This is a genomic window from Tepidisphaeraceae bacterium (assembly GCA_035998445.1).
Lineage (GTDB): Bacteria > Planctomycetota > Phycisphaerae > Tepidisphaerales > Tepidisphaeraceae > DASYHQ01.
Genome location: DASYHQ010000023.1, coordinates 57,672 through 115,158 on the forward strand (window position 1 = coordinate 57,672; position 57,487 = coordinate 115,158).

Below are 57,487 nucleotides of genomic sequence, written 5' to 3' on the forward strand. Positions count from 1 at the left end.
GGCGACGGCGGTGGCGCGGCAATCAGTGCCGACCAGGCGCGAGCGCAGCAGGCAGCTGGCTTCCGACAACAGCACGGCCACCGAGTACAGCTCGTGCCCCTCGGAACAGCCAGCGCTCCAGACGCGCAGCTGGCCACCGGTCTCGTCGATCAACTGGGGCAGAAGTTCGTCGCGCAGGCGCGCGAAGACGCAGGCGTCGCGGAAGAACGACGTGACGCCGATCATCAGCGCGTCCAGCGCCACCGGCACCACCGCCGGCGCCGTCTCGACGTGGCGGCGCGCGGCGCCGGTGGTGTTGGCGCGCAACGCGCGCAGGCAGGCGGGCAACCGGCGGAACAGCGTGCCGGGCTTGTAATGCTCGGGCCGCAGGCCCGCGGTGCGCAGGATCTGGTGCACGAACGCCTCGTCGTGCTCGAGCAACGCCGGGTGCACCTCGGGATGCATCACCCGCGGCGGGCGGGGCGTCAGGTCCAACGGGGGCCGAGACGCTTCCAGATCGCTCGGAAACACCACGTAGCTGAAATTGGCTGAACGATTCGACACCCTACGACATCCTCATCCCCAGGTGGGTCGCCATACCTCTTCATTTCATTCAGACGTCCTTCAAGCAAGGGTTATACCTGATTTGTCCCCGCGGCACACAGGCGGCACGCCTAAACCAACAGTAGTATCCGCTTGACTGGGCGGTAGTTACCACGATGAACAGAATCGCGGTGGATCGACTTGCGACGGGAAAAGAACGGTGACGAAGCTAGCAACAAATCAGATTGTCTGGGCTTTTCACATGCATGGGCTCAGGCACCCATGCCACGGTGAACGCCAAACCACCTTCTTCATCTTGGCGTTCCGGCGGCCTTGGCGGGTCAATTGATGTATGGGAAGGTCCGAAGCGGGGTGGTTAAACGTTGATGATCTGAACCGTATCCGTCTCGGTATCCAAGAGGGCGACGGTCTTTTCGGTGCCGTCGAGCGAGCCGGGGCTGATGACGCGGGTGCGGCCGTGGCGTTCGTCTTGCGTGGCCTTGCTATGGCCGACGATCAGGTAGTCGTACAGCTTCTCACGGACGAGGAGCTTGGTCATCTTGGTGTCGTTGCCGTGAATGACGGCCATCGACTTCCCGTCGCTCTCGAGCTCGCCCATCATGCCGAAGCATTGAATGCCAAGCTGATCGGCGTGTCGCAGCAGACCCATGCGATCCGAATCGCGGTCACCCCAGACGAACGCAGCGTTCAGGCCGGCAAGTGGGTCGAGCACCTTGCGGTTGCCTATGTCCCCGCAGTGGACGAACAGCTCCGCCCCGGCGTCGGCGAGCACGCGCACCGCGGTCGCCATGACGTCGAACCGATCGTTCGTGTCACTCATAATACCCACAAGCATGGGCCGCGGATTGTAGTGGCGGTGTGGAAAAGTAAAGAGGGCGCCTAGCGGATTTTTGAGCGTGTCAATATGGGAAAGAATAGATGCACGTGAATGAGTGCGTCACATCGCGATCGAATTCACCTAGTTTCGCTTCAGCGCAGTTGGCGCGGCGCGACCGGAACCACAATGGACTGCAGCGTGCCACTGGACGTGTCGAGCAACGCCACCGTCTTCACGGCGGCCCGATAGAGCGCGCCGGGATTGATGACGCGCACCGGCCCCATCATCGCGTCCTGTCGTTGGTGGGTGTGGCCTTGGAACAGGTAGGCATAGCGATCGTCGGCCAGGGCGCGGCGCTTCAGGTTCAGGTCGTCGCCATGCAGGACGAACGCCAGCTTGTCGTCCAACGGCACCTCACTGGCGACGCCCAGGCAATGGACACCAACCCGGCCGGCGTAGGTGGCGAGCTCGTCGCGGTCCCAGTCGTTGTTGCCGAAGATGAAGTACGCCGGCACGTCGCCCACCAGCAGGTCGACGATCGCCGTGCCCCCGACGTCGCCGCAGTGAATAAGCACCTGCGCGCCGCCCGCGAGCAAGCGTTCGACACCCGCCTTGGCGGCGTCGAAATGGCCATGCGTGTCGCTGAGAAGTCCGACGATCACGTTGCACAGGCTACCGGGAGCGGCTTGGAAATGTAACGTGCTGGTAGTAAGCGTCCGGCCGCTACCATTTCCCTCAGATGCTCTCCCGTTCCGCGTCGCGTATAACACGCACGGTAATCACCGTCGAAAGAGCCAATCCGTGCCCGACCCGCAACCACCGCAGCCGCCCGATCCCGAAGGACGACCTCTACAGGAACCAACCGACATCGACCGGCCCGCCTCGGCGTCGCCCACCGAGCCGGAGATGGAGGCCGAGGCGATCGGCGTCGCCCACGATCCGTACGCGGCGCTGCGCTACCGCGACGCTCGGCTGTACATGGGCGGGGCGCTGCTCGAGATCGTCGGGTCGCAGATTCAGACCGTGGCGCTCATGTGGGAACTGTTCCAGCGCACCGGCAGCCCGCTGACCCTGGGGTGGGTGGGTGGCGTGCAGGCCATTCCCATGCTGCTTCTGACCCTGCCGGCCGGCTACCTTGCCGACATCGTCAGCCGGCGGTTGCTGGTGGTGGTGTCGCAGGTCGGGCAGGTCGCGGCGTCGCTGTGGCTTGCCTACCTGTCGTGGCACACGGGGTCGGTCGCGCTGATGCTGACCGCGATCGGCCTCGGCGCGATTTTCCAGGCGCTCGGCTCACCGGCGCGGTCGGCGATGCTGCCGAGCCTGGTGCCGCCGTCGGTGTTTCCCAATGCTAAGGCGTGGTCGAGCAGCAGCTTTCAGGTCGCCAGCGTGGGTGGGCCGGCGTTGGGGGCGTTTGTGCTGAGCATGCTGGGCGCGCCATGGGCCTACGTGACGGCCGCGGTGTTCTCGCTCATCTACGCGATCAACACGATGCAGGTGAACCCGCGCCCGTTCGATCGCGGCGTGCGCGAGCCGATGATGAAGAGCCTTAGCGAGGGCCTGCGCTTCGTGTGGAACACGAAAATCATCCTCGCGACGATCACGCTCGATTTGTTCGCCGTCCTGCTGGGTGGGGCGGTCTACCTGCTGCCGATCTTCGCCAGCGAGCGCCTGCACGTGGGCGAGTACGGCTTCGCGTTCCTGCGCGCGGCGCCAGCGGTGGGGGCGTTCGTGACCGCGATGATCATCGCCCACACGCCCCCCTTCAAACGCGCCGGCCGGGCGATGCTGCTGGCGGTGGCGGGTTTCGGCGCCGCCACGATCGTGTTCGGCCTGAGCACGAACTACTGGCTATCGCTGGCGATGATCGCGCTCACCGGCGCGTTCGACAACGTCAGCGTCGTCGTGCGGCACACGCTGGTGCAGGTGATGACCCCCGACCGCATGCGCGGCCGCGTGAGCGCCGTGAACAACGTCTTCATCGGCGCCAGCAACGAGATCGGTGGCTTCGAAAGCGGCGTGACCGCGGCGTGGCTGGGGGCTGTGCGCAGCGTGGTCTTCGGGGGCATCGGCACGATCCTCGTCGTGGCCGCCGTTGCGATGAAATGGCCCCAGGTGCGCAACTTCGGCTCGCTGAAGGACGCCAAGCCGGCTCAATGACTCGGTTAGAGCAAAAGATAACGTAGATGAAGCAGATGAGAACGTTCTCAATCTGCGCCATCTGCGCAATCTTTGTTCACTTCGCTTCGAACGTCATCGCGCCACTGTTCATGCAATAGCGTTGGCCGGTGGGTTGCGGGCCGTCGTCGAAGACGTGCCCGAGGTGTCCGCCGCATGTGGCGCATTCGACTTCAACGCGGTGGCCGTCGGCGTCGGTTACCACGGTGACGGCTTGCTGGTCGGCCGGTTGCCAGAAGCTCGGCCAGCCGGTGCCGGAATCGTACTTTTCGTCCGACCGGAACAGCAGCGTGCCGTCGGCGGCACAGCGGTAGACGCCCGGCTTCTTGTTGTCGTGCAACGCGTTGCGGAAGGGGGGTTCGGTGCCTTCCTGCCGCAGGATGTAATACTGGTTATCGGTTAACCGCTGGCGCCATTGGGCATCGGTGACGGCACGGGGGTCAGCGACAGCCGATCGCGTTGTGGCGCCGGCAGGTTCGTCCGTGGGCTTGGGCGGTTGTTCGCAGCCAATGATCGAGACGAAGGCAGCGATCGTCAGGCAAGTAAGCAGCTTGGCGAAGATAAATCGGGACATGTGAAAGTATACGCGGGCATTGTTGGGGTAGATGTGGCGCAAAACGTGATGCAGGAGGAAGAGAGGAGACGGGGGGAGAGACAGGCAGGAATGCCTGTCCTACAGAAGAGGGAGAAATACGCCGAGCGACATACCGGCCTTGCCGCTTTAGCGGCAGGGTCTTCTACACCCGCGCCGACGCGCACCGTCGATGAGGCCTAAAACTCGCGCCGTTGACGAGCCGTCGGGATGTTCAGGATCTTCCGGTATTTCGCGACCGTGCGGCGGGCCAGCTCGATGCCCTGTTCCTTCAGCTTCTCGACGATCTCGTCGTCGTTCAGCGGGTTCTGCTTGTCCTCGTGGTCGATGATGATCTTGAGCTTTTCCTTCACCGCGTCCCAGCTCATCTCTTCGCCGGCGTCGTTGTGGGTGCCACCACTGAAGAAGCGGCGCAGCGGATAAACGCCGCGCGGGGTTTGGATCCACTTTTCACTGACGGCACGCGAAACGGTCGCGACGTGGATGCCGAGCTGGTCGGCAACCAGGATCATCGGCAGCGGCTTGAGCGCCTCGGGGCCCTTCTCAAAGAACTCCTGCTGCGCGTCGACCACCACTCGGATGACGCGCATGATCGTGCTCTTGCGCTGCTCGATGCTTTCGATCAGCCAGCGGGCGTTGCGCACGTTGTTGGACAAGAACTCGCGCGTCTTCTTGTCGACCGAGCGTTCCTTCATCATCTTGCGGTACATGCCGCTGATGTAGAGGCTGGGGGCCGGGTCGTGCGTCATCTCGATCTCGTACTTGCCGGTCTCCTCATCGAAGTAGACGACCGCATCAGGCGTGATGGGGGGCGCGTCGTCTCCACCAATCTGCTTGCCGGGGTGCGGGTGCAGTCGGGCGAGGTGTTTGACCGCCCGCTGGATCTCCGGGATCGGCCGGCCGAGGCGCTTGCTGATCTGCGGGTAGCGGTTCATCTCCAGGTCTTTGAGATGGTCGCGGACCAGCGCCCGTTCCAGGTCAAAATCGTGGTCGTCGGCGAAGTCCTCGTCGTTCTCGAGCGCGTCCAGCTGAATCAGCAGGCACTCGCTGAGGCTGCGGGCGCCGACGCCCGTCGGCTCGAGCGTATGAATGAGCGTGATGGCGGCCTGGATGTCCTCGAGCGTCAGCGGGGTCTTGGAGTCCTTCTGCATCGCCTCGGGATCGGTGCGAAGGTAGCCTTCCGAGTTGATGTAGCTGATGACGACCTCACCGGCCTTGCGCACGTCGGGCGTGCACTCGACGAACGCCCACTGGCCCATCAGGTGCTCCTGAAGGGTGATCGAGCGGGCGGCGGTGTTGTTCATCGCGTCGAGCTTGCGGTCGCGGTCGCCATCCATGCTCGACGACGCCACGCGGTTGCCGACGCCGGCGTTGGGGCTGAACTCCTCGTTTTCCAGATACTCGCTGATGCGGGAAAGGCGGTCGAAGTCGTCGGCACCGTCCTCTTTGACGACCAAAGCGCGGTCGCCGTCTTCCAGGTCGCGGGTAGAGGTGGTGCCTTCACCGCTTGGGGGCGTATCGGAAGATTCGCCCGGGTTGTCACCATCGATATCGCCTTCCCGAAGTTCCAGAACCGGGTTGTTTTGCAGTTCCTGCTCGATGCGTTCCTCCAGGGCCAGCAGGGGCAACTGAAGGATCTCCATGCTCTGGATCATGCGCGGCGTCAGCAGCTGCCGCTGGTCCATACGCATGGAAATAGATTGACTTAACTGCATCCCGGATCACCCTTTATAGGAAGCTGATGCTAGGCATGAGTTTTGCTCATGTCGAAAGAAGTATAGCAGCAACCCCAATAGTCGCCAACCTAAAATCGACGGGGTTCATCGAACATTCACGCCGGATAAACCCTTACGAAATGGCTTGAAACTGCTGCGAAGTCCCGATAAACTCCGCACACACCACCGGGCAGCACAGTTTATTGATATCCAGATGCGGTTCACGATCCAATAGCGGGGGAATTCTCTTGTCATCCACTCTGCATAGCAAAGTGAATCCAGCCAATGGCGCAGTCGAGGCCGCTATCTACGCTGCGGCGCGATTGCTGGTAGGTCGATCGATCACCATGGTGACGTTGCGCGAGGTCGCCGCCACCGTGGCCAAACGGCGGTCGACGGTGATGATTCTCGGTGAGACGGGCAGCGGCAAGGAGAACGTCGCCCGTTACATCCACGCCCGCTCGGAACGCGCCGGTGGCCCGTTCGTGCCGGTCGACTGCACCACGCTGGCCGACGGGTTGTTCGAAAGCGAAATGTTCGGCCACGTGCGCGGCGCCTTCACCGGCGCGGTCCGCGACGGGCTGGGCATCATCCGCTCGGCCAACGGGGGCACGCTATTCCTGGACGAACTGGGCGAACTGTCGCTTCCCATGCAGGCCAAGCTGCTGCGCGTGCTGCAGGAACGCCGGGTGACGGCCGTCGGTGACACCAAGAGCAAGCCGGTCGACATTCGCGTGCTGTGCGCCACGAACCGCGATCTGCAGGCCATGGTGCATGCCAGCACGTTCCGCGAGGATCTGTACTACCGCTTGAACGTCATCGTAATGCAGGTGCCGCCGCTGCGGGCGCGGCTGGACGACGTCGCCGACCTCGCCCAGCACTTCCTGCACGTGCAGGGCGACGTTTACGAAGAACCGGTCAAGACCCTCTCGCCCGACGCCGCGATGGCGTTGGCCGCTTACGCTTGGCCCGGCAACGTGCGCGAGCTGGCGAACGTGATGGAACACGCCCACGTGCTGGCACGCACCGACCAGATCGCGCTCGCCGACCTTCCCCCGCGCCTGCAGGCCCTGCCTGTCAATCGTTTCAACTTGGGCGACGCCCGCCCGGGCATGCCACGCCCGACCGACACCGACGCCCCCGGCGGCCTGCACCTGGCCACGGTGGAACGCCGCACGATCGCCGAGGCCCTGCGCCGCTGCCGCAACAACAAGGCCGCCGCCAGCCGCATGCTCGGCATCAACATCCAGCGCCTCAACCGCCGGATCATTCACCTGAACGTGCTCACGCCCGAGTCGTGAACCTCTTGCACTAAGCTCCTTCCCTTCGATCGCGCACGATCTACCAACGACAGGAAGCCTGCTTTACCCGCTCACTGATGTGAGCAGGCGCGCGTGCTGCGCGCATGCGAACCTCTCCCTCAAAGGATCCGTCATCCTGAGGTACCCCGAAGGATCTCTTCCGTCCTCAATCCCGTGACTGAAGGCGATCTTCCGTGCGCTTCAGACCCTGTATAGTCAAAACAACCATCAGTTCATTTCGAACCGTTATCGCGATAGAGGCTTTCGCACGCGCGGGTTAACGCACATCCGACGCGAGAAAACAGGTTGAAACAACCACTCTCTTCACGCGATCGCTGCGCGACGGCGCACTTTCGTTTTCATTCTTAACCCTTGTATCGATCACGCTTTGGAGATTCTGGAAATTTCCTTTTTCTATCTGGCACCGCCATCGCTTTAGGGAAGTTCGTTGCAGTCATCAACGGTTGATGACTGCGGGAGCCAGGCACGCATGACGATCGAACACGACATCCTTTCCGTCCTGGCGGTCGACTGTCCACCGATGGACGCCGACGACGCCCTGAGCGTGACCGACGTCCCCACCGCCCGCGCCGCGTTGGCGGCGCTGCGGGTGATGCAGTTCGACCTGATCGTCACCACGACCACCGTCGCCGGCGAACCGGTGTGGCCGTTGATGAGCAAGGTGAGGGCGGTAAGGCCGAAGTTGCGGTGGGTGATGATGAGCGCCCACCTATCGCTTAGTGAAGAGGTCAAAGCCCGCTCGATGGGCGTCGCCCATGTGCTCTCGAGTCGAGCTGGAACGCGCGACTCCCTCGTGTTTGGCTCCATCCATCGGAAAACAACAACAGCACGGCAGTTCGTTTAGCCGCCGTGAAAGATCAACGATTTCAGTAGACCTATTTAACCCGGCAAGGGGAGGAGAATTTCATGTTCACGTTCCGCCATCTCACCACGTCGATCGTGACCGGCGCCATCGCCTTGGCCGCCACCGCGACTCTCTCGAGCGCGGCGACCTACCAAGTATCAACGTTGAACGGGTCGCAAGGTTTCGGATATGACACCGACCAAGCCGCACCCGAATTCGCAGACGGTGGGGGAGCCAACGGAATCGCGTTCTACTCGAACGTCAACGGCCAAGGCGGCAACCCCAACGTCTCCAATGACGGGAACAAGCGATACACCTCCGTGCGCTTCACCCCGGCTGCCATCGGGATGACCGGCCTGACGCTCGGCGACATCTCCAGCATCGTCTACGACACGAAAAAGGTCAGCGGCCTGCGCGATTGGCAGGTCAAGGTCTACACCGACACCGCCACGTCGCCCAGCTGGTTCGCCCATCGCGTGAACTTCGATTCGAACGACGCGGACCATGATTGGACGACCTACACGCTGGACGGCAGCACGCAGACGCAGAGCCTGCACCAGCGCAACGTATTACCGACCGCCAACGTCGAAACATACGACCAATCCTTCAGCAGCATCCAGGCCAGCATCGGCAGCGAGGCCGTCCTCTTCTTCGACATCAGCGCCAGTTACCTGAGCGCGAATAACGAGGCCCCCATTGGGCCGAAGACGTCCTACGCGTATCTCGACAACATCGTGATCGCCGCCAGCGGGTTCGAGACCGCGACGGTCACCGCCGTCCCCGAACCCGCCAGCCTCGCGGTCGCCGGGATCGCAGGCCTGGGCTTGCTGGCCCGCCGGCGTCGGGCTTAATTTGAACTTTCACGCGTTCGGCCGGGTGAATAGCTCGACCGGACGATTCAAGCGGCCACTGTTGGCCGACCAAACTGCTGGGCGAGCAGAATTCGATGACAACCGGTGCGATCCACTCCGCCCGCGGCGCACAACTCATAATTCAAGGTAACCTATGTTCAGCCGTAACTTCATCTCCGCGTCTACTTTGTTCGTCACCGTCTCCGGCAGCCTCTTGACCGCCTCTACCGCCCAGGCGGCGCCGGCGGGTTGGGACGCGTTCGTCATCAGGGACGCGGCCACGACCGTCATCGAGAACGACACGTTGGGGACGGTCGAATACATCATAAACATAAGTGGCAAGAAGGCCGGATTGGGCACGAACCTGATCAACGGCACCAAGGTCGGCAACATCGGCACCCTGTCAATCGACCGCCTTGACGCCAACGCCGCCGGCGGGTCGGCGTATGCGCCGTACATGAACATCTGGGTGAAGGATTCCCTCGGTAACTACGCGGTCATCGCCAACGAGCCGAGCAACCCCGAGTGGACCGGTACCTCCGAATGGGACACCACGGGTGCCAATCTCGCGACGAAGTCGATCAAGTTGTTCGAGATCAGCGCAGGCTTCACCCTTCCCGGCACCAACATCGTCCGTGATAGCCAAAGTGGTGCTCTTTGGTTTAACTCGCTCAACAGCACTGCCGTGACGTTCGACGCGTTTGCCGATTACATCATCGAAGCGCCCGACACCACGTACATTGCGGCCAATCATCCGACCGGTGGCGCGCCCCGCGAATTGGGGACGAACTTGGCCTACGGCTTCAACTGGATCTTTGGTGACACCCAGGGCAACTACAACAGCGGGTCCACCACCGGCTACATCGTCACCAACCCTGTCGCCACCGCCGTCCCCGAGCCCGCCGCGATCGGCATGCTGGGTGTCGCCGGGCTGGCGCTGCTGAAGCGGAAGCGTCGCGCGATGTAATGTGGGCTGACGCGGCACCCGCCTTACGGCCTGCCCCTTGCCGCTGAAGCGGCAAGGCCGGTGGTCCGGTGGGCGAGTTCCGTCGGATCCAATTGAACAGTGGCGTGCCGGGTCGACGTGATCGACCCGGCACGCTCTTTTTCATCCACACGCGCCACTGGGTTGCGTTTGTGCTACAATATCCCTGTGCCGCTGCTGGAGATTGCCAATCTCGATTTCGCGTATGGCCGGACGCCGGTGTTGCGGGACATCAACCTTACCGCCGACGAGGGGTCGACGCTGGGGGTCATTGGCAACAACGGGGGGGGTAAGACGACCTTGCTCCGGCTCATCCTTGGGTTAAGGCAGCCGCAGCGGGGAACGATTCGCATCGGGGGCTACTCGCCGCGCGAGGCGGCCAGGCGGGGGGATGTGTTTGGGTACGTGCCGCAGAATCCGGCGGCGCCGGAGAACTTTCCGATCAGCGTGCGCGACGTGGCTCGATTGGGGTTGGTGGGGAAGACCGGCCTGTTTCGATCGCCGGCGGCCACTGATCTAGCGTTTGTCGATTCGTTGCTCGAACGGCTGGGACTCGCGTCGCTGCACGATGCGCCGGTGGGGTCGCTGTCGGGTGGGCAGTTGCAGCGGGTCTACATCGCCCGCGCGCTAGCGTGCCGGCCGAAGCTACTGGTGTTAGATGAGCCGACGACGGGCGTCGATCGCCGTGGGCAGCAGGAATTTTTGCAACTGCTTGCCGAACTCAAGCGTGAGATGAACCTGACGGTGATCTTCGTCAGCCATGACCTGCGGGCCGTTACCAGCATGTGCGACCGCATCGCGTGTTTGAACGTCACGCTGCACTATCACGATGCGCCGCAGCACTTGCCCAGCGACCTGGTCTATCGCATGTTCTCGTGCGACCTGGAGGCGATCGGCATCGGCACGATGTGCAACCATCCGGAGCACATGACCGGCAAACCGGTGGCGTTGAACCGTTGAGGCCGTTAATCTGCGATCCGGGACCGGAATTGATCATCCGTGAAGAGGAGGGACCGTGCTGCACATCCTGCTGATATCAACCTACGTGCTGACAGCCGCGGCAATCTGCGGGACGGCGGCGCTGGCAGTGCTGTTCCTGCTGTTGCGGTGGGTGTTCCGTTCGATGTTCAACGTTCCGCTGACATTCCAGAAGCCCCCGATGCAGTTGGAAACCCCGGCCGAAGAAGATCGCCCACTGCCATAGCGCAGGTCCTCGCATTTGCCAACCCGTATGTTCGGCCCCACAACCAATCCCGCCCATCCCAATGTCCTATTGGCCGCCGGCGCGATGGCGGTGGCATGCTCGCTGTTGAGCGTCTTCGTCATCCTGCGCCGTTGGGCGCTGGTGGGGGAGGGCATCAGCCATAGCGGGTTCGGTGGGGCGGGCACCGCATGGCTGGCGGCGCTGGTTTGGCCGGTGATGGAACAGCCGTTCATGCCATACGCGTTTGCGATCCTCTTCTGCCTGCTGGCGGCCGTCTCAATCGGTTGGCTGAGCCGGCGGGAAAACGTGAACACCGACGCCGCCATCGGCATCTTCCTCGTCGCCTCGCTCGCCTGGGGATTTTTAGGCCAACAGGTTTACGTTCAGACGCGCCACACCCAGCCGCCGGGGTGGGACACGTTTCTGTTCGGCCAGCTGGAACACCTGACGCTGCGCGACGCGATGGCGTCGGTCTTCCTGTGCGCCGCGGTGCTGCTGGTGCTGGTGGCGATGGGCAAGGAGCTGCTGGCCTACTGCTACGACCCCACGCTGGCCGAGACGGGCGGCGTCCGCGGATCGGTCGTGCATTACGTGCTGATGATCCTGATCGCGATCACGATGATCATCGGCATGCGCATCACCGGCAGCGTGCTGGTGCCGGCGCTGCTGGTCCTGCCCGGCGCCGCAGCGGTGCGACTGACCCGTGGCCTGCGACCGGCGTTCGCGACGTCGCTGGTGTTCGGCGTCGTCGGCACGGGGTTGGGCCTGGCCGCCGCGGCCTACTGGCGCAGCTTACCCGCGGGGCCGTCGATCGTGCTGGCGCTGTTTGCGATGTTTCTGGTGACGCTGGCGATTCCGCGGCGGGCGTAGAGACCGAGGAGATTCACGGGCACTCCGACCGTGGCATGGGCGTCTCGCCCATGCGTGTAGATTGGAACGAGTAATACGATTTGTTGCCGGCGGCGCTGAACGAGCCGCTAAACCAAATCCGATCGCTGGCCTCAAGACGTGCATGGGCGAGACGCCCATGCCACGGTAAAGGCGACCGCGAGCTTAGTCGTGATGCCCACGCCGGATAACTTTGTTCGCGGCATCAATCGCTAATCGAACTTCGGCCTGCGATCCCCCGGCGCGCCCCCGTCGTCGTACCACCGGCCCGATTTCAACGTGATCTTCTTCAGCCCCGCCGAGGCACATGCCAGCAGGATCTGCTGCTGCAAACCCGCGAGCAGCAGCTGCTTCAGGTCGTACAAATGGCTCGACGTGTCGACCAGCACCACTAGCGTGCCGCGGGACAAACTCTCCAGCGAACAATGCTCGTTCAACGACGGCGGCACCAGCTTCCCCCAACAGTCCGCCACCTTCGCCAGCTTCGTCTGCCGCTTCTGAACCGATTCCTTGAAAAACGCCACCATCTCCGGCCCCAGCGGATCGATCGGCTTGCGCTCCCGATGCTTCACGCGCGCCAGCCGCCGCAGCGTGGCGTCGAGGTGTTGTTGGGGGTTGAGGGGCATGGCGGGTGTCAGGCGCGCGGAACGAACTATCATTATGCGACTTCGACAAATGCCGCGGATGTCGACGGCATTGGGACCGGCTGGCCTTCTTCGCGAAGGCCATCCAAGTGAAACTCGATCGCCTCGCGCATCTCGCGCTCGCACTCGTCTCGCGTGGCGCCCGTTGCCGCACAGCCGGGCAGATCGGGCGAATAGGCGGAGAAGCCGGACTGCGTGGGTTCGATGACGATCAGGTACTTCATTTGATCCCTGCCTGCTTCAGAATGCTGTTCAGCGTGCCCGGCGCGAGGTCGTCGTTCGGCTTGCGGGGCACAGTAACAACACCACGTCGCTCGGCATGATTGAACTGACGATAGCTTCCACGCGTGCGGACGTGTCGCCAGCCGTCACGCTCGATCAGCCGGGTCACGTCGCGGACCTTCATCGACGGCTTTCTATCATCAGCACACGCCGTGTATTGAATACATTCGCTGTCACGAGGTGCCGCGCCGCAATGGGTCACCAGTTATGGCACCGATCATATCACGATTTTGACGGATACTGCTTAGCGAATCGCCAAGCCTCGAAAACTGGCATCAGCACGAAGATCAGCGGCGCGAAGCCAAACAAGAGCGTGAGACTGGTGTTCGACTGTAGCGGGAGAAAAAACGCGACCAGGCCAATGAGCATCAGCGGGATCGACCACACGACCAGCCGCTTTCCACCAAACCGGTTGATGGCCACCCACGCGTCATCGGATTGGAACGATTGGGGAAATCGAACCCCGTAGAACGCGTTCCGACCAACATGCCCCCGCACCAGCGGGATGGCCAGCGCGATGCACAACAACCCTACCACCGTCCAACTGATGCCAATCGTGATCGCAATGGGGTCCATAACGCCACCTTACTGCAAGTTCACCGGCATAATCACATACAGGAAATTCGGCCCACCCTTGAGCAACCCCGGCCGATTCGCGGCAGTCAGGTCCAGCGTGATGTCGTCGCTGTCGACGACGCGCAGCGCCTCGGTCAGGAACGTGGGGTTGAAGCCGATCTCCACGTCGGTGCCTTCGAACTTGCAGGGGAAGTTGACGGTGGCCTCACCGCTTTCTGGGCTGCGGCTGGTCAGCACCAGGCCCTTCTTGTTGAACGCCATGCGGACGCCCTTACTCTCCTCCGTCGTCAGCAACGCGGCTCGGCGGATGGCGGACAGGAAGTCGGCGGTGCCGGCGCTCATCTGCTTGTCCGTGTCCTTCGGAATCACGTCCTCGTACGGCGGGAACTGGCCTTCCACCAGATTGCTCGTCAGCGTGGCGCTGGTGGTGTGGAAGATCACCTGGTTCTCGCGCATCTGGAAGCCCACGGCCTCCTCCGGGTCGTCGATCAGCTTGTCGATCAGGTTCAACGCCTTGGCGGGAATGATCGCGCTGGCGCCTTCCTTCGGCAACTTGTCTTCAACCAGATCGCCCTTGGCCATGGCCAGACGGCGGCCATCGGTGCTCACCAGACTGATTTTCTTGCCCTTAGCCACCACCAGCACGCCGTTGAACGCGTAGCGCGTGCTTTCCTTAGCCGCAGCGAACAGGGTTTGGCCGATCAGCTGCTTCAGCGCGCCACCGAGGATGGTGAAGTCGGCCTCGCCTTCAAAGTCGGGCACGGGCGGGAACTCGGAGGCCTTCTGGGTGAAGATCTTGAAGTGCGAGTCCTGCCCGCGAATGCTGGCGTTGGCGCCACCGTCGCCGAGCTCGATTGCGAGGGTGTCGTCGATGCTCTCGCGGACGATGTCGCGCAGCTTGTCGGCCGGCAGGAGGATTTCGCCGGGCTCGTCGACCTGCACCTGGGCGTCGGTGTACCGGATGGCCACCTCGAGATCGGTCGCGGCGACGGTGAGCGTGTTGTTCTCAGCCGTCAGCTTCAGGCACTGCAGCACCGGCTTGGGCGTCCGCGATGCCACGACGTTGCCGGCGACACTGATCGCCTCCAGGAAGGCGCCTCGATTGCAAATCACTTTCATCGCACAGACCTTTCGCGTTCTCTTTTCCGGCTCGCTTGGACGCCCCGAAAGGGGGTCCTGAACTGAGATGGGTACTCTACCCGTACTCTTTATCTGTATAAAGTAACTTCATAGAAGCAGTAGTGATGATGCCTGGCGCAATGTGGATAAGTTCCGGGCGAAACAGCTAAGTTGATGCAGGCGTTGAAGTTGAAAGATGTATTATCGGACATAGGTCGTGGACAACCTGTTCGGTTAACTGTCGCGCCATTTGAGCTCGCTTGGCACCTTGGCAATCGCGCGGGCGACGATGGGCTGGCGCATGTTGCCGATAGTCTCGTGGCGCATCATGCTGGCGTCGGAACTTCTCAACTTATCCACCCCTTACCCAGACGCCCTGTGCAAGCAGGTTGCCGACAGCGTGCCGGGATGAAAACGATGATCCATTCGACACCGGACTTGCCGCTTCAGTGGCAAGTATTTTTAGCGCCGAATCGTCCGTCCTTTGAACGATGACGAGGTACGTCCGTCGTCCCCCACCTTGTATCACATGATGCCCCTTCCCCTGCGTTATCTCTGGGCCTTCCCCACAACCGCGATCGGTTTGATGCTGACGATCATCGCGCTGGCCACCGGTGGCCGCGCGAAGCGGCACACGGGCGTGCTGGAAGTGCATGGCGGTTGCCTGACGTTTCTACTGCACCGTTGCACGATGCTGCCCTACGGCGCAGCCGCCATGACGCTGGGCCATGTCGTCCTGGCGCGGGACGAGGCCTGTCTGACCGCCACGCGGGTCCACGAGCGCGTCCACGTTCGCCAGGCCGAGCGGTGGGGGCCGTTGTTCATGCCGGCATACGCGATCGCATCCCTCGTTGCCAAATTGAGAGGTGGCGACGCCTACCGCGACAACGTGTTCGAGATGGAAGCCTTCGGCGATACCTGATCCGGCGTTGATCGTTATTGCGCAGTCCACCGCACGCCCGGTTACAACCCCGTCCATGATCGTCGATTGCCACGTCCACATGTCGGTCATGTCGCAAGCCAACGGGCTGATGTCCGATCGACTGTCCAAAAGCCTGCCGTTCCGGTTCATGGGATGGCGGCTGGGGCTCGACCCGGCGTCGCCCACGTTCGACGGCGACCTCGAAACGGTGCTCCTGCGGCAGATCGACGGCGCGCCCGAGCTGGACGCCGCGGTGATCCTCGCGTTCGACGCCGTGCACGATCACGACGGCAACATCGATTTGCCCAACACGCATTTGTACGCCAAAAACGACTTCGTGATGAACCTCACGAGCCGCCAGCCGAAGATGCTGTTCGGCGCTAGCATTCATCCGTACCGGCGCGACGCGGTCACCGAACTGGAGCGATGCGCCGCAGCGGGTTGCGTGCTGCTGAAGTGGTTGCCGATCGTGCAGAACTTCAACCCCGCCGACCCGAAGTGCGAGCCGTTCTACGAAGCGCTGGCGGCGTTGAAGGTGCCGCTGCTGTGCCACACGGGTGGCGAGCAGTCGCTGCCGAACCTGGATAAGAACGTTGCCGACCCGGCATTGCTGCTGCCGGCGCTGAAGCGGGGCGTCACGGTCATCATGGCCCACTGCGGCACGCGATCGACGCTGCGCGAGACGGATTATCTGCCCACCTTCACCCGCCTGGCCAAGGAATACGAACACTGCTACGGCGACACCGCTGCCCTAAGCCTGCCGACCCGCTCGTACGCCTACCGCGCCATCCTGAACGACCCGCAACTGCGCGAAAAGATCATCCACGGCAGCGACTGGCCCATCCTGCCCGTGCCGCCCCTGATGCAGATCGGCGTCGGTAAGTCCTTCCGCCTCTGGCGCGACCGCAACTGGATCCGCCGCGACATGGCGATCAAACGCGCGTTAGGCTTCGACGACGCCTACTGGCATCGCGCGGCGAAGGTGCTGCGATTGGCGGATTCGAAAAAGGATTAACCGCGAAGACGCGAAGGACGCGGAGAAAGAAGGAGAGACAAGCAATTACGTTTCTTCTCCCTCTGTCTCCGCGTCCTCCGCGTCTCCGCGGTTCGCATTTCTGATCATCGCCGATGTGTAAGCGCCGGCATGCCCATATCAGCGCGGATTTGGTTCGCGGCCGACCAAAGTTGCGGTTCCTCTTCCAACAGCTTCACCACACTGGTCGTGGAGACGCCAAGGTTGACCGCGACCGCGGTGGGGTTGCCGCCGGTGGCTTTCAGCAGGTCCAGCACCAGGCCGGCGACGGCGGCGTACAGCGGGTGGCGGTAGGAGATCTCGATGCGCGTCTGCCGTCGCACCTGAAGGAAATAGTCCGGCGGCTCGAAGGTCAGCAAATCGATCGCTTCGCGCAGCTCGATCGCCAGCTTCAACCGCAGCCGCCGAACTGCCCGCATCTTGTTCTCCAGCTGCGAGCGTGATTCGGTGGCCGTGCTGGCGATGCCGGTGGGCAAGTGCGTGAGGCGGATCGCGTTGCTCGTCTTATTCCGCTTCTGCCCGCCCGGCCCACTGCCGCGCGCGATGTCGAACCGACAGTCTTTCAACAGGACGTCGTCGGAGAGCAGACGGGTTGAGGCGGTCGATTCCACGGCAGATTGTAGCCCGCGATCGGTCGAGGAGAGTTGAACCGCCATGGACGCCAAGAGGAATTGTTGTCGTTCGTCATCCTGAGGTACTCCGAAGGATCTCCCCCTGTATTCGCTTCGTGAAGGAAGAGATCCTTCGGAGTACCTCAGGATGACGGCTTACTGCGTAGCGCTGGCTCTACTTTCTTCCTTGGGGTGCTTGGCGTCCTCGGCGGTTCAACCTCCTACTTCCGCAGTTTCGCCAGCGCCCGCATCACTGAAGCATCCGTCAGCTCCGCGGTAACCTCCGCGATTGGCACCCAGCGATACGCCGTCGCGTCCGACCCTGCGACGGCCGACAGATCGGTGGCGCGGAACAGGTAACGCACATCGAAATGCTCGTGCAGCGGCTCGGTCTTGCGTGCGGGAATAGGGTGGATATCCACATCGAAAACGCCTGATTTCTCGGCCGTTAATGAAGTTATCCCCACTTCCTCCACAACCTCTCGTGCGGCGGTGGCGGCCAGGTCGGCATCGGCCGGTTCCGCGTGCCCGCCCGGTTGCAGCCAGCGGTGCAGCTTCGAATGGTGGATCAGCAGCAGTGAATTGCCATCCGGCGACAGGATGAACGCGCTAGCGGTGAAGTGGCCGGGCTCAAAGTGCGACCGCGAGAATGGATCGCCAGGCACTTGCGCCAGTTCGATCATGCGCGATCGGTGCGACGCCTCGGCGTTGTCGTACGGGTGAAACGCGTTCAACGACTCGATCAGCAATGCGCGGCGGTCCATGCCGGGCGATCATGTCGACCGCGCGGGCGTTGTCCACCCCCCGAGACCGCAGATTGCCCCTTACGCGATTGTCCGCCGCCGCCCCACAATGCCGCGGGGCCAACTTTCAGGAAACAAATCGACATGACGACCGACACTGCCCCCGCCGAGCCGAAAGATGCTCACGAGAAGGAAGAAGCGAAGGAGCGCAGCTCGCCGAGCGGCAAGATCGTCTACCTGGCCATCGAGCGCGAGGCGAAGGAGGAACTGTCGCGGCCGTCGGTCGGGCTGTTCTGGTCGGGGCTGGCCGCGGGGCTGTCGATGGCGTTTTCCGTCATCGGTGAAGCGGTGCTGCGCGAGCACCTGCCCGAGGCCGCGTGGACGTCGCTGGTGGCCGAACTGGGGTACAGCATCGGGTTCCTGATCGTCATCCTGGGCCGGCAGCAGCTGTTTACCGAGAACACGCTGACGCCCGTGCTGCCGTTGCTGCGCAATCGTGACCGCGCGACGTTCATGAATGTGGCGCGGCTGTGGGCGACGGTGCTGATTGCCAACCTGCTCGGCGCGATGATCATCGCGCTGGTGCTGGTGAAGACGAACGCCCTGGCGCAACCGGTGGTCGAACGGCTGCTGCAGATTGGCCATTCGTCGATCTCGCACGGGTTCGGCACGGTATTGCTGCGCGGCATTTTCGCCGGCTGGCTGATCGCGCTGCTGGTCTGGATGATGCCGGCCGCCGAGGCGGCGCGGTTCTTCTTGATTATCGTGATTGCATGGATGGTGGGCATCGGCGAGTTCAGTCACGTGATCGCGGGCGCGGTCGACATCTTCGCGCTCGCCTGGGCCGGGGAAAAGTCGTGGGCGATCGCGTTTGGCGGCTTCGTGCTGCCGGCGCTCATCGGCAACATCATCGGGGGCGTGGCGCTGGTGGCGGGGCTGAACTATGCCCAGGTGTCGCCGGGCAGCGATCTGCGGTCGACGCGCTGACGGCCGGTTCGTGGTGGGGCGGGCGCGAACGGTCCACGTCGCGCGATATTGCGCGGCCACCTGCTATGCTACTGCGTTTCTTCGCTTGTCCGAGCGATGGCGCGCCGCTCGGCGGTCGCGCTGCCCGCGTGTCTGCCTTTGTCCCTGGAGCCGGCTCATGCATCGTGGAGTGATGTTTCAATACTTCGAGTGGAACTGTCCCGCCGACGGTTCCCTGTGGCGGCAGTTGGCCGAGCGGGCGCAGGAGATCAAGAACCTCGGCACCACCGCCGTCTGGATGCCGCCGGCGTACAAGTCGATGGATGGTGACCACGACACCGGCTACGCGCCCTACGACCTGTACGATTTGGGCGAGTTCGACCAGAAGGGGAGCGTGCGCACGAAGTACGGCACGAAGGACGAGTTCATCACCGCCGTGAAGGCCGTGAAGGACGCCGGCATGGTCGCTTATGCCGACATCGTGCTGAACCACCGCATGGGCGGCGACGAGCTGGAAGACGTGGTGGTCGAGGAGGTCGCCTGTCACGATCGCAACCAGACGGTCGGCGGCACGCGCACGATCCGCACCTGGTCCAAGTTCACCTTCCCCGGCCGCGGCGACACGTACTCGCCGTTCAAGTGGGATCGCCAGCACTTCACCGCCTTCGGCGCCAACGCCGACGAGCCGCACGAGTCGGGGAAGATCTACCGCGTGACGGGCAAGAACTTCTCCGGCGAGGTCTGCTTCGAGAACGGCAACTTCGACTACCTGATGGGCAGCGACGTCGACTGCTATCATCCCGACGTGAAGGCCGAGCTGGACCGCTGGGCCGCGTGGCTTGTCGAAACGACCGGCGTCGATGGTTTCCGGCTGGACGCGGTGAAGCACATCCCCGCGCCGTTCTTCAAGGAATGGCTCTCGAACGTGCGCGCCCACTTCAGTGGCCGCGAGTTCTTCGCCGTCGGCGAATACTGGACCGGCAGCTTAACGGAGGTAGAAGGGTACCTGGCCGCGGTGGACGGCGCGATGCGCCTGTTCGACGTGCCGCTGCACTACAAGTTCCACGAGGCATCGCAGGCGGGCGCCAGTTTCGACATCTCGAAAATATTCGACGGCACGCTGGTGCAGGCCAACCCGCTGATGGCCGTCACGTTCGTCGACAACCACGACAGCCAACCGGGCCAGGCGCTGGAAAGCTGGATTGACGATTGGTTCAAGCCGATCGCCTACGCGCTGATCCTGCTGCGCAAGGACGGCTATCCCTGCGTCTTCTACGGCGACTACTTCGGCAGCAGCGGTGACCCCAACGGTAACCACCCGCTCACCAGCCACCGCAAGCTGATCGACGACATGCTGCAGGCCCGCGCCAAGCAGGCCTACGGCGAGCAGCACGACTACTTCGACCATCCTACCTGCATCGCCTGGGCTTGGACCGGCGACGCCGACCATCCCGGTGGCCTCGTCGTCGTCCTGAGCGTCGGCGACGCCGGCTCGAAGCACATCACCACGCCGTACCCCAAAACCACCTACCGCGACCTCACCGGCCGCGATCACGAACCCGTCACCACCGACGAGAACGGCGCCGCCGACTTCCGCAGCCCCCCCGGCGGCGTGAGCATCTGGTGCGCGTGCTGATCGCGGTGGGGAGGTGCCGTGCCGACGCGCAGTACTCTTCTGTAGGACAGGCATTCCTGCCTGTCTCTCAGGGCGTCCGCTTCTCCCCCCCCGTATTCTCTCTTCTGTGGCACAGGCAATCTTGAGCAACAACATACTTGACGCAAACGTCCGGTCCCCTCTCCCGCGTACTCGCCCCTGAGGGCTAGGGTGGGGGCCTTCCTGGCGACTCCGAACGGGTAGACACCCACCCTATCCCTCCCCCGGCGTACCGGGAGAGGGGACCAGACCGCAGGGGTGCGTCAAGTATGTGAATGCCCAATCTTGAGCAACAACATACTTGACACACACCGTGCCCGCGCGTTCCTCCGGTCCCCTCTCCCGGTACTCCGGGGGAGGGTTAGGGTGGGGGCGCGCGAGCGCCAACACGTTCCAGATCGTACGAGTGGCCCCCTCCCTAGCCCTCCCCCGCGAGTACGCGGGAGAGGGGACCAGACGGCATCCACGGCGATATTACGTCGCTCGTAACGATCTACTTCCCGCCCGCCTGCTCCTCTGCAAGCGCCCGCTGCTTCACCAGCACCTGTTCCGGCTGATCGACCGGCGCGACGCAGCTCGAGAACGCGGCCAGCAGTTCCTGGGCCTGTTCGAGCGAGTTATCGCTTGGCATCGTCTCGGCGATCTGCGCCGCCCGTGCCTGCAACTGCTGGAACTGCGACGGGCTGGCGACCGGGGGCCGGCGGTACTGTTGGGCGGCGGCGGGGAGGCGCGCGGTCTCCTTCTTCGTCCACTCGACGCGGCTCTTGAGCGTCGGGTGGTCGCTGGCCAGCTCGGGCGTGGTGTCATAGCCCAGGTCGATCATGCGTTGGAAGAAGTCGGCGAAGTGCTGCGGGTCCCAGCCGGCGCGTACGTAGAACTTGAAGCCGTACTCGTCGGCCTCGCGCTCGTCGGTGCGCGTAAAACCCTTGCCGATGAACTGGCCCGCCAGCAAACCCAGCCCCGCGCCGGCGGCGCCGTAGGTGGCGGCGCCCTTGGCCTCGTCCTGCGAGTATCCGATGGCCGCCCCCGCGGCGCCCGCGGCGGCGGCGCCACCGAGGATCGCGTACTGCCGGTTCATTCCCTGCTGCACGTGTCGCGCATAGACATGTGCGTACTCGTGCGCCACCACGGCCGCCAGCTCGTCCTCCGTCTTGCACTGGCGGAAGAGCGCGGTGTAGATGTACATGTGGTTACCGCCGGTCGTGAACGCGTTGAGCGTCTTGCTGTTGACGAAGTGGAAGCGCATGTCCTTCGAGAACATCCAGGCGTTGTCGCCACCCTTGCGGTGCGCGTCGGGCGCGTCGCCGTCGCCCATCTGCCGCGCCGCCTCGATCACGCGATCACCGACCGCCTGCAGGTAGTTGGCCAGCGCCGGATCCTCGACCACCGCTGGCTGCAATTGATTGTGAACGTTGGCGGCCTGGCTGATCACCTGGCGATCGGTGGCGCATCCCGTGGCCACAGACAATCCACAAATGATTAACATCGCGCGCAACGCGCGGTGAAAGTACGTGGTCATCGTCGTCCTCTCCTGTTCGAAACCGGACGACGCCGCGCGACGATCATTACATGTCGTTGCGCCGGCGTCACACTGGCGAATCTACATGACACAGGCAATCGTAGGAAGGCGCAGAACGAAGCGGCGTGCCACTCCCCTACTTCATCTAAGACACGTGCTCTAGCGGCACGTTGGCGGTCTGGAGAAGCTGCGCAAGCCGCGGAGTAAGACAGCAACTTCGCCGGGGTGCGCAGTGTGACGCTCGCGGAGTGCAGCAGTCCAGAATCAACGGTTTTCGTGGCGAAAATCGTGCTTTTATAGCGGGCTGGTGCGCTGAAAATGCTGCGCCTCCCACACGTTTCTGCGCTCATTGAAGTGGCCAATGTGGCAGCGCGAATTTTTTTCCGCGCGCGGTCGTTTGTCACCTAGCGTTTCGAACGTTCGGTAATACAGCACGTTTAGGCGCGCACGCTTCCTTACGACAGTCTGGCTGCCACGCGTGTCGCAGCGACATGCGTGATGAACGTCACCCTCATCGTCCGATGCAGGGTTCACGAGGCACGGTTGGCGACGCGGGAACGGTCCCGCACCCAGCGCGACCTCTGGCGATCGAAGGAGATCGTCGCACGAGGAAAGTGGAGAAACGGAAAATGACTTATTGCCAGACCAATCACAGCCTGACCGAGACCGCCGATCGGTTTGAACAGGAACAGATGTTTGAGGAGGACGTGCGAGCCGTCCTGACGATGCTTCGCCCCAACCGCCGCGAGCGGTTGATGGGGTGGCAGGAGCATCGCACGGGTGGCGCGCACTTCCGGGCGACCGTCTCCTGGTCACCGGAGTTCGCCGACGAGTCCGTCGACGAGCGCTTCACGGTGCCGCGGATGGTGGACGTGCTGGAGGCGGTGCTGATCGGCTCGGTGCGATCGGAGCTCGAGCTGCCGTTGCACGAGGAGTTCGATTTATATCGCGGCGTGGTGCGCGAGCTGTACAAGCGCGTGAACGACACGCAGTCGTGTTACGAGTGAGGTTATGAAGCACTGGCCACTGAAGTGGCCAGCGCGGCGCAACTGCTCGAACGTCCTCTCGTGAGTCCCGTCGTCCAACCGATAGTAGGAAGAGATGAAACGCGTGACACCCGTGATCGCCAAGACGTCGTCCAGCCGAACGAACCGCCTGCGCGCCAAGCGGCGCACGAAGGCGGACCGCGCCGCGGTCGCATCGCTGGTGGAGCTGCTCAAGCGTGGCGCCGACGTCCGCCAGCGCAAGGCCCGCCGCACGCGTGCCGCCATTAAGGTGCGCTCGTACGAGAACGACCTGAAGCTGGAGGTCGCGATCGAGCGGTTGATCGACGATTTGTACCTCATGCCCCTGGCGCCAGATGACCTGTCGGTTGCGTCGTTGATTTGATGTAAGGACAGGTGCCGATCCTCCCCCCGTTTAGCCGCGGGCTTGCCCGGGCGTGTTCTACGATTGAATCGCGGGCAAGCCCGTGGCTAAACGGGGGAGGACGCGCACCGGTCGACGGATAACCGATCCGATCGACCCAAAGGCGTAGGGTTTTACGACTTTTTAGCCCGAATTCCCCGAAAGCGAACAAAGTCATAGACTTAGGCGTACGATACTGTATAGTGTCCGTCGACAACTGACCCGCCTCGATCCACACGACTCCCTGCCATACGCAGCCCGTTTGATCAGCCCAGTTGTAGCGCATTGGTTGGCTTTTCTCGGCAGGTTGCCGTGGCCCTCTTGGTGCGCAGTCCTCACCAAGTAGGAATTGCCATGCAGTTTGCCGATCTTCGGCTCGCCGAGCCGATTCTCCGTTCCCTCGTTTCCGAAAATTACCTGACCGCCACGCCTGTTCAGGCTGGTGCCATTCCCCCGGCGCTCGAAGGCCGTGACGTGCTGGGCTGTGCCCAGACCGGCACGGGCAAGACGGCCGCGTTCGCGCTGCCGACGTTGCACCGCCTGTCGACCACCCCGCGGGCCAACCCGGCTTCGAAGGGGGCCCGTTGCCTCGTGCTCTCGCCCACGCGTGAGCTCGCGACGCAGATCGCCGACGGCTTCCGTGCTTACGGAAAGAACCTTCAGCTGCGCCACACCGTGATCTTCGGTGGCGTCGGCCAGTACCCGCAGGTGGACGCGCTGCGTCGCGGCGTCGACATCATCGTCGCCACGCCGGGGCGTCTCATGGACCTGATGAACCAGGGCTATGTCGATTTGCGCTCGATCGAAGTCTTCGTCCTGGATGAGGCCGATCGCATGCTGGACATGGGCTTTATCGCCGACATCCGCCGCATCGTGGCCAAGCTGCCGCAGAACAAGCAGACGTTGCTGTTCAGCGCGACCATGCCGACCGAGATCCGCCGCCTGGCCGATTCCTTAATGAAGGACCCGGCCACGGTTCAGATCGCCCCGGTCGCCCACACGGTCGATTTGATCGAGCAGTCGGTCTATCACGTGGATAAGAAGAACAAGCCGCAGCTGCTGGCCCACCTGGTCAACGAGCTGCCGATGAGCCGGGCAATCGTGTTCACCCGCACGAAGCACGGGGCCGACCGCGTGGTGACCCACCTGAACAAGGCGGGCATCAAGGCCGAAGCGATCCACGGCAACAAGAGCCAGAACGCGCGTCAGCGGGCGCTGGCGGGCTTCAAGGTCGGCAAGACGCCGGTCCTGGTCGCCACCGACATCGCCAGCCGTGGCATCGATGTGGACGACGTATCGCACGTGGTGAATTACGATTTGACGCACGAGCCCGAGACGTACGTGCACCGCATCGGCCGAACCGGCCGTAACGGTGCCAAGGGCGCCGCCGTCAGCTTCTGCGACGCCGAAGAGCGTTCGAACCTTCGCGGGATTGAACGGCTGATCCGCAAGCAGATTCCCGTGAAGAACGATCACCCGACCTACACCGCCGTGGTGCAGGTGCAGCATGAACGCAGCGAGCGCGACGAGCGCCCAGAGCGTTCGGACCGCGACCGTGGTGGTGACCGTGGTCACCGCTCGTTCGGCGGTAGCGATCGCCGGCAGGCGTCGTCGCGCGAGGGTGAGGGGAACGGCTTCGGTGGCAACCGGTCGCAACCGGCCGCCCCGCGTAACCATGCTCCGATCCCCCAGCGGCCGCCGCACAGCCATGCTCCGCGGAACGTGGCTACGCCCAAGTTTACCAGCGGTCGCCCCGCGGCCGGTGGTGGCGCCGGTGCCCAACGCACGGGTCAGCAGAAGCGCTTCGGCGCCGCTGCGGGTCCTAAGCGTTCGGGTGGCTTTGCGAAACGTGCCGCACGTTAAGCTACAACGCCGTATCTGACATCATTTTAGTAGACGCCCCGTGCCACTCGCACGGGGCGTTCTTGTTTGTCGCTCGCGGTTTCCTGACCAGAGGTTCCTCGGTTACAGCAGATCGTGGTCCGCGAAACCGCAAGCGAGCAACGGAATGAACTTGTCTCTCATTATAACCGATGTAATAATGACCAGAGGAGTCTAACCATGGCTATTACCGTCAAACTCACCACCGTCGGCAACTCGACCGGAATCGTCCTGCCGAAGGAACTGCTGGAAAAGCTCCGCGTGCAGAAGGGCGACACGCTGCACGTTCTGGAGACCCCCAACGGCATCGAACTGACCAGTTTCGACCCTGAGTTCGCCCGTCAGATGGACGTGGCGGAAAAGGTGATGCGGCGGCGGCGGAACCTTCTCAAGAAACTGGCGGAGTAGGCCATGGACGACCCAATCTGGATCAGTCAGGAATTGGCTTTGGCCATTCACAAGAGACAGCTCGCCGAGCATGGTGGGCTGGACGGTGTGCGCGACCTGGGCCTGCTGCAGTCCGCCATCGCGCGGCCGCGCCACCTGTTCGCTTACAACGACCCGACGCCCGAGCTACCTGCGCTGGCTGCGTCGTATGCGTTTGGCATTGCGCGCAACCACCCGTTCATCGACGGCAACAAGCGCACGGCCGCGGTCGTGTGCGAAACGTTCTTGGAGTTGAACGGGTTGCAGATCGAGGCAACGGACTTGGAGATGTATCCCGTCTTCCTCGACCTGGCCGCCGGTACCGTAAGTGAGGAACAACTGACCGCTTGGCTCGTCGCTCATGTGCGCCGCACGGACGTGGAGTAACCCTACATAGCGGTGGGCTTGCCCACCGTCTTCCGTCGCGCATTATGAATCTGTGGTTCGGACGGTTTCCCCCCGGCAAGCCGGGGGCAAAGTGAAGAAGCTTCAGTCCAACGACCGTCCGAACCTTTCACGCGTCGTGAAACTTCAATCGTCTCGTTTCTTCCGCCCGAAGAACACCCTAAAGTAAGTCGCATGGCCAAGCTGTCGTTCAACATCGATCCGGTCATTGAGGGCAAGGCCCGCTTAACCGACGCGCAAGCGCTGGAGCTGCACCACAACGCGTCGCTGCACGATTTGGGCCAATGGGCCCATGCGACCGCGCTTCGGATGCATCCGGAGGATTACCGCACGTACGTGATTGACCGGAACATCAACTACACGAACGTCTGCACTGCCAAGTGCACGTTCTGCGCGTTCCGCCGCGACCACGACGACAGCGATGCCTACACACTCTCGTTCGACACCATCGGCGAGAAGATCAAAGAACTAGTCGCGATCAACGGCACGCAGATCCTCATGCAAGGCGGCATGAACGACCGCCTGCCGATCGAGTGGTACGAGGAGTTGCTGCGCTACATCAAGACGAACTTCCCGACCGTTCACATTCACGCGTTCAGCCCGCCGGAGTTTGTGGAGTTCGAACGGTTCTTCGGCCTGGACGTGCGCGACATCATCCGCCGCTTCAAGGCCGCGGGACTCGCGACGATTCCGGGTGGCGGCGGTGAGATCTTCAATCCGCGCGTCCGGCGGCGCATCGGCATTGGCAAGTGCTCTGGTGACGACTGGCTGCGCGTGATGCGCGTGGCACACGAGGAAGGCCTGAACACCAGCGCCACGATGCTCATCGGCCACATCGAGTTCGCCCGCGAGCGCGTCGAGCACATGGCCGCGCTGCGCGACATGCAGGACTACGCGCTATATAGCCGTCGGCTTGCCGGTGGTCTTCGTGGCGTTCCAAAGCAAGACCACCGGCAAGCCGGCGGCTATGTGCAGGTGATCGATGCCATCCGACAGCGCTGGCCCGGCGTGTTCGCATCATCACAACTGACCCCGGAGAACGGACGACTGGCCAACGCCGGCTCCTACACCGCCTTCATCCACTGGCCGTTCCAGCGCGAGAACACCCCGCTCGGCCGCGCGAAGGAATGGACCGAGGCAGCCTACGGTCCGTTCGACGAAAGCACGAACGACGACGTCCTGCGCGGCCGCGTCGTGCGCATGGCCGGGGCGGACGAATACCTGCGCACGCTGGCGATCGCCCGGCTGTACCTCGACAACTTCCCGTCGCTGCAAAGCAGTTGGGTAACGATGGGCCCGAAGATCGGGCAGCTGGCGCTCTTCTTCGGCGCCAACGACATGGGCAGCGTAATGATGGAGGAAAACGTCGTCAGCGCCGCCGGCACGACCTACCGCCTGGAGGCGCGCGAGATCTGCCGTCTCATCCGCGACGCCGGCTGGGTGCCCGCCCAGCGCGACCAGTACTACCACGTGCTGGCCCGCCACGATGGGCCGGATTCCCCCGACCTCCAACCACGGCCAGACGTGCCGACGCGCAACGTGCGCAAGATCGACAACCAGTTCATCGGCGCCGCGCCGGGGCTGGACGACGGCGCCGATCGCAGCGTGAAGCTTCAGCTGCCGATTCTGGGTGAAGCGGCGCGATAACGCGTCGGGTCCGGTCCCTCTCCCATGTACTCATGGGAGAGGCTAGGTGAGGGTGATTTCGAACTGCTGATGACTCTCGTAAGAACAAAATCACCCTCACCTAGCCTCTCCCGGAGTACCGGGAGAGGGACCGGAAGAGCCTCGTCCGGCTGAACAACACGTTCCAAGGAAGACCAAGGGGGTCGCAGTCGCAGAGCGGACGTGCGGCGGCTCCTCGTCCGCGTCTATTCCATCATCGCCCACCCGAATATTTTCCCCGCGCACGTCGCCAAACACGGGGCATAATGAGTGAATCGACGGCGCGCGACCACGCCGCCCGCAACCTGCCCGACTCCTCGATCCAACGAAGGAGGCGACCGACAACCCACCACAATCGCACGGCGACGCCGTGGCACCGGAACGTGATTCTCCGTCAACGCGGTCTGCACCCTTGCCCCCACACCCCTGGAGGTTGACATGAGTCGCTCGCTGTACGCCCACCCGGTCTTTCGTCTCATCATCGATCACAATCCGTTCTTCCTGCTGAGCGCCGTCAGCATGCTGGTCGCGTGCCGTCTGTTGCTGGACGCGATGGCGCTGCTGCCGGGCGAGTTCGGCAAGCTGCTGATGCTGATCGCGACGCTGAACGTGTACGAGCTGCTGCTGATCGGCCTGGCGATGCTGCTGCTGTCGCGGCCGGCGTGCTTTCGGGACGTGCGCATCCTGCTGATCCTTGAGGCGCTGTTCCTCGTCGACGTGACGTTCCTCAACAGCGAGCTGTACTCGGCCAATTTAACGGCCGGCATCGCGACCAACGTCGCGCTGTTTGGGCTGGCGGCGCTGAAGGTCGGCGCGGTGCGGCGAATCGCCAACCTTGGTGATGGTCGCACGATCGCGTTCATCCTCGGCACGATCGCGCTGTTGCTGTTCATTCCGGGCGTGCTGGCGCATTGGGAGAAGGCCCAGGATGGCGCGATCACCGCGCGCACGCTGTATGGGTTCTGGTGGCTCGCCGGCGCGATCCCGGTCGCCGGGGCGTTCCTGCTGCCGCACGGTATTGCGCGGGGCGGTGACCCGTGGGACGTCGCGGTGCGGCTGGCGTTCGTCGGGCTTCCGTTCGTTTCGGTGATGGCGCACCTTTGCGGCGCCAGCTGGGTCTACGACACCGGCTTTACGGTCGCGAACATTGCCCCGGTGCTGCTGGGCGTGGCGGTCGCCGCGCCGCGCGTGCTGGGCCTCTCTTATGCTGAACCGGCGCGACTGCTGCTGCCGGTGCTGGCGATCATCTTGTCAGCGGCCACGATCAAATCAGGGGCGGGTGGCTGGATCGACCTGAACCGATTCTCGCCACTGCACTTTGCGACGGTGTCGGCCGGGCTGGTCTACCTGTGGCATGCCTGGGAATTTCGCCGGCCGGTCTTGGCGGCGATGGTGTGCGGCGCAGCGACCCTCTACCTGCTGAAGCGTCTGCCGCGCGACGTCTGGCGGGCGCTGGAGCAGTTTGTGCTCGACGTGATCAACGTTGCCGCCGGGCTATTGCCGCGCACCGCGATGCAGTGGGGCCTCGTGACGCTCTTCGGCGCATTCGCGCTGCTGGGGGTCGGTTTGGCCGTCAGCTTGAAAAAGCCACCAATGCAGCCGCAACCGGTGCCGGAAAAATAGGCGTTTTGCAGGGTCATTGGCACCTTGAGAATCGTGGGCGTCAGCCGATAAGAAGGCAGGACGCAGGCTGAAACCGATCTCAACCGAACTTCTTGCCCGTAAAAGAGATGGGCGCAGGTGCCGATGTGCTGGAAAGGTGGGGAAGGGTGGCTTGTCATCCCCCGCGCAACGGTTTAGAATTTGGGCATACTGCTCGCTGACACTGGTCGGCGGGCGCGGGTCGCCCGTGCGGATGGGTCCTGACCCGTAAGGTGTTGTGACTAACGCTGCCGGTGGACCGCTCGCAAGCGCCCAAGAGGCTTGGCGAGCGGATCGGCAGTGACGAGATCGTGGTTTACCGCGGAGTTCTCCCGTGCAGGTCCTTGTCTTCATCCTCACCCTGGCCGCCGTTGTTGCGGTGTTTCGAGTGATCGTGACGGCTTGGCCCGACGTTGCCCGCCGACTTGCGCAACTGCCCACCCTTGGGCTCCAGCGACTGCAAGTTTTCGCGAACACGCCCGTTGCACAGTCAAGGCCGCTGACCGTTCTGGCCAGCATTCGACCTTGTCGAGCTCCGCCCACACTCCGGCTACGGCCAGTCCGTCTCGATCGTTTTAGCGATTTACGCTGAAGCGGTCCGAGGTCGATGCTGCGCCGACCGAGCCGTCGTCACCCCACCTTTCCCCGATCCGCAAGAGACGTAACGTGCTGCGCGCAATGGCCATATGGGCCGCGCGCGAGCCCGATGGGGAATTGACATCATGGAATGGTTCATCGGTGGTTTGATCGGCGCGGTTCTTGGCGCCGGAGCGTTATTCGGGTTCCTGGTTTTCACGGCCAACAACATCGTCCGCCGGGCGAAGGAAGAATCGCAGCGCCTGAAGGACGCCGCCGTCCGCGAGGGTGAGACGCGTGCAAAGGAGACCGAACTCACCGCCCGTCAGGACGCGCTGAAGCGCAAGGAACAGTCGGAAAAGGAACTGGAGTCGGAACGCAACGAGCTGAAGGCCCTGGAACAACGGCTGACCAAGCGCGAGGACACGCTGGATCGCAAGCTCGATACGCTGTCGATGAAGGAGCGCAACCTCACCGATCTGGAAGGTCGCCTCGCCGGCCGCGAGAAGGTGCTGGTTCAGAAGGAGACCGACCTGACGACCGTGCTGAAAGAGCAGCGGGACCGGCTGTTGCAGATGACCGGCATGTCCCCCGAGCAGGCCCGCGAGATGCTGCTGCGGCGCATCGAGGACGAGTGCAAGCAGGAGGCCGGCGAGATCATCCAGAAGGCCACCGAGCACGCGCAGGAAGAGGCCAAGGAAAAGAGCCGGCAGATCATCATCCAAGCCATCCAGCGCTACGCCGCCGAGCAGACCAGCGACCACACGGTGAGCACGGTCGTCATTCCGTCCGACGACATGAAGGGCCGCGTGATCGGCCGCGAAGGGCGCAACATCCGCTCGTTCGAGAAGGCGACCGGCGTCGACGTGATCATCGACGACACGCCGGGCCTGGTGGTCGTCAGCTGCTTCGATCCCGTCCGTCGTGAGGTGGCGCGCATCAGCCTTGAAAAGCTGGTGCAGGATGGCCGCATTCACCCGGCCCGCATCGAGGAGATCGTCGCCAGCACCAACAAGGAGATGGACGACGAGCTGATCCGCATCGGCAAGGAAGCGGTGCAGGAAGCGAATTTGCCGAACATCGCCAAACCGATCATTCCCATGCTGGGCCGGCTGGGCTACCGCACGAGCTATGGGCAGAACGTGCTGAAGCATAGCCTCGAAGTGGCCTACCTCGCGCAGGTGATGGCCAGCGAGCTGGGCCTTGACGGCGTGCTCGCCCGCCGATGCGGGTTGCTGCACGACATTGGTAAAGCGATGGACCATGAAACCGAAGGCGGTCACCCGCAGATCGGCATGGAGTTTTTGCGCAAGTTCAACGAGAGCGAGGCCGTGCTGAACGCGACGATCGGCCACCACGGCGACGTGCCGGCGACCACGCCGTACACCCCGATCATCATGGCCGCCGACGCCATCAGCGCCAGCCGCCCGGGCGCGCGGCGCGAGTCGCTCGAGCGCTACATCAAGCGCCTGCAGGACCTGGAAGGCATTGCGCTCGAGTTCGAGGGCGTCCGGCAGGCCTACGCCATTCAGGCCGGCCGCGAGGTGCGCGTGATCGTCGACGCCAAGCTGGTCGACGACCGCGTGAGCGCCAAGCTCGCCCGCGACATCGCCAAGAAGATCGAGAGCGAGATGCAGTACCCCGGCGAGATCAAGGTCACGCTGATCCGCGAGCTGCGCAGCGTGGAGTACGCTCGGTGAGGCGCTAGCTACCAACGCATCCAAACATCTAAAGCGGGACAGGCAATCGCGTCTGTCCCGCTCTTTTTTGCTAAGGGAAAGCGTAGGCCAACCGCTCCGTCAGTGGCCCGTTCGTTGCTCTGCCATTGGATGGAGGCAACGCATGGTGCGCACGAAGAGCGGTGTGGATGAGATTCGTAGGATCGCCCGTGAAAAGTTTGGATTCGAATCGCTGCGACACGGGCAGGAAGACGTGATCAAGCTTGTTCTAGAAGGGCGGGACGTGCTGTCGATCATGCCGACCGGGTCGGGGAAGAGCGCCGTCTACCAGATCGCCGGGCTGTTGATCGATGGGCCGACGGTGGTCATCTCGCCGTTGATTGCGCTGCAGAAGGACCAAGTCGAGTCGATCGAAGAAAAGGACGTCGCCGAGGCGGCGGTCGTCAATTCCACCGTGCGCGTCGGCGAGCGCCGCGAGGCATTTGCGATGCTTCGCGAGGGGGAACTGGAATACCTCTTCCTGGCCCCCGAACAGCTGGCCAATCCCGACACCATGGCGCATCTGAAGGCCAACCCGCCATCGCTGTTGGTGGTGGACGAGGCGCACTGCGTGAGCGAATGGGGGCACGACTTCCGTCCTGAGTATGGCCGCATCGGCAAGTTGATCGAGGCGCTCGATCGGCGGCCGGTCATCCTCGCCTTAACCGCGACGGCGGCGCCGAACGTGCGCGAGCAGATCCTCGACCGGCTCGACATGCGCGACGCTCGCACGATCGTCTGGGGTTTTGATCGGCCGAATATTCATCTGTCCGTCGAGCATTGTCCGGATCTGGAGACGAAGCGGCGCATCGTTGCCGACCGCGTGAAGGACCTGCCCAAGCCGGGCCTCGTGTACGTCGGCACGCACGCGCACGCCGAGGAGATCGCCGAGGACCTGCGCAAGGAGAACATCGCTGTCGACGCGTACCACGGCGGACTGAAGAAGGCCGAGCGCGAGGCCGTGCAGGACCGCTACATGAACCGCGGCAGCCAGGTGATCGTCGCCACCAACGCGTTCGGCATGGGCGTGGACAAGGCTGACGTGCGTTTCGTGGTGCACTACGACGTGCCGGAATCGATCGACAGCTACTTCCAGGAGATCGGCCGCGCCGGTCGCGATGGTGAACCGGCGACGGCGATCCTGCTCTATCGCCCGGAAGACATCGGCAGCCGCAAGGGACAGACGGCCGGTGGGAAGCTTTCTGAAGACCAGGCGCAGCAGGTCGCCGACGCGATCGCCGCCAACGGAAAGAAGCCGATCGACCTCGAGCAACTGCACGAGCAGACCGACGTGCCCGCCTCCAAGGTGGAGGCGGCGGTGCACCGGTTGGAAGAGTTAGGCGTGGTAGCGATCGACGAGGACGGCGACGTCGCTGCCGCGGCGTCGAAAAAGAAACTCGAAGCCGCCGGTGAACAGGCTGCCGCGGCGCATGAAGCGCACCGACAGTATCGCCTGGGTCGCCTGGAGATCATGAAGGACTACGCCGAGACCGGCGAGTGCCGACGGCAGTACCTGCTGCGCTACTTCGGTGAAAACCTGCCCGAGCCGTGCGGCCACTGCGACAACTGCGAGGAAGGCGTGGTCGCCGAGCACCAACGACAGGCGGCGACGCACCCGTTCGGCATCAAGTCGCGCGTGCTGCACAAGAAGTGGGGCGAGGGCACCGTGATGCGCTACGAGGACGACAAGATCGTCATCCTGTTCGACAAAGAAGGCTACAAGAGCGTCGTCACGCAGTTTGTCATTGATAACGACCTGCTGAAGTCGCAGGGATGAACAGTCGCTGCCTGATGCCTGGTCGTCGGAGCGCCAAATGCACGCGTCGCCCAAAGATGCGAACTGCACGGCTGCTGCAGCCCCTAATGGCCCGCGGTTTGCGAGCTGTACCGCGGACATTTAACGGAGGTTCGAATGAACGAATTACGTACACTTCCCGAACGTGCCGGCGCAATCGGAATTGCTTTCCTCGTTTGGCTTTTCGGCGGTGGCTTGGGTCTGGCGCTTATCGTCTTCCTGGTCTTGAAGATGCTGTAGCACCGGCGAACGCAGCAAAGGCCAAGATCATTCTCCGCCCTCTCCCGAATCATCGAGGGGAGGGCCGCTGCTTTGGCATCCCCTCAACTGGCCCTGGCGAATTAACGCGACTTCGTGCAAGCAGGCTCTGCCGCATGGTAGGCTGTCGCGTGCATGGAGCCATCCGCAGCCGATCGAACTTGGGCCGACGCGTTGCGCCGTCGCCCGGCGGTGTTGGTGGCGGTCGCGCTCATGGCCGGCATCGCATGCCATGCAAGGCTGCCGCACCAGCCGTTGTTGTGGATCACGGCAACTCTCCTGTTCCTCGCGACAAGTTGGCGATGGGTGCGACAGCCCACGGCCGCTGCGCTGTTGCTCGCAGCGGTGTTTTCTGCCGGCGCGGCGCTCGCGCAGTTCCGCGCGTTCTACTGGACCATCTCTGACATCGCACTCTACACGTCGGAACAGCAGCGGCTGGCGCAATTGGAGCTGCGCATCATCGACCCGCCACGCATTCTCGTCGGCCCGCCGACCGCCATGCGGCCCATTCCACCGAAGCAGGTAACGCGGGCGCAGGTGCTTCGCGTGAAGACGTGGGACGGCTGGCGCGATACCACCGGCGGCGCGCTCGTGCAGATCGAGGAACCGCACCCGCGCCTGCACGTCGGCCAGACCGTCCGCGTGCTGGGCCGCCTGCAACGCCCAGCGCCGGCGGCCAATCCGGGGCAGTTCGATTGGGCCGACTACTACCGCCAGCAGCGCATCCTTACCTCCATCACCATCCCACGCGCCAGCAACATCGCGATTATCGATGAAGGATCGCCCTCGCTGCTCGACCGGTTGCGCGCCAGCGTGCGCGAACTGCTGGCCGCCGGTTTCACGCCGTCGCAGTCGATCGACCACGCGCTGCTGCGCGCGTTGCTCGTGGGCGACCCCGATCCGGAACTGCGTGACATCCAAGACCAATTCAAACGCACCGGCACCAGCCATCACCTGTCGATCAGCGGCCTGCACGTCGCCGTGCTCGGCGGGTTCGTCTTCCTGATCTGTCGGCTCGCGCGACTGCGCCCGCGCACGACGGCGACGGTCACGCTCGCGTTTGTCGTGCTCTACGGCATCGTCGCGCTGCCGTCGCCACCGGTGGTGCGGTCGGTGCTGCTGTGCGCGATGTTCGCCGCCGGCCTGCTCAGCGGGCGCAGCGTGGATGCGGTGCAGCTGCTGTCGATCACCGCGATCGTCATGCTGATCTATCATCCCTTGGACCTGTTCACGCCCGGCTTTCAACTCAGCTTCGGCACCGTGCTGGGACTGTTCCTGCTGACGCCGGCGTTCACGAAGCTGATGCAGAGCTTTCGCGACCGCGACCTGATGCTGGCGCCCAAGCAACCTGGCCGCATAGCAGCGGCAGGGCGGTGGGCCGACAGCCAGATGTTCGCGGCCATCGTGACGGGCATCGTCGCGTGGCTGGTCAGCATGCCGCTGATCGCGTGGCACTTCGGGCAAGTCAACCCATGGGCGATCGTTGGCAGCATCGCGCTGGCGCTGCCGGTCTTCGCGGCGCTCATCTGCGGCTTGTTGAAGGTCGTGTTGACGATCGCCTGGCCCGGCGCCGCTGAAGTGTGGGCCACAATCGCGGCGTGGCCGATCGCGCTGATGCGCCAGATGCTGACGTGGCTCGATGCGATGCCCGGTGCCAGTGTGCCGCTTCCCGCACCGCCGCCGTATTTGCTGGCGTTGTGTTACACGTTGCTGCTGGCGTCGGTCTTCCTGCGGGCGCGATCCGGACTGCGATGGACGCTGATTACGCTGGCGATCGTCTCGTACCTCGCCATCCTCGCGCTGCCCGTGCGGCAGGCGGTGATGCAGCGCGTCGCAGCGGGCGACGACCTGCGCGTTACGCTGCTCTACGTGGGCGCCGGCCAATGTGCTGTCATTGAACCGCCCGGCGGGCGCACGATGGTGGTGGATGCAGGTAGTACCTCGCTATCCGATTTGTGGCGCAAGTGCCTCGGCCCGTTCCTGCACGCGGCCGGCAAGACGTCGCTCGACACCGTCCTCATCACCCACGGCGACGCCGACCATACCAGCGCGGTCGCGGACGTCGTCAGCGTGTACGGTGTGCGCGAGGTGCTGGCCGGGGCGTATCTTGCGCCCAACGCCGTTGGAGATTCCGCGGCCGAGGGGGTGCTGGCGTCGTTGGATGATCTGGACCGCCCGCCGCGCATCGTGTCGCCGGGCGATGTGTTGCCGCTCGGGCGGCAGACGCGCGTCGAGATCCTCTGGCCGCGCGAGGGCATGGCATTACAGGACAACGACAGCGGCGTTGTAATGAAGCTGTCGCACGCCGGCCGGACGATCCTGTTCCCCGCCGACATCGAGGACGCCGCGATGGCGGAACTGCTGAAGCAGCCGGCGTCGCTGAAGGCCGACGTGCTGATCGCCGCCCATCATGGCAGCAGCGAGAAACTGACGGCCGCGTTCGTGACGGCGGTCGACCCGAGCGCGATCCTCAGCAGTAACGACCGCACGCTGACGCACAAGCAAAGAACGTTCGAAACGCTCATCGGTGATCGGCCGCTGTACCGCACGCACCACTGCGGCGCGATCACGGTAACGATCGGCGGCGACGGTTCGCTGCGCGTCGAGCCGTTTCAACAGACCGGCGCCGCGCCACCAGCGCTCACGCTGCCGGCGATTCGATAGGCAGGTCCGACCGTGGCATGGGCGTCTCGCCCTTGCATGTGGACTGAATGAGCGAGTGAATTAGTGGCCGCCCGCTTCCATCGCGCAGCAGCAACTAATTCAATCTCTCGTCTTCATCACGAGCATGGGCGAGACGCCCATGCCACGGCCGGAACGGCCGTCCCTCTACTCAGCCCTCACCTCTGGCCTGCCCCAGATCCGTCGCGCCGCGGAGACGAGGACGATCGCGGTGCAGGTGAGCATGATGACGATCAGCGTCGTCTGCAGCGCGCTGTTGAACAGGATCGTCCCATTTCGGGTGCCGGCGGCCTTGGACATTTGCGTCATGAATCCGTTCACCTGCGCGTGGCCCAGCACGAAGGCGGCCGTGGTGGTGGTCGTCAGCACGAGCAGCATCGGGCAGATCGTTACCCAGAGGTAGCGGCGCTTGCCGATGTTGGCCAGATAAGCGCTGAGGATCGCCAGCGCGATGACGGCCAGCATCTGGTTGGCCACGCCAAACATGCCCCAGATGGTGGCGAAGTTGTCGCTGCCGAGGAAGTAGGCCCAGCCGCAGACCATTAGCGCCGTGGCGATCACGGCGCTGGGCCACCAGTCGGTCTGGCCGAACTTCGGGTGGATCAGTTTCCCGCCGATCTCCTGAATCAGGAACCGGCCGACGCGCGTGCCGGTGTCGATCGTGGTCAGGATGAACAGGGCCTCGAACATGATCGCGAAGTGGTACCAGTACTTCCAAAGCCCCTCGACGAACGCCTGGCTGCCGCCCGCGACCTTCTGGGCGATGCCGTCGAAAATGTGGGCCATGCCGACCGCCAGCGTGACCGCGCCACCCGTGCGGCCGCGCAGCGCTTCCTGGGTGCGCTCTTCATAGACGTTGAGGTGGTCGACGTCGGCGCCGATCTCGACGAACCGGTCGTGGTACTGCGGCACCATGCCCAGGTCGGTGTTCATCGCGTAATAGTCGCCCACCGGCAGCGTGGCGGCGGCGATCATCGCGACCACGCCGACCGTGCCTTCGATCAGCATCGCGCCGTAACCGATCGGGCGGGCGTGGCTCTCCTGCTTGATCATCTTCGGCGTGGTGCCGCTGCTCACCAGCGCGTGGAAGCCGCTGATCGCGCCGCACATGATCGTGATGAACAGGAACGGGAAGATCGCCCCCTTCACGGTTGGGCCGCCGTTGAAGAACATCGTGTTGAACGCCGGCGCTTTCAGTTCGGGGTTGGCGATGAAGACGCCGAGGATGAGCGCGATGATCGTGCCGACCTTCAGGAAACTGGAAAGATAATCGCGCGGGCAGAGCAGCACCCACACCGGCAGCACGCTGGCGACGAAGCCGTAGCCGGCCATCGCCCAGGTCACCTGTGTATCGGTCCAATTGAACCACGGCGCAATCGGCGAGTTAGCGACGTACCCGCCCGCGACCGTCGCCACGAGCGTGAGGATCGCCCCGATGATCGACGCCTCGATCACGCGGCCCTTGCGAATGCGATAGGTGTACAGGCCGACGAAGAGCGCGATTGGGATGGTCGCGGCGATCGTGAAGGTGCCCCAGGAGGAGCCGGGGACGAGACGGACGGCGCTCGTGGGCAGGTCGTACTGCGTGACCGTCGGTGTCGCGGCTTCCTGAAGTGGTTCGCTGGGAAAAGCGCTTTCTGGCAACCTGGGAAGCAGGCTGTGCTCGCCTGCGATTTTCAATGTGAACGCTTCCGAAATCGGCATTTCCTGGCGTTGCCCGCCGGACATCCAAGTGAGTTTTGAATTGGGCGGAACCTGATGCAGCGTGTGGTTCTCGACGCTTTGTGAGATCGTCATCCCTTGAGGCATTACGAGGCTCGACCCCGCCGGGTATCGCACCTCTTCCCCACCCAGCGCCTTCACCACCACCTTCCCCAAGCCCGCCAGCGCGATCACAAGGATAAACAGGATCGCGATCGTCGCCGCCGTTCCCGCGGCGGGGCCGACGTCGCTGAGGGCGATCTGGGCGAGACTACGGCCACCCCGCCGCATGCTGGCGGCCAGGGCAATGAAGTCCTGCACTGCGCCGGCGAGGCAGACGCCAATCACGATCCAGAGCAACCCCGGCATGTACCCGAACTGCGCCGCCAGCACGGGCCCGATGAGTGGCCCCGCGCCACTGATGGCCGCGAAGTGGTGACCGAACAGCACCCACTTGGGCGTGGGGTGGTAGTTCTGCCCATCCTCGAACTGGTAAGCGGGGGTCTGCCGGCTGTCGTCGAGCCCCACGACCTTGAAGGCAAGGAAATTGCTGTAGTAGCGGTACGCGATCGCCATCACACAAAGGATGCCGAGCAGCAGGGGCATGGCGTGCATGAACAATGGTCTCCGAAAATCGTGGCCGACTGTATGGGTCGGGGAGTGTAGCAGAATTCGGTGGGACCGCAGCGGCGGGGCCGTCTCTCTTCTGTAGGACAGGCATTCCTGCCTGTCTCTCCCCCCGTCTTATCTCCCCCCGTATTCTCTCCTGTGGCACAGGCATTCTTGCCTGTGTCTCTTCTATCTTTGCTTTCGGATTGGGACAGGCATTCTCCTCCGGACCTATGCACTTGAGAAACTGGCCCGCTGCCGAGCCGTCATCCTGAGGTACTCCGAAGGATCTCCCCCCGTATTAGGTCGCAAAGAGATCCTTCGGAGTACCTCAGGATGCCGATTGCTTCGTCAAGTGCATAAGTCCGTTCTCGTCTGTCTCTCTCTGCACTTCTCCCCATGGATTGACGAGTCGCGAAGGCGCGAAGCCGGACGCGAAGAAATGCAAAGGGCGTTGCGCCGGTTCCCCCTCAATCGCGCAGCGCGGGCGTAGAAATGGATAGCGTCTCTTTGATAACTGAATAGGACAACGCGCGGGTCAGCGCGACCGTCATCGCAACCACTCGATGGTGCAAAATGGTGCACAATGGTGCACGGATTCGTGTTTTGCCTACCCAGACCGCCGTCGGTACATCAGCTTGCAGAGTCTCCATCGCGATTCCTTCGTGTCTTCGCGCCTTCGCGTCTCTGCTCTGCCGATGGAAGCGCAACGGTGGCGCGAAGCGAGGCAGGCAAGACGGTCTGTCCTCCTGAAAGGGAATACGGGGGGAGAGCGGGGGGAGAGACAGGCAGGAATGCCTGTCCTACAGAAGACGCTTCGGGCGCGGAAACGAGCATCGTCGCATCTTCGGGATTAACCAATCGCTCACATATCCCACATCGTGCATTCATGCGCCGCGACCATAACCCTTGCCACTGATTAGTTCAGACCGCTTGAAGATCAACCGGCGTGACCCGTGAGTCGCGCGAACCAGTGGCCAACCATCGCGCCACGCAACTGAGGAGCCTCTATGTCTCACCGCACCCGCTGGCAGATGCCGGCGTTCGTCGCGGGCACGCTCGTGTGTGGCGCCGCCACCGTCGCCCACGCCGAACAACCGTCGCAGCAGGAAATGCAGCAGCAGATCCAGTCGCTGCAACAGCAGATCGACCAACTGAAGAAGCAGCAGCAGGCCGCCCCGGCCACCACCCCCGCGCCGTCGACGCTCGACAGCGTCATGCGCGACGCCGACATGCGCAGCACCCCCACGCTGCAGGCCAGCGCGACCGACTTCACCGCCGGCTACAAGAGCGGCAAGTTCATCATCCAGTCGGCCGACGGGAACTTCTCGATCAACCCGAACTTCCAGTTGAAGGTCCGCAACGTCACGAACATCCGTGACACCGGTGGCGAGGACATCGTCGAGAACGGCTTCGAGATGCGCCGCGTTAAGTTCGGCTTTGCCGGCAACGCCTTCTCGAAGGACCTGACCTACGAGTTCCTCTGGGAAACCTCGCGCAGCACCGGTGGTGTGGCGCTGCAGGATGCCTGGGCCCGCTATCGTTTTGCCCCAAGCTGGCTCGTGCGCGTCGGGCAGTTCAAGGACCCGCTCGGCAAGGAACAGACCGGCAGCAGCAAGCGCCTGATGGCGGCCGAGCGGTCGCTGTTGAACGAGCTGTTGATCGGTGGCGACAACTACGTGCAGGGCGCCACGCTGATCTACGCCCCGAAGGAAAGCAAGTTCAAGGGCGAGTTCGGCGTGACCGACGGCACGCAGTCGGCCAACACCAACTTCCGCGACACCAACGCCGCCGGCGCAGTCGCCGACACCCGTCCCGACTGGGGCGTCGCCGGTCGCGGCGAGCACCAGCTGATCGGTAAGGACTTCAAGGGCTACGACGACTTCAGCGCCATGCTGCAGACCGACACGCTGCTCGTGGTGGGCGCCGGTGTGGACTTCACGCAAAACGGCGATTCCGACCTGCTGACCTATACTGCTGACGTGCAGTTCGAGACCAGCAAGGGCCTGGGCCTGTTCGGCGCCGTCATCGGTCGCTCGGCGACCGAGGTGAACGCCGCCGGCGCCAGCGCCGACGACATCGGATTCCTCGTGCAGGCCAGCCAGATGCTGGGCACCACCTGGGCCAAGGCCGAGTGGGAAGGGTTCGTCCGCTACGACGTGACGCTCCTGGACGACGTCCGCGTCGCCGCCCCGTTCGAAGACGAGGTGCACGAGTTCACCGTCGGCGTGAACGGCTACTTCCATGGCCACGCGTCGAAGGTCACGCTCGACTTCACCTACCTGCCGAACGGCTCGCCGGTGAACGTGGATGGCGCCGGCATCCTGCAGAGCGACGACGACCAGTTCATGATCCGCGCTCAGTACCAGCTGCTGATCTAGTCGACGGTCGTACGAAGCGATCGGCATCTGGTCGATCGGCTTCACATTGCGAACGCGAACGGCACCCGTCGAAGGACGGGTGCCGTTCTTTTGCGAAGACAGCTGTCCTGATGTGCGATCCGCTCCAACAAGCGCGGTGCATGTCAGTCATCACTTCGCAATGCAGAGCACTTGGCAACGGCAGTGCCGAACGAGGTCACTGCTGTCGTATGTTAAGGGTTGGATAAGATCATTAAAGTTGGCCCTGCCGCGCGTACCGATAACCTCAACTAGGTCGTCCTCGAATGGCTGAGCAAGCGCAGAAGTGGGCGGGTTACCCACGCGATCTCAGCGCGGCGACTTCGGAAAGGTAGATGAGGACATGTTAGGACAACTGAAGGCCGCAGCCGTGACTGCGTTGGTCGTCGGATCGATCGTGGCGCCCGCGGCCACCGCCACCGCCGCCGATGCGACGACGTCGACCGCCGCGACGCAGGATCTCTCGAACCAGATCGACGCGCTGCGCAAGCAGATCGACGCCCTGCAGGCCCAGGCCGACCAGCGCGCCGCCACCGCGACGATCGATGCGGTCGTTGAAGACGCTGACCGCCGCAGCGCCGCCCCCACGTTGCAGGCGACCTCGGTCGACTTCACCGGCGGGTACCGCGACGGCAAGTTCACGCTGCAGTCGGCCGACGGGAAGTTCTCGCTGAGCCCGACGGCGCAGCTGCAGTTCCGCAACGTCACGAACATCTCGGATGACGTCGACGGCACCGACACCGAGAACGGGTTCGAGATCCGCCGCGCGAAGATCGGCATCAACGGCAACCTGTACTCGAAGGACCTGACGTACGAGATCCTGTTCGACGTGCCGCGCAACAGCGGCAACGCCGCGCTGCAGTTCGCGTGGGCCAAGTACAAGTTCGCGCCAAGCTGGGCGGTGCGCGTCGGTCAGTTTGGTGACCCGCTGGGCCGCGAACAGACCGGCAGCAGCCGGCGCATGCTGGCGGCCGAGCGGTCGCTGTTGAACGACCTGCTGATCGGCGGCGACAATCCTGTGCAGGGCGCCAGCCTGATCTACGCGCCGACCGACGGGAAGCTGCGCAGCGAGTTCGCGATCACCGACGGCACCGGCCAGCTCAACACGAACTTCCGCGACGTCAGCGGCACCACGCCCGACACGCGCCCCGACTTCGGCCTCGCCGGGCGGGCCGAGTACCAGATCATCGGCAAGAAGTTCAAGGGATACGAGGACTTCACCGCGCTGAAGCAGACCGATACCCTGTTGGTCGCCGGCGCAGGCCTCGACTTCACGCAGAACGGCGACAACGACCTGCTGACCTACACGGTCGATTTGCAGTACGAGAACGCCCGCGGCTTCAACGCCTTCGGCGCGATCGTCGGCCGGTACGCCACCGAGTTCAACGCCGGCACCGTCGCCGTGCCGAACACCGAGACGGTGAACGACATCGGCTTCGTGCTGCAGGCCGGCCAGCTGGTCGGCAAGTGGGCCAAGGCCGAGTGGGAAGTCTTCGGCCGCTACGACTTCATCAACCTCGCCGCCGAGCGCGTGGCCGACCCGTACGACAACCAGATCCACGAGATCACCGTCGGCACCAACGCCTACTGGCAGGGCCACAACGTGAAGGGCACGATCGACCTGACCTACCTGCCCAACGGCTCGCCGGTCACCAGCGACGGCAACGGCGTCCTGCAAAGCGCCGATGCCCAGTTCGTCCTCCGCGCTCAGCTTCAACTGGCGCTGTAGACGATCGATCGGTTTGAACGAGAACGACACCGGCACGCGTTGGGAACAACGCGTGCCGGTTTGCATTTACCGTGGCATGGGCGTCTCGCCCATGCGTGTCAATTGGATGGTTAATGTGATTGACGGCGCCCTGCGCTGATCACGCAGGTAGCCCACAAATCAGACGCTTTGCCCTTACCCGGTGCATGGGCGAGACGCCCATGCCACGGTAGGACCAGCCTTACACCAGTTCATCCCCGAACCACGCCACGATCTCGCGCTCAACGGCTTGATACTCCGCCGCCTCATCGGGATAGGTGAAGTGACCCGCCTGCCTGACGAACAGCTTCTTCCGCCCGGCAAGTGCATTGTGCACCGCGAACTGTCCCGGTGGCGGGACGGCGGGGTCGAACAGCGCCGCCGACACCAGCGTGGGAATGTGCGTGTGCAGCGCCGCCGTCGCCGAATCGAAGTACTGCAGCACGTCGACGACTTCCGGGTGCCGCTGGTGATACAGCCGCACCGCCTCGCCGCTGCCGTTGCACTGCATCGTCAGGCGCAATGGGTGGTTGCCGAAGCTGGGCACCTCCAGGAACGCCCGGGCCAAACGCGTGTCCCACGGCAGCGCCATCGCGCCAATGCCACCACCAAAGCTGGAACCGAAATAATGGATCGTCGGCAGGTCGGGGTGCAGCTCGTTCAGCACGTTCATCGCGGCCCAGAAGTCGGCGACGCACTTGCCGTGCAGGTAAGTGTCGCGCGACTCGATGCCGTACAGCACGTGCCGCGCGCCGTTGTCCGGCAGGTCTGGCCGCGCCGACCGATGGAAGCCTCGACCACAGGGGAAGATCGCCACCGCGTTCGCAAATACCGGCCCGTACGCCGGTGCCTCGCGCCCGCCGTACCCGTGGCCGACCACCATGCCGTGCCGCGGCGTGCGGTCGATCGGCACCGTGATCCACCCGCCCACGCGAAATCCGTCCAACGAATCGTACTCGATCTCGTAGGTCTTCACATCGCTGTGGTTCGGCGTCGCGATCTCGCGTAACGTCGGCCGCGGCGCGATCGCGCGCGTGCGGGCATTCAGGTCCTGCCAGAAGTCGGCAAAGTCGGGTGGGCCCAGCGACGCGCCCACCTGGCGCAACGCCGCTTCGTTGTAACCATACGTGGGATCAAACGGAAGATCGTGCTGAAACATCATCCGACACTTTACCGAAACAATGGGGATAACTCGATGCGCGTGAACGCCCGATCGGCCGCGCTCGTGCCCGCAGACAGGTGAATCACGCGATTGGCCGGCTCGAAGACCATCGACTGCAGCGTCATCGCGCCACCCACGTGCTGCAGCATCGCCTCAACCGATCGCTCGCCAATGCCACCGAAGTCGCGCGTGGACTGCTTCAGCAGATAATCGTATCGCGAGCAACGGCCCGGCGTAGCCAGATCGGCGCCGCGCTGATGATTCGTGCTGAGCAGCGCGGTGCGATCATCTGCCCGGCGAACCACGACGCCCTCGGGCGTGATCTCCGCCACCGCGCGGTCACCGGTAGCGTCCATCAGCATGAGATTGTTGGCCGTTTGCCGCGGCGTGTTCTTCAGGAATGCGATCGCTTCATCTACCGTCTTACATTGTTCCAGGACGGCGCGGTACAGCAGCGTGTAGGGCATGCCGGTGGGCATGCGCGGGCTGCGCGTCACCTCCATGTTGGCCAGCGACAGGCCGTGCTCGTTCATGCCCGACAGCACGCCGATCATGCCCGGCCAGCCGACCGACGCGAACGCGTACCGGTCGGCGGGCTTCACGATGAACAGCGTCGTGTGCTTGTCGGCCACGCCGAGCGACGGGAAGTCCAGGTTGCGCCCAAACCGCGCCACGCCATCGTTCGACGCCGCGGCGGGCAGGGTAACGGTGGAGCATGCGGTCATCGGCGTCAAATCGAGGAAGCACTGGGCGAGCATCGTGTCGCGACCATCAATGGCTGACCCCGCTGCCAGCGCCGCGATCTCATCTCGGTGTTCCGGCAGCGACAGCGCCGCAAAGGCGTTCGCCGCCAGCCGCGCCATCACGCGCTCGCTGCCACCGGCGAGGAAGACCATGAGGTACTTCTCGTGCAGCATGCGCACCGTGCCGCCCAGCGCCTTGCCATGGCCCGCGCCCATCTCCGCCGGCGAGCCGGACAGGTAGACCACCGGCACGGGAAACGTCTGTTCGACTGATTGGGTCGTTGCGCCTGTTTTCGCGCCCACAGCCGCGCCCGGCGTGATGACCACCGCCGACGACTGCCTCGGGGCCGATTCTCGAATCATCAGCGGCTGTCGAGACGAAGCACAGCCCGCTTGCACCACAGCGAACGCAACAATCGACGCTAACAATGAAGAGCGAATGATCATGGATTACGTAATACAGCTGTAGATGGCACTCGGTTCTCAGTCACCGTGCTGCGTCCTATAATTTTTCGCACGCGCGACGCCAACGTCCGAGAATGTTAGTAGCTGGCGATCAACCCCCGTTTCAATACTGAGAATCTCAACTGGATTGATCGCGACGGGTGATTTTCCTCGCAGCGCATTTCGCGGTTCATCCCGCTACCGACGTGGGTCGATGGATTGGTCAGCGACCCGCGGTTTAGACGTTCCATCCAGCGAGGTCCGCCGATTATCATTCGACGATCAGATCGATCGGTTTGCTGAGGTTTACATGCAAACGAAGCTGTTTTCGGTCCTGTCGCACGCCGCCGAGGTCGCCTTGTTCTTTCTGGTCGCCGCCATCTTGGCGACCGGCATGCTCTGGATGAAATAGCGTCACAGCCGAGCGCGGAAGACGCTTTCCTCGCTTGACACCCCACGTGATACCGATACATTGGCGCCCCCGCCAATCCGTGGCGTCCCAATTCGGCAGTAGCTCAATGGTAGAGCAGCCGGCTGTTAACCGGCTGGTTGTAGGTTCGAGTCCTACCTGCCGAGCTTCATAACTTCTTGTTTGACAAGGTGTTATATAGTTTACCGCGAACCCTGTTAATTCGAGTTAACAGGGTTCGCTCGTTTTCGGGCTGGTTTTGCGGGGTTTTCGTCTCTGACGCTCTCGGCTGGCAAGGGGAGAGAGCGACACCGAGGGCACCATCTCCTCGCTCCCGGCCGTTCTCACCCCGGAACTCTCGGACTCTCCACTCTATTTCCCGGTCCCAGTTAACAACCGTGTCGGGATCGGATCCTGTGCGTGACCCTTATCTAAAAGGGGTGGGGCGGGTGACACGAGCTACGGGTTTGCGGCAGGCGTGCCGCACTCGGGGATAGTGGTCTGACCCTCACCCGCCGCGACCTGAAACCGCGACCGAGCCGTCCGGCGAAGGAGATTTGCCGGTTGACGGAAGAGCCATCATAGTGGCGGGTTATTCATTCGGCCGGACCGCCGCGATGAAGTCGAAGTCGTGCGCCGTGACGTACAGCGGAAACTTTAGCTGCTTCATTTGGGCTGCCGCCCGCTGCATGAACCGCTGAAACTTCACGACCACCATCAAGCTGCTCATGTAACTTGCGTCCCGATTCGCCTTCTCACGAAACGCCTTGCTCGCGTACACGTCCTGCAACCGCTCCAGCCCGTTGATCGTGAAGTCATCGAACTGCTCGGACTGCCAGTCCGAAATCCAGTCGTGATCGTCGTGCCCCCCGTCAGCGGTGTAAGCGAAAAGATCGCAGTACCAGCGATCCGGATTGATGTCGAACCCGTTCATCTCTGTATACGCCGCCGCGATCGGAATGCGCGCTGACTCTTCGCGGAAGAAGCGATCGAAGTGCGCCGCCGCGTCGGCCGGATCATTTGAGATTGAGAGGTCCAGCACGACGTGGAACGGCGTCACTGGCATTGCGCGGATTTCCTTAGCGATCTCCAGCTCGCAGGCTTCAAGATCGCCACGTCGAAGCGCTGGCGTGAGTCGCTCCATCGTCGCAAAGAACAAGTCGGGCACGTCGCCTCCCCCGAATGAATAACGGATCAGCATTCAACGGCCGGCCGGGCACCGAGCTGCGTTAGAATCACAAGGACCGTCCCGTCCGGCCGGTCCGTTCCAGTGCGTTGTTATACCTCACCGCCGGACGGCTGAAGTAGTCGAGCGCCACCGCACGCTTTGATCGCCTTCAGGTACTGCATCGAACGCATGGGCGGGCACGCGAGAACCGCACGGCAGAACGCGTCCGGCGGGATATACCCGTGAGCGTTGACATAATGCACGATCAGCTCCGGCGCCACGTAGATCACACCGTCCGCAGGGACGAACAGGTTCGCTGTGCCGTGCTCGCCCTCAAACTGGCATAGCTCGCATTCGTGAGTGCCCCCTCGGCACATCCGGCTGCCATGGATTCTTTTGCATCTCGACCAACGCGTCATACACGTGACGCTCGACGCAACCAGTGGCATATGGCTTTCCGCGCTCAAGCCAACCGACGGCGACGAGCTTCGCTTCGCCGGGAAAGTAGGTGCACGGGGGCTAAGTCTTCGAACCACAAGCGGGTGTCCCCGGTGAGGTATAACGATTGGCCGTTCAGCGGCCGGCGTACAACCGACTCGCGCACTTCAGTTTACTCGATCGCCGGTCCGTTGCTGCGGCTGGTTACGCCGCTGTGAAACGCACGGCGTCAACCCCATCGCCTTCCCGCTGAAGAGCCCGTGATGCGCCTTTGCCGAGATGCAGAACACCCCGTACGGCACGACTACCGCGTGGCCGGTGTCGCTCTCCTTCTCCAGCCTGGTACGGGCTCGGCACACCATCGCTGTTGGCGAACCGGAACAGTGGGCGGTGCCCACCCTACGTGACTACGCGGGCGGCCGTGGGCTTAATGTGGCTCAGCGCGCCTTACGCAGGGCGTCGAGGTTCGGCACCTGCCAAAGTTCGCCCGCGGCGTCGATCGCCAGCCCGTCGGGCGCGGTGAGGATGACGGTGCCGCCGTGACCGAGGGCATACACCAAGGTCTGCCCGTTGCGCTCGGCGAGCTTGGCATCGTATCCGGACCCGCGAGCCCCGTGGATCTGAACCGCCAGATCAGCCACCGCGCGGCCATCGGCGAAGGTGGCGGTCCGTTCCCGTCCCCGGTCGAACCATCGGAAGGCGATCGCGTCGGACGAGGTGATCGCGGTGACGGCGCCGTCGACCACGCGGACGGTCGCTCCCAAGTCGCGCAACGCCGGCGCGATGTCGTCGGCGGGGGGCAGGTTTACCCAGCCGGAGACAGCGGGCGCGGTCACCGTGTACGCCTGGAAGCCCTCGGGCACGGTGTCGAAACTCGTATAGCCGTCGCTTCGCTTTGCGCTCAGCCACGCACGCAATTCGGGCCCGGCGAAGCCGTGCTGCACGTGCTGGTAGGTCGCCGATGGCGACCACGTGGGCGTCCAGGCGTCCACGAGCGTGCCGGCCGGCACGTCGGCATAATGGCGGAACTCGGTAACTACATCCAGCCGGTACGCCGTGTGGAGCAACTCGGCCATCAACTGCACCTTCGGCCCGCCGGCGGTCGAGAGGAACAGCACATCGCTCGACTGCGTGATCGGCACGCCCGGCTGGCCAACAATGCTGTAAATGGCGGCCGGCAGGTTCGGTTCGTTGCGCAACACCGCACCGTCGGCGCTGCGAACGTCGATGGTCTCGTCGCGCAGCAGGTACAGCGCCGCGGCCTCGGGCGAATCGACGACCATCGCGACCTTCAGGTCGCCGTCCACGGGATAGGCAGCCTCCTTCTGGGACGGCGCGCCGGAATCAGGAGTGCCAATCAAACCACTGTCACACGCACAGACTGCCGGTGGACCCGGCGGCGGCTCGGGCGGGTCGGGTGGGACGAGCAACTGGTGAAAATTGAAGAACGATCGGCCGTCGACGTCGCCGCCGCGCGCGCGGTAGTCGCGCAGCGATTCGTATCGATACCGGCTGACGCCGATCTCGTAGGCGACCACCCCGTACTCGGGCGCGTCGTCGCTGCGGGCCACCTTGTTCAGCGTGATCCGATCAATGTCGTGCGCGGCCACCTTCGACCCGGCGAACGCCAGCGGCGCGCGGACCCGGCCCGTGACGGTGAGCGACCTTATGGTGAAGTGACCGGTGAAGTCGCGCAGCGCTGCGCGAACCTCCTTCAGGCGATCGCTGATCCCCTCGTCGGGCTTGGCGAAGAACCGCTCCTCATCCGGGCGCGAGCGGGGCAACACCGGCGCGAACGTGCCGGCGGCGTCGGGCAGCCAGGCGATGCCGGCGACCACGTTGCTGTCGATCATGGCCCCCACCGAGACCGTGCCGACGGTTCCCGCGACGTCCACGGTGCTGTCGCCCATCGTGCCCCGAATCGTCAACCGGCCCAGCGGCGGCACGGGGCGCCTCTCTGGCCGGGAATCGGGCGGGCGCACCCACATCGTCGCGCCGACCACGTCGCCACGAACCTGCAGGTGGTCGATGCGTCCGGCGTCGATCCGCGCGCCGTCGATCTCGTGCACCGTCATCCTGCCGACCCGCGGTAGCGTCACCTCGCCGGTGAGGCGCGCGCCCGTGGCGGTGATGCGCGCCAGCGGTTGGGCGGCGGTAATGTCATCCAGCGTCACGAGCCCATCGGCGCCGCCGCGTGACTTGATGAGCAGCGACGTGGTCGGCCCAACCGCGGCGTCGAAGGTCAGGTCGAACGCGTCGCCGTCAGGCGTCAGCGTGACCGACCCCGGCCCCGTCAGGCGCACCATCACCTGCGTGCCGTCGCCATCCGTAACGGTCGCCGGCAGGCCGCTGGCGACGATCGTCGACGACAGGAGCCGGCGGCGTTCGAGCGGTTCACAAAATCGGTTCAACGGCATCTGTCCCCTCAAGTCCCCAGGCGGCGCAAGGTACGGCTGCGCGAGGTTATAAATGTACGCACCGCGGCACGCAACCCGCCTGCAAGAAGGTGTCGATCTCTGCGTCGGTTGCTTTCCTATTGGCACCGCGCGTTTCTGCGACGCTCACGACTCCGAGCAACGTGATCGGGTCGTCGGCACCGAACCGTCCCAGCGGCCCGTCGGCCCGTCGGCCATCCACCGTTCCGACTCGTTCGGCAATCGCGCGCGATACACGCCGTAACCCTTTTCCCGCAGTGCGAGGTACGCGGGGACGACCACATTGCCAGCGTCGTTGAGATTCACGGTTTCCTGTTGTGGGAAACGGACCAACATTCAATGGCCGGCCCCGCGCCGCCGACGGAGCAGGGCCGGGGCTGCAAGTGCGACGAGCGCGAGCGCCGTCGGCTCCGGCACCTGCGTCAGCGACGCGCTGAGGCTGCCGGCCCCGCCTCCAAGCACCTTGACGGCCAGCGCGTACTGGCGGCCCTGAAGGAGCGTCACCGTGCGGTCGAGCGCGAACAGCGGTGCCGACGACCACGCGCTCTGGGCCAGGTACGCGCCGCCGGTGAAGTCGTAGATCGACATGGTCAGAACTGTGCCGCTGGCGGTCGTCCCGCTGCCGCTGAACTGCCAGTCGGAGTCGGCCGAGACGGTGAAGACCGAGTCGATCGCCGCGCGTAGCCCGGGCCGCGCGCTGCCGGTCCACGTGCCGGTGACCGAGCCGTAGAACGTCATGCCGTCGCCCGCGAGCGTCGAGCGGTGCGTCGCGGTGCCCGTCGCGTAATGAGCATCGCCCAGCGCGCCGGCCGTGGCGGTCGCCTGCTCGTCCCACGGGCCGGTTGTGCGGTAGGTCTTGACGTCGTTCGGCGGGGTGTACGAGGGGTGGGTCGGCGTCGCGACGGCCTCCCGGTAGGCGGTCGTCCACGTCAGCGTCGCGGCTGGCGCGGCGGTGGCGAGGGACGAGATCAAGATCACGACGGTGATGAGCGTGCGCACGGGGTTGCCTCCCTTTTCCAGCTGGACGTTGGCCGAGCGCGGGCCTGCTGGCCGCTGCTTGGTCGATCGAGGATGCCGCGCGGCGTTGGGGCCGTCAAGGACGATGTGGACGGTGCGGTGGCAGATCGTTGGCGATGGGCATGGGACCCGGTGGGCCCGGCCGTCTGTAACGATCGTCCGACCGCCCACGACCGGCGTTCGCTGCGAGGGGGGCCCACAGATTCTTCCACCTTTTCCACCCCTTCCTCCCCCCAACCCGGTAGTTAACAGGTAGGGGACCTCGCGTTGGTCCCTTCAACCTGTTGCCAGGCAGCACACCGGTCCGCCGTGGAAGGTCGTTGCGGGCATCGCCTCCTTTCGAAGGAGCCCCGATGTCGTACCTCGACCCGACCGACCCGTCCGCGATGTCCGTTGAGGACCGTTTACGCGAGGTTGCCTCCATCCTCGCCCGCGGCGTGCTGCGCCTGCACCTCCGTGGCGCCCTCGGCCCGGACAGCCACTCCAATCTTCCTCTTATTCCACACTCGGATCCTGCCCCCGATCGACTTGATGTGTCGGCCGGGATGCAGCACATGGGACACCGTGGTTAACGCACCAAGGGCCTCAGAGAGAAGGAGTTACAGCATGAGTACCAACGTGAAGGCCGAACTGGCGGCGCTCCAGCACCTGAGCCCCAAGCAGCTTCGCCAGAAGTACGCCGACGTGTTCGGCGAACCGTCTAGGTCGGGCAACAAGGACTTCCTGATCAAGCGCATCAGCTGGCGGGTCCAGTCGCTGGCGGAAGGGGGCCTCAGCGAGCGGGCGAAGGCGCGGGCGGCCGAGATTGCCCGTGACGCCGACCTTCGCACCACCGTGCCGCGCACGCCCGCTGTGGCGCAAACGGTGACGCTCCCGGCCCCACTGATGAACCGCCGGCTGCCCATGCCCGGCGCCGTGCTGACGCGCCAGTACCAGGGCCGGCTGATCCAGGTCACCGTCCTGCCCAAGGGCTTCGAGTGGGACGGCACTGTCTACCGCTCCCTCAGTGCCGTCGCCAAGGCCGTGACCGGCAGCCACTGGAACGGCTACGGGTTCTTCAACCTCTTACAGCAAGGAGACAGCAAATGAAGCAGCTACCACCACAGAAGTTAATCCGCTGCGCCATCTACACCCGCAAGAGCACCGAGGAAGGACTGCAGCAGGCGTTCAACACGCTCGACGCCCAACGCGAGAGTGCCGAGGCGTACATCGCCAGCCAGCGGGCCGAGGGGTGGGTCTGCCTGCCCGACCGTTACGACGACGGCGGGTTCACCGGCGGCAACCTCGAACGTCCGGCGGTGCAACGCCTGATGAAGGACATCGAGGCGGGGCTCGTCGACTGCGTGATCGTCTACAAGGTGGATCGCCTGTCCCGGTCGCTGCTCGACTTCGCCAAGCTCATGGAGGTGTTCGACCGCCACAAGGTGGCGTTCGTGTCGGTGACCCAGCACTTCAACACGACGCATTCCATGGGCCGGCTGACCCTCAACGTCCTGCTCTCCTTCGCCCAGTTCGAGCGGGAGATCATCAGCGAGCGCACCCGGGACAAGATCGCCGCCGCCCGGAGGAAGGGGAAGTTCGCCGGCGGCCGCCCCGTGCTCGGCTACGACGTGCTGCGGAGCCCGCAGGGGCCCAAGCTGGTGGTGAACGAGACGGAGGCCGAGCAGGTGCGGCGGATCTTCTCGACCTACCTGGAGAACCGGGCCCTGATCCCGGCCGTCACGGCGATCACCGCACTCGGGTGGACGACGAAGGCGTGGGTCGGCCGGGACGGCACGCCGCGGGGTGGCCAGCCGTTCAACAAGTCAACGCTGCACCAGCTGCTCACTAACCCGGTGTACGTGGGGAAGGTGCGGTACAAGGACGAGGTCCACCCGGGGGAACACGCCGCTATCGTGGATGAGGAGACCTACCAAAAGGTGCAGGCGGTCCTCAGCAGGAATGGCAAGACGGGCGGGGCGGCGGTGCGGAACCGCTACGGCGCCATCCTCAAGGGCCTTCTGCGATGCTCGCCCTGCGACTGCTCGATGGGGCACACGTACACCGCCAAGGGGACCAAAAGGTACCGCTACTACATCTGCCTCAACGCCCACAAGCGCGGGTGGGACACCTGCCCGAGCAAGTCGGTGCCCGCGGCGGAGATTGAGCGCTTTGTGGTGGAGCAGATCCGGAGCATCGGCAGCGACCCCGCGGTGGTGGCCGAGACGGTGAAGGCGGCGCGGGCACAGGTCGAGGGGCGGCTGGCGGAACTGAAGGCCGAAGACAAGCGGCTGGAAAAAGCGGCGAAGCAGGACCACGCGACGGTGCGGCGGCTCATCGGGCTGCCGCAAAGGACGGGGGAACTGGCCGCGGCGCAGGAGCGCCTCCGCGAGGTCGAGCAGCGCACCTCCGCCGTGCGATCGGAGTTCGAGACGCTGTCCAAAACGCTGGTGGAGGACCACGAGGTCGCCTCAGCGCTTGCCCAGTTCGGCCCCACGTGGTCTGCCCTCGCTCCCCGGGAGCAAGCCCGGCTGGTGCAGCTGCTCATTGAGCGGGTCGACTACGACGCGGCCAAGGGTTCCATCTCTCTCACGTTCCGCCCCGGCGGCATCAAGCAACTGGCCACGCCATTACAGGAGGTCGCATGAGCATCACCGTCCAATGTCCCGTTCATTTCAGCGGCGCACGGCACGGCCGCAAGCAGATGGTCGTCGGCACCAAGCCGGCAGTGCCGCTCGGCCACATCCCGCGGGTCTCACGCCTGATGGCGCTGGCGATAAGGTTCGACGGGCTGCTGCGGGCAGGTGAGGTTCAGGACTACGCCGATCTCGCCCGGCTGGGGCACGTGACGCGCGCCCGCATCAGCCAAGTGATGAACCTGCTCAACCTCGCGCCGGACATCCAGGAGGAACTGCTGTTCCTGCCGACCGTTACGGGAGGCCGGGAGCCGGTGAAGGAGTGGCAGGTGCGGCCGATCGCGGCGGTGGCGGAGTGGGGGCGGCAGAGGGAAATGTGGGGGCGGCTGGTTCATGCAAAGTTCTGACTCCTCTCTGGCGGACTGAAGCTACTGCACTCGACACCGACCAATTGCTATTGCAGTCCGAGACCCGGATGTCGTGAATCTTCCGCTCATCTTCACAATGACATGTTAGGGTGTTACCCTAACATACGCCCCGAGAGGCGGTCGCCCGGTTAATTGTAAAGACCATCGGCAGCTTGGCCCTGCCACCTTTTCTAACGGATTGCCATGAAGTGCCCCGCTTATTGCTGCAATTTCTCATTCGTGTGTTCCACATGCACAAGCAGCCTTTATGCCCTCCGGGTCTTGTACGACCGGGCTGAACTAATCGAGAAGGCCACCGAAGGGTCTTCTGCTGCGAATTATGTATTTTCGCCCATTACTGGGCCAGCCGATCCGGCGATGGAAACGGTTCGCAAGGACATCAGGGCCAAGTTTGGCCAACGACGCCTCGAGTTGTGTACCGAGCAGCACGACTCGGCCAACGATCTCCGCCCGTGCATCCACTACATCCGCATCGTCGCAAAACACGAATTCGCCATGCTGAGCGACCACTTGGGATGGGTCGCAAGCCTTCGGGACATGATCGAGAAGACGGACCAGATCAAGCAGTTCGTGATGGCGGTCCGCGAGCGAGCTTATCAGGCTCGCGATGACGCTCGACACAAGTACATGGTGGAGGCAAACCGCGGGTACAGTTTAGTAATCGGAGCCGGGGTCGACGCTGAGCATCTACGGGAGCAGCGGACCGCGAAATGGCCACGGGTGCTCCCGGTTGGGAAGCTGCTCTACGGCATTCCACCACTTATTGATCTGGAGGAGTGGAACCGCGAGGAGCGGAATCAGCCTGACCCTCGCGCCGACCGAACGGCCGTGCACCACGATCAGGCGGCGCTCCGCGCCCTTGTCCGGCTGCTGGACCGCACGCTCGCGATGCTGGCGATCCCCGAGCTCGCCCGCCCGCGCGCCGAAGGCACGTACTTCGAGAACGACATGCGCGAGGCGGCGGGCCTGTCGACGGGCGCCGGCTTCCCGAAGCCGCCGGTCGTGTTCACGGACGTCAGCTGCACCCTGTACGACATTAACGGCATGGCGATCTTCGGGGCGAAGCTGGAACTCTGGGAACAGCGGCCGGCCAGCGAGTACCAGGAGTGGCGGGCCCGGAGCCTGATCCCGCACCTGCATCGCTGGCGGGCGGTGGCCAACGATCGGCTTGACGATCCCATCGTTGCACCGGCGATCGCTGGTCCACCCGCGCCTCAAACTCCGCCGTCTCCGCCGCCACCACTGACGCCGCCCGACCCGATCGCGCAGATGGCCGAACGCTACCTCGTGCTGGCGCGCGACGCCGCTTACACCACCGTTGAGCAGATCGCTGAGCAATTGGGGAAGGAGTTCGACTGCGGGCGTTCGACCGTGTTCAAGCGGCTGGGGCGAGCCCGAAAGGCCGGCCTGCTGCCCCGGAAGGAGCGCAAGCCCAAGGAATGGACCAACCAAATGCAGCAGATCGACCCCACGCGCGGGTCCGGTCGCCAATCCGCCTAGTCCAGAATCCAGTCCGAAGATTGGACTGGTGCGAACGGGCCGATGCCGAACCCGCGTCGAGACCATGACTTGCACATCCACATGGTCCAGCGCGGGCTGGACAAACGACAAGGGGTATCGGAACGTCATCGCGACGCCGGTGCGCAAGCCCAACGCAAATTGGGCTCGGCTCCTCCTCAGGAGGTCCCCCATGTCCGTCCCCACCCGTTACGTCGCCCTGTCCGCCCCCGACCAGTGGCTGATCCGCCAGCTCCAGCAACTGGGCTTCGGCCGCATCAGCTTCACCGTCCGCGCCGGTAGCGCTCATCCCATGAGCGGTTACCGCGTCGTCCGCACCGTCAAGCTCCGCGCTGGCGGTGAAGATGTCCGCCCCATGCCGCAGGTGCTCCGCGCCGACTTCATCCTCCGCAACGAGCAGCTGGTCCTGCTGGAGAACCTGCGCGTGATCCCCGACGGCACCCGCGTGACCGTGAAGGTCGCCGTCGGCCTGCCGACCAACGCGTTCGAGGTCGAGCAGGAACACCAAGCGGCGTAGGCCGACCGGTCCTTCTTACCAACTAGTCACAGACACGTAGCCGGCCGCGCTCGCGGAGGCCGTTGTGGTGATCGCCGACTTATGGCGCGCACTCGACTGCCTTCGTTGGCCGGTTCACGTGCATTCCTTGTCGTCGTTCATCGCAACGTGCCTCCCCGCAGCCGGGGGAGGTTCGCTTGAGACCACGTTCCGTTGATGACCCGAGATACACGACCGCCGACGCGGCGGTCATTAAACAGATGTCGTGCCGGTTCGCCCACCGGTTCCGCCGTGACGACCTTGAGGACTTCCAGCAGGAAGTCGCGATGCGCGTCTGCCAGTGCACGCACCGATTCAACCCCATACGCGGCAAACGTGCGGCGTTCGTCAGCGTGATCGCCAAGCACCGCATCCTGCAGTTGATCGAGCGACAGGAGGCCCGCAAACGCGGCTACCGGCGGACCGTGCAGCCGGCGCCGTGGGACCAGGACTGGCTGACCGACCGTCGCACCACGCCGCAGCGGGTGGACCTGGCGATCGACGTGCGGGACGCGATGGCCCGGATGCCGGCCGAGGTGCGCCACGTTGCCGACCTTCGGATGGAGCGCCACACCGTCCGTGCGATCGGCGAGCAACTCGGACTGCCGCGCGACCAAGTGCGCGGGCGACTGCGGCACGTCGCCATCACCGTAAAAGAACTCAATCCGCACTTCGAAAAATCTCAGAACTCCACCCCTTCCTTCGGCCAACCCGGTAGTTCACCCGTAGGGGAGACCGCAACAAAAGGAGCCGCAGCATGACCACGACCAACATCAACTTCATCATCACCGACCCGCTCGTCCCGATGGACGAGGTGGAAACCACGCTTCGTCTGGCCCGCCTGGCGGTGGAAAGCCTGCACGACGAGGACCGCGTGGCGATCGAGACGGTCAGCACGGTCGACCATGCGTCACGCTCGTGCCTGATCGACACGACGGTCGACACGGGCCGGGCGCTCGCCACCGTCTTCGCCGGCTACGTCCGGCGCGAGTTCGGCAACGCCGCCGTGCGGGTCCAGCGCGTGACGCTCCACGTGGAAGGGGGGGAACGATGAGCCCGATCGACATGACCAACGCTTCGACGCGAGCCCAGGTCGCCGCGTTCGCCGAGGCGATGTACGAGCGCGACGACGTCCTCGAGGTCCGCCGCCTGCCCACGCGCAAGGGCACGTTGGCCTCCCGATGGACGACGGCCGCCAAGCTGCCCGCCGCCGTCCCGTCCCTGCTGGCCGACAACGCGTCGGGCCTGAACGTCTACGTCGGCGTCAACCCGCGCACTGGCCACGGCCAGCGCAACGCCGCCGGCGTGACCCTCAGCCGTTCATTCGTCCTCGACATCGATCACACCCGCGACCTCGCCGCGGTCCGCGCGATGCTGGCCCAGGTCCTGATCGAGCACGACGGGGAGCGGATGCCCCTGCCGCCCCCGAGCGCGATCGTCGACAGCGGCCACGGCTTCTGGTTCTGGTGGCGCCTGGCCGAGGAGATGCGCGAGCTCTACGTGCGCACGCTCGCGTTGGACATGCTGGTGACGATGACGGGGACCGACCCCAGCGTCAGCGACTCGGCCCGGATCGCCCGGTTGCCCGGCTTCACCAACTGGAAGGAGCCCGTCGCCCGATCGGTGTTAATCGAGGTGACGCCCGGCCTGATGTACTCCA

At 64.1% G+C, this 57,487-nt stretch carries 55 protein-coding genes and 1 tRNA gene (2 of these 56 only partly in view); 35 read left to right on the forward strand and 21 right to left on the reverse strand.

Annotation, left to right across the window (positions count from 1 at the left end; genetic code table 11):
• The 3 genes from VGN72_10390 to VGN72_10400 all read right to left on the reverse strand — a co-directional run.
• Window positions 1–543 carry the 5' portion of a CheR family methyltransferase gene (locus VGN72_10390; protein HEV7299763.1) on the reverse strand. The gene continues 372 nt to the left of window position 1, outside the view, so the window shows 543 of its 915 coding nt (coding positions 1–543); its start codon is at window positions 541–543; the stop codon falls past the left edge of the window.
• Between the two features lie 355 nt (window positions 544–898).
• The gene (locus VGN72_10395; protein ID HEV7299764.1) at window positions 899–1,378 is read right to left on the reverse strand and encodes a metallophosphoesterase family protein; all 480 of its coding nucleotides are present in this window, start codon (window positions 1,376–1,378) and stop codon (window positions 899–901) included.
• A 134-nt stretch (window positions 1,379–1,512) separates the two neighbouring features.
• Window positions 1,513–2,022 carry a metallophosphoesterase family protein gene (locus VGN72_10400; GenBank protein HEV7299765.1) on the reverse strand — a complete coding sequence of 170 codons (510 nt, stop codon included), beginning with the start codon at window positions 2,020–2,022 and terminating at the stop codon, window positions 1,513–1,515.
• Window positions 2,023–2,161: 139 nt separating this feature from the next.
• Between VGN72_10400 and VGN72_10405 the strand changes: the two genes are divergently transcribed.
• Window positions 2,162–3,517 carry an MFS transporter gene (locus VGN72_10405; GenBank protein HEV7299766.1) on the forward strand — a complete coding sequence of 452 codons (1,356 nt, stop codon included), beginning with the start codon at window positions 2,162–2,164 and terminating at the stop codon, window positions 3,515–3,517.
• A 76-nt stretch (window positions 3,518–3,593) separates the two neighbouring features.
• Here VGN72_10405 and msrB read toward each other — a convergent pair whose 3' ends face one another.
• Window positions 3,594–4,109, reverse strand: coding sequence for a peptide-methionine (R)-S-oxide reductase MsrB (gene msrB, locus VGN72_10410; GenBank protein ID HEV7299767.1), 516 nt, complete (start codon window positions 4,107–4,109; stop codon window positions 3,594–3,596).
• Between the two features lie 197 nt (window positions 4,110–4,306).
• The gene (gene rpoN, locus VGN72_10415) at window positions 4,307–5,842 is read right to left on the reverse strand and encodes an RNA polymerase factor sigma-54 (GenBank protein ID HEV7299768.1); all 1,536 of its coding nucleotides are present in this window, start codon (window positions 5,840–5,842) and stop codon (window positions 4,307–4,309) included.
• A 272-nt stretch (window positions 5,843–6,114) separates the two neighbouring features.
• On the opposite strand from rpoN, the gene VGN72_10420 reads away from it, so the two are divergent.
• The 7 genes from VGN72_10420 to VGN72_10450 all read left to right on the forward strand — a co-directional run bounded on the left by VGN72_10420 (window position 6,115) and on the right by VGN72_10450 (window position 11,918).
• Window positions 6,115–7,143: a sigma 54-interacting transcriptional regulator gene (locus VGN72_10420; GenBank protein ID HEV7299769.1), complete on the forward strand. Its 1,029-nt coding sequence runs from the start codon at window positions 6,115–6,117 to the stop codon at window positions 7,141–7,143.
• A gap of 490 nt (window positions 7,144–7,633) precedes the next feature.
• Window positions 7,634–8,008 (forward strand): hypothetical protein, encoded by a 375-nt coding sequence (locus VGN72_10425; GenBank protein ID HEV7299770.1) that lies wholly within the window; start codon window positions 7,634–7,636, stop codon window positions 8,006–8,008.
• A gap of 62 nt (window positions 8,009–8,070) precedes the next feature.
• Window positions 8,071–8,859: a PEP-CTERM sorting domain-containing protein gene (locus VGN72_10430; protein HEV7299771.1), complete on the forward strand. Its 789-nt coding sequence runs from the start codon at window positions 8,071–8,073 to the stop codon at window positions 8,857–8,859.
• 154 nt (window positions 8,860–9,013) lie between these two features.
• Window positions 9,014–9,826, forward strand: coding sequence for a PEP-CTERM sorting domain-containing protein (locus VGN72_10435; protein ID HEV7299772.1), 813 nt, complete (start codon window positions 9,014–9,016; stop codon window positions 9,824–9,826).
• A gap of 186 nt (window positions 9,827–10,012) precedes the next feature.
• Window positions 10,013–10,804, forward strand: coding sequence for a metal ABC transporter ATP-binding protein (locus VGN72_10440; protein HEV7299773.1), 792 nt, complete (start codon window positions 10,013–10,015; stop codon window positions 10,802–10,804).
• Window positions 10,805–10,859: 55 nt separating this feature from the next.
• Entirely contained in the window at window positions 10,860–11,048 is a 189-nt protein-coding gene (locus tag VGN72_10445) for a hypothetical protein (GenBank protein ID HEV7299774.1), read from the forward strand.
• A gap of 27 nt (window positions 11,049–11,075) precedes the next feature.
• Complete coding sequence (locus VGN72_10450; protein ID HEV7299775.1) at window positions 11,076–11,918, forward strand: metal ABC transporter permease; 843 nt, start codon at window positions 11,076–11,078, stop codon at window positions 11,916–11,918.
• Window positions 11,919–12,148: 230 nt separating this feature from the next.
• Here the strand turns inward: VGN72_10450 and VGN72_10455 are convergent, their stop codons facing one another.
• The 5 genes from VGN72_10455 to dnaN form a co-directional block, all read right to left on the reverse strand.
• Window positions 12,149–12,562 carry a DciA family protein gene (locus VGN72_10455; protein ID HEV7299776.1) on the reverse strand — a complete coding sequence of 138 codons (414 nt, stop codon included), beginning with the start codon at window positions 12,560–12,562 and terminating at the stop codon, window positions 12,149–12,151.
• A 32-nt stretch (window positions 12,563–12,594) separates the two neighbouring features.
• Window positions 12,595–12,804: a type II toxin-antitoxin system HicB family antitoxin gene (locus VGN72_10460; protein ID HEV7299777.1), complete on the reverse strand. Its 210-nt coding sequence runs from the start codon at window positions 12,802–12,804 to the stop codon at window positions 12,595–12,597.
• Window positions 12,801–12,986: a type II toxin-antitoxin system HicA family toxin gene (locus VGN72_10465; protein ID HEV7299778.1), complete on the reverse strand. Its 186-nt coding sequence runs from the start codon at window positions 12,984–12,986 to the stop codon at window positions 12,801–12,803. Before VGN72_10465 ends, VGN72_10460 begins: the two co-directional genes overlap by 4 nt.
• Window positions 12,987–13,084: 98 nt before the next feature.
• Window positions 13,085–13,438 (reverse strand): SdpI family protein, encoded by a 354-nt coding sequence (locus VGN72_10470; protein ID HEV7299779.1) that lies wholly within the window; start codon window positions 13,436–13,438, stop codon window positions 13,085–13,087.
• Between the two features lie 9 nt (window positions 13,439–13,447).
• On the reverse strand, window positions 13,448–14,557 hold the full coding sequence (gene dnaN / locus VGN72_10475; protein HEV7299780.1) for a DNA polymerase III subunit beta: 1,110 nt from the start codon (window positions 14,555–14,557) through the stop codon (window positions 13,448–13,450).
• Window positions 14,558–15,086: 529 nt separating this feature from the next.
• Here dnaN and VGN72_10480 point away from each other — a divergent pair.
• Window positions 15,087–15,479, forward strand: a complete 393-nt coding sequence (locus VGN72_10480) for a hypothetical protein (GenBank protein HEV7299781.1) — start codon at window positions 15,087–15,089, stop codon at window positions 15,477–15,479.
• 55 nt (window positions 15,480–15,534) lie between these two features.
• Complete coding sequence (locus tag VGN72_10485; protein ID HEV7299782.1) at window positions 15,535–16,494, forward strand: amidohydrolase family protein; 960 nt, start codon at window positions 15,535–15,537, stop codon at window positions 16,492–16,494.
• 104 nt (window positions 16,495–16,598) lie between these two features.
• On the opposite strand, the gene VGN72_10490 is transcribed toward VGN72_10485, so the two are convergent.
• A complete protein-coding gene (locus VGN72_10490; GenBank protein ID HEV7299783.1) occupies window positions 16,599–17,168 on the reverse strand; it encodes a peptide chain release factor-like protein in 570 nt (189 codons plus the stop codon).
• A 176-nt stretch (window positions 17,169–17,344) separates the two neighbouring features.
• On the reverse strand, window positions 17,345–17,887 hold the full coding sequence (locus VGN72_10495; protein HEV7299784.1) for an NUDIX domain-containing protein: 543 nt from the start codon (window positions 17,885–17,887) through the stop codon (window positions 17,345–17,347).
• Between the two features lie 123 nt (window positions 17,888–18,010).
• Here VGN72_10495 and VGN72_10500 point away from each other — a divergent pair, with 123 nt between their 5' ends.
• Window positions 18,011–18,853: a formate/nitrite transporter family protein gene (locus tag VGN72_10500; GenBank protein HEV7299785.1), complete on the forward strand. Its 843-nt coding sequence runs from the start codon at window positions 18,011–18,013 to the stop codon at window positions 18,851–18,853.
• 157 nt (window positions 18,854–19,010) lie between these two features.
• Complete coding sequence (locus VGN72_10505; protein ID HEV7299786.1) at window positions 19,011–20,468, forward strand: alpha-amylase; 1,458 nt, start codon at window positions 19,011–19,013, stop codon at window positions 20,466–20,468.
• Window positions 20,469–20,979: 511 nt separating this feature from the next.
• On the opposite strand, the gene VGN72_10510 is transcribed toward VGN72_10505, so the two are convergent.
• Entirely contained in the window at window positions 20,980–22,005 is a 1,026-nt protein-coding gene (locus tag VGN72_10510; GenBank protein HEV7299787.1) for a M48 family metallopeptidase, read from the reverse strand.
• A 629-nt stretch (window positions 22,006–22,634) separates the two neighbouring features.
• Here VGN72_10510 and VGN72_10515 point away from each other — a divergent pair.
• From VGN72_10515 to VGN72_10565, 11 genes are all read left to right on the forward strand, one after another.
• On the forward strand, window positions 22,635–23,012 hold the full coding sequence (locus VGN72_10515; GenBank protein ID HEV7299788.1) for a hypothetical protein: 378 nt from the start codon (window positions 22,635–22,637) through the stop codon (window positions 23,010–23,012).
• A 94-nt stretch (window positions 23,013–23,106) separates the two neighbouring features.
• Window positions 23,107–23,394: a hypothetical protein gene (locus VGN72_10520; protein HEV7299789.1), complete on the forward strand. Its 288-nt coding sequence runs from the start codon at window positions 23,107–23,109 to the stop codon at window positions 23,392–23,394.
• Between the two features lie 372 nt (window positions 23,395–23,766).
• Window positions 23,767–25,275: a DEAD/DEAH box helicase gene (locus VGN72_10525; protein HEV7299790.1), complete on the forward strand. Its 1,509-nt coding sequence runs from the start codon at window positions 23,767–23,769 to the stop codon at window positions 25,273–25,275.
• Between the two features lie 198 nt (window positions 25,276–25,473).
• A complete protein-coding gene (locus VGN72_10530; protein HEV7299791.1) occupies window positions 25,474–25,701 on the forward strand; it encodes an AbrB/MazE/SpoVT family DNA-binding domain-containing protein in 228 nt (75 codons plus the stop codon).
• A 3-nt stretch (window positions 25,702–25,704) separates the two neighbouring features.
• Entirely contained in the window at window positions 25,705–26,106 is a 402-nt protein-coding gene (locus VGN72_10535) for a type II toxin-antitoxin system death-on-curing family toxin (GenBank protein ID HEV7299792.1), read from the forward strand.
• Window positions 26,107–26,298: 192 nt separating this feature from the next.
• Window positions 26,299–27,771: a radical SAM protein gene (locus VGN72_10540; GenBank protein ID HEV7299793.1), complete on the forward strand. Its 1,473-nt coding sequence runs from the start codon at window positions 26,299–26,301 to the stop codon at window positions 27,769–27,771.
• Window positions 27,772–28,227: 456 nt separating this feature from the next.
• Complete coding sequence (locus VGN72_10545; GenBank protein ID HEV7299794.1) at window positions 28,228–29,412, forward strand: hypothetical protein; 1,185 nt, start codon at window positions 28,228–28,230, stop codon at window positions 29,410–29,412.
• 740 nt (window positions 29,413–30,152) lie between these two features.
• Entirely contained in the window at window positions 30,153–31,706 is a 1,554-nt protein-coding gene (gene rny / locus VGN72_10550) for a ribonuclease Y (GenBank protein HEV7299795.1), read from the forward strand.
• Window positions 31,707–31,848: 142 nt separating this feature from the next.
• Window positions 31,849–33,501 (forward strand): ATP-dependent DNA helicase RecQ, encoded by a 1,653-nt coding sequence (locus VGN72_10555; GenBank protein HEV7299796.1) that lies wholly within the window; start codon window positions 31,849–31,851, stop codon window positions 33,499–33,501.
• 135 nt (window positions 33,502–33,636) lie between these two features.
• Window positions 33,637–33,759 (forward strand): hypothetical protein, encoded by a 123-nt coding sequence (locus VGN72_10560; GenBank protein HEV7299797.1) that lies wholly within the window; start codon window positions 33,637–33,639, stop codon window positions 33,757–33,759.
• Window positions 33,760–33,912: 153 nt separating this feature from the next.
• Entirely contained in the window at window positions 33,913–36,441 is a 2,529-nt protein-coding gene (locus tag VGN72_10565) for a ComEC/Rec2 family competence protein (protein ID HEV7299798.1), read from the forward strand.
• 165 nt (window positions 36,442–36,606) lie between these two features.
• On the opposite strand, the gene VGN72_10570 is transcribed toward VGN72_10565, so the two are convergent.
• Window positions 36,607–38,775, reverse strand: a complete 2,169-nt coding sequence (locus VGN72_10570) for a carbon starvation protein A (protein HEV7299799.1) — start codon at window positions 38,773–38,775, stop codon at window positions 36,607–36,609.
• Window positions 38,776–39,239: 464 nt separating this feature from the next.
• Window positions 39,240–39,422, reverse strand: a complete 183-nt coding sequence (locus VGN72_10575; protein HEV7299800.1) for a hypothetical protein — start codon at window positions 39,420–39,422, stop codon at window positions 39,240–39,242.
• A gap of 357 nt (window positions 39,423–39,779) precedes the next feature.
• Between VGN72_10575 and VGN72_10580 the strand changes: the two genes are divergently transcribed.
• Both VGN72_10580 and VGN72_10585 read left to right on the forward strand, forming a co-directional pair.
• Window positions 39,780–41,150, forward strand: coding sequence for a porin (locus VGN72_10580; GenBank protein HEV7299801.1), 1,371 nt, complete (start codon window positions 39,780–39,782; stop codon window positions 41,148–41,150).
• A gap of 361 nt (window positions 41,151–41,511) precedes the next feature.
• The gene (locus VGN72_10585; GenBank protein ID HEV7299802.1) at window positions 41,512–42,897 is read left to right on the forward strand and encodes a porin; all 1,386 of its coding nucleotides are present in this window, start codon (window positions 41,512–41,514) and stop codon (window positions 42,895–42,897) included.
• A gap of 220 nt (window positions 42,898–43,117) precedes the next feature.
• Here the strand turns inward: VGN72_10585 and VGN72_10590 are convergent, their stop codons facing one another.
• Window positions 43,118–44,077 carry an acetylxylan esterase gene (locus VGN72_10590; protein HEV7299803.1) on the reverse strand — a complete coding sequence of 320 codons (960 nt, stop codon included), beginning with the start codon at window positions 44,075–44,077 and terminating at the stop codon, window positions 43,118–43,120.
• A gap of 8 nt (window positions 44,078–44,085) precedes the next feature.
• Window positions 44,086–45,183 (reverse strand): C45 family peptidase, encoded by a 1,098-nt coding sequence (locus VGN72_10595; protein ID HEV7299804.1) that lies wholly within the window; start codon window positions 45,181–45,183, stop codon window positions 44,086–44,088.
• Between the two features lie 585 nt (window positions 45,184–45,768).
• Here VGN72_10595 and VGN72_10600 point away from each other — a divergent pair.
• Window positions 45,769–45,840: transfer RNA gene (locus VGN72_10600), tRNA-Asn, on the forward strand.
• A gap of 425 nt (window positions 45,841–46,265) precedes the next feature.
• Here the strand turns inward: VGN72_10600 and VGN72_10605 are convergent.
• The 4 genes from VGN72_10605 to VGN72_10620 form a co-directional block, all read right to left on the reverse strand.
• Complete coding sequence (locus VGN72_10605) at window positions 46,266–46,841, reverse strand: hypothetical protein (GenBank protein HEV7299805.1); 576 nt, start codon at window positions 46,839–46,841, stop codon at window positions 46,266–46,268.
• 875 nt (window positions 46,842–47,716) lie between these two features.
• Window positions 47,717–49,696, reverse strand: a complete 1,980-nt coding sequence (locus tag VGN72_10610; GenBank protein ID HEV7299806.1) for a hypothetical protein — start codon at window positions 49,694–49,696, stop codon at window positions 47,717–47,719.
• Window positions 49,697–49,840: 144 nt separating this feature from the next.
• Complete coding sequence (locus VGN72_10615) at window positions 49,841–50,020, reverse strand: hypothetical protein (GenBank protein HEV7299807.1); 180 nt, start codon at window positions 50,018–50,020, stop codon at window positions 49,841–49,843.
• Window positions 50,021–50,050: 30 nt separating this feature from the next.
• Complete coding sequence (locus VGN72_10620) at window positions 50,051–50,713, reverse strand: hypothetical protein (protein HEV7299808.1); 663 nt, start codon at window positions 50,711–50,713, stop codon at window positions 50,051–50,053.
• A 371-nt stretch (window positions 50,714–51,084) separates the two neighbouring features.
• On the opposite strand from VGN72_10620, the gene VGN72_10625 reads away from it, so the two are divergent.
• The 9 genes from VGN72_10625 to VGN72_10665 all read left to right on the forward strand — a co-directional run.
• On the forward strand, window positions 51,085–51,303 hold the full coding sequence (locus tag VGN72_10625) for a hypothetical protein (protein HEV7299809.1): 219 nt from the start codon (window positions 51,085–51,087) through the stop codon (window positions 51,301–51,303).
• Window positions 51,304–51,337: 34 nt separating this feature from the next.
• A complete protein-coding gene (locus tag VGN72_10630) occupies window positions 51,338–51,820 on the forward strand; it encodes a DUF2924 domain-containing protein (protein ID HEV7299810.1) in 483 nt (160 codons plus the stop codon).
• Window positions 51,817–53,358 carry a recombinase family protein gene (locus VGN72_10635; protein HEV7299811.1) on the forward strand — a complete coding sequence of 514 codons (1,542 nt, stop codon included), beginning with the start codon at window positions 51,817–51,819 and terminating at the stop codon, window positions 53,356–53,358. The genes VGN72_10630 and VGN72_10635 overlap by 4 nt, the downstream gene beginning before the upstream one ends.
• A complete protein-coding gene (locus VGN72_10640; protein ID HEV7299812.1) occupies window positions 53,355–53,753 on the forward strand; it encodes a hypothetical protein in 399 nt (132 codons plus the stop codon). Before VGN72_10635 ends, VGN72_10640 begins: the two co-directional genes overlap by 4 nt.
• 378 nt (window positions 53,754–54,131) lie before the next feature.
• Window positions 54,132–55,274, forward strand: coding sequence for a hypothetical protein (locus VGN72_10645; protein ID HEV7299813.1), 1,143 nt, complete (start codon window positions 54,132–54,134; stop codon window positions 55,272–55,274).
• Window positions 55,275–55,464: 190 nt separating this feature from the next.
• Entirely contained in the window at window positions 55,465–55,809 is a 345-nt protein-coding gene (locus tag VGN72_10650; GenBank protein ID HEV7299814.1) for a hypothetical protein, read from the forward strand.
• A gap of 176 nt (window positions 55,810–55,985) precedes the next feature.
• A complete protein-coding gene (locus tag VGN72_10655; GenBank protein HEV7299815.1) occupies window positions 55,986–56,588 on the forward strand; it encodes a sigma-70 family RNA polymerase sigma factor in 603 nt (200 codons plus the stop codon).
• Window positions 56,585–56,881: a hypothetical protein gene (locus VGN72_10660; protein HEV7299816.1), complete on the forward strand. Its 297-nt coding sequence runs from the start codon at window positions 56,585–56,587 to the stop codon at window positions 56,879–56,881. Before VGN72_10655 ends, VGN72_10660 begins: the two co-directional genes overlap by 4 nt.
• Window positions 56,878–57,487 carry the start of a DNA-primase RepB domain-containing protein gene (locus VGN72_10665; GenBank protein ID HEV7299817.1) on the forward strand. 707 nt of this gene lie beyond the right edge of the window, so only the first 610 of its 1,317 coding nucleotides appear in the window; the start codon lies at window positions 56,878–56,880; the stop codon falls past the right edge of the window. The genes VGN72_10660 and VGN72_10665 overlap by 4 nt, the downstream gene beginning before the upstream one ends.

Excerpts from the sequence above, each read along its gene's own strand:
- VGN72_10510 (HEV7299787.1), bottom strand. The coding sequence starts at position 22,005 with ATGACCACGTACTTTCACCGCGCGTTGCGCGCGATGTTAATCATTTGT.
- rny (HEV7299795.1), top strand. The coding sequence starts at position 30,153 with ATGGAATGGTTCATCGGTGGTTTGATCGGCGCGGTTCTTGGCGCCGGA.
- VGN72_10660 (HEV7299816.1), top strand. The coding sequence starts at position 56,585 with ATGACCACGACCAACATCAACTTCATCATCACCGACCCGCTCGTCCCG.
- rpoN (HEV7299768.1), bottom strand. The coding sequence starts at position 5,842 with ATGCAGTTAAGTCAATCTATTTCCATGCGTATGGACCAGCGGCAGCTG.
- VGN72_10595 (HEV7299804.1), bottom strand. The coding sequence starts at position 45,183 with ATGATTCGAGAATCGGCCCCGAGGCAGTCGTCGGCGGTGGTCATCACG.
- VGN72_10630 (HEV7299810.1), top strand. The coding sequence starts at position 51,338 with ATGAGTACCAACGTGAAGGCCGAACTGGCGGCGCTCCAGCACCTGAGC.
- VGN72_10650 (HEV7299814.1), top strand. The coding sequence starts at position 55,465 with ATGTCCGTCCCCACCCGTTACGTCGCCCTGTCCGCCCCCGACCAGTGG.
- VGN72_10560 (HEV7299797.1), top strand. The coding sequence starts at position 33,637 with ATGAACGAATTACGTACACTTCCCGAACGTGCCGGCGCAATCGGAATT.
- VGN72_10540 (HEV7299793.1), top strand. The coding sequence starts at position 26,299 with ATGGCCAAGCTGTCGTTCAACATCGATCCGGTCATTGAGGGCAAGGCC.
- VGN72_10610 (HEV7299806.1), bottom strand. The coding sequence starts at position 49,696 with ATGCCGTTGAACCGATTTTGTGAACCGCTCGAACGCCGCCGGCTCCTG.
- dnaN (HEV7299780.1), bottom strand. The coding sequence starts at position 14,557 with ATGAAAGTGATTTGCAATCGAGGCGCCTTCCTGGAGGCGATCAGTGTC.
- VGN72_10575 (HEV7299800.1), bottom strand. The coding sequence starts at position 39,422 with ATGGAGACTCTGCAAGCTGATGTACCGACGGCGGTCTGGGTAGGCAAA.
- VGN72_10635 (HEV7299811.1), top strand. The coding sequence starts at position 51,817 with ATGAAGCAGCTACCACCACAGAAGTTAATCCGCTGCGCCATCTACACC.
- VGN72_10500 (HEV7299785.1), top strand. The coding sequence starts at position 18,011 with ATGACGACCGACACTGCCCCCGCCGAGCCGAAAGATGCTCACGAGAAG.
- VGN72_10455 (HEV7299776.1), bottom strand. The coding sequence starts at position 12,562 with ATGCCCCTCAACCCCCAACAACACCTCGACGCCACGCTGCGGCGGCTG.
- VGN72_10395 (HEV7299764.1), bottom strand. The coding sequence starts at position 1,378 with ATGCTTGTGGGTATTATGAGTGACACGAACGATCGGTTCGACGTCATG.
- VGN72_10585 (HEV7299802.1), top strand. The coding sequence starts at position 41,512 with ATGTTAGGACAACTGAAGGCCGCAGCCGTGACTGCGTTGGTCGTCGGA.
- VGN72_10435 (HEV7299772.1), top strand. The coding sequence starts at position 9,014 with ATGTTCAGCCGTAACTTCATCTCCGCGTCTACTTTGTTCGTCACCGTC.
- VGN72_10570 (HEV7299799.1), bottom strand. The coding sequence starts at position 38,775 with ATGCACGCCATGCCCCTGCTGCTCGGCATCCTTTGTGTGATGGCGATC.
- VGN72_10460 (HEV7299777.1), bottom strand. The coding sequence starts at position 12,804 with ATGAAGTACCTGATCGTCATCGAACCCACGCAGTCCGGCTTCTCCGCC.
- VGN72_10495 (HEV7299784.1), bottom strand. The coding sequence starts at position 17,887 with ATGGACCGCCGCGCATTGCTGATCGAGTCGTTGAACGCGTTTCACCCG.
- VGN72_10545 (HEV7299794.1), top strand. The coding sequence starts at position 28,228 with ATGAGTCGCTCGCTGTACGCCCACCCGGTCTTTCGTCTCATCATCGAT.
- msrB (HEV7299767.1), bottom strand. The coding sequence starts at position 4,109 with ATGTCCCGATTTATCTTCGCCAAGCTGCTTACTTGCCTGACGATCGCT.
- VGN72_10515 (HEV7299788.1), top strand. The coding sequence starts at position 22,635 with ATGACTTATTGCCAGACCAATCACAGCCTGACCGAGACCGCCGATCGG.
- VGN72_10480 (HEV7299781.1), top strand. The coding sequence starts at position 15,087 with ATGATGCCCCTTCCCCTGCGTTATCTCTGGGCCTTCCCCACAACCGCG.
- VGN72_10485 (HEV7299782.1), top strand. The coding sequence starts at position 15,535 with ATGATCGTCGATTGCCACGTCCACATGTCGGTCATGTCGCAAGCCAAC.
- VGN72_10640 (HEV7299812.1), top strand. The coding sequence starts at position 53,355 with ATGAGCATCACCGTCCAATGTCCCGTTCATTTCAGCGGCGCACGGCAC.
- VGN72_10425 (HEV7299770.1), top strand. The coding sequence starts at position 7,634 with ATGACGATCGAACACGACATCCTTTCCGTCCTGGCGGTCGACTGTCCA.
- VGN72_10590 (HEV7299803.1), bottom strand. The coding sequence starts at position 44,077 with ATGATGTTTCAGCACGATCTTCCGTTTGATCCCACGTATGGTTACAAC.
- VGN72_10645 (HEV7299813.1), top strand. The coding sequence starts at position 54,132 with ATGGAAACGGTTCGCAAGGACATCAGGGCCAAGTTTGGCCAACGACGC.
- VGN72_10430 (HEV7299771.1), top strand. The coding sequence starts at position 8,071 with ATGTTCACGTTCCGCCATCTCACCACGTCGATCGTGACCGGCGCCATC.
- VGN72_10565 (HEV7299798.1), top strand. The coding sequence starts at position 33,913 with ATGGAGCCATCCGCAGCCGATCGAACTTGGGCCGACGCGTTGCGCCGT.
- VGN72_10530 (HEV7299791.1), top strand. The coding sequence starts at position 25,474 with ATGGCTATTACCGTCAAACTCACCACCGTCGGCAACTCGACCGGAATC.
- VGN72_10465 (HEV7299778.1), bottom strand. The coding sequence starts at position 12,986 with ATGAAGGTCCGCGACGTGACCCGGCTGATCGAGCGTGACGGCTGGCGA.
- VGN72_10490 (HEV7299783.1), bottom strand. The coding sequence starts at position 17,168 with ATGGCGGTTCAACTCTCCTCGACCGATCGCGGGCTACAATCTGCCGTG.
- VGN72_10505 (HEV7299786.1), top strand. The coding sequence starts at position 19,011 with ATGCATCGTGGAGTGATGTTTCAATACTTCGAGTGGAACTGTCCCGCC.
- VGN72_10535 (HEV7299792.1), top strand. The coding sequence starts at position 25,705 with ATGGACGACCCAATCTGGATCAGTCAGGAATTGGCTTTGGCCATTCAC.
- VGN72_10470 (HEV7299779.1), bottom strand. The coding sequence starts at position 13,438 with ATGGACCCCATTGCGATCACGATTGGCATCAGTTGGACGGTGGTAGGG.
- VGN72_10520 (HEV7299789.1), top strand. The coding sequence starts at position 23,107 with ATGAAACGCGTGACACCCGTGATCGCCAAGACGTCGTCCAGCCGAACG.
- VGN72_10625 (HEV7299809.1), top strand. The coding sequence starts at position 51,085 with ATGTCGTACCTCGACCCGACCGACCCGTCCGCGATGTCCGTTGAGGAC.
- VGN72_10580 (HEV7299801.1), top strand. The coding sequence starts at position 39,780 with ATGTCTCACCGCACCCGCTGGCAGATGCCGGCGTTCGTCGCGGGCACG.
- VGN72_10525 (HEV7299790.1), top strand. The coding sequence starts at position 23,767 with ATGCAGTTTGCCGATCTTCGGCTCGCCGAGCCGATTCTCCGTTCCCTC.
- VGN72_10555 (HEV7299796.1), top strand. The coding sequence starts at position 31,849 with ATGGTGCGCACGAAGAGCGGTGTGGATGAGATTCGTAGGATCGCCCGT.
- VGN72_10450 (HEV7299775.1), top strand. The coding sequence starts at position 11,076 with ATGTTCGGCCCCACAACCAATCCCGCCCATCCCAATGTCCTATTGGCC.